Origin of the sequence: Micromonospora sp. C28ISP2-4 (genome assembly GCF_030519385.1) — a bacterium.
In the GTDB taxonomy this organism is placed as follows: Bacteria; Actinomycetota; Actinomycetes; order Mycobacteriales; family Micromonosporaceae; genus Micromonospora; species Micromonospora tulbaghiae.
This window is the reverse complement of sequence record NZ_JAUMKG010000002.1, coordinates 110,006-167,005: the sequence shown is the minus strand read 5'-3', so window position 1 is coordinate 167,005 and position 57,000 is coordinate 110,006. Positions and strand designations below refer to the sequence as shown.

Here is a 57,000-nt window from a genome sequence, read left to right as displayed (position 1 = left end):
ACCTCGCCCACCAGGTGCTGGCGTACGAGACCGGCCCGCTGACCGCCGAGGAGCTGCTCGACCGCTGGGAGACCCGCTCCCGCGCGGTCGAGGTCCCGTCCGGCACCGGCTACGAGCCCCGCTCGGGCTGGCTGGTGACGAGCGTCGAGGCGCGCGGAAACCGGTGGGGGCGGCTGGTGCTGCTGTGCGACCAGGAGCCGCCGGCCCGCACGCGTGTGCTGCTGGAACGCGCCGCGTCCACCATCGCCCTGAACCAGCTCGTCGCCCGGGACTCGTCGTCGGTCGAGCGGCAGGCACGCAGCAGCCTGCTGCTGAGCATCGTCAACCACTCGGCGCCCACCCGGGACGTGGCGCTGCGGGCGCGCGGGCTCGGTGTCGTGCTGGAGCAGCGACTGCTGCTCGGCGTCGTGGTCCGGCGGCGCCGGCCGGTCCAGGCCGGTGGCGGCGAGGCGAACGCGCGCCGGCGGGAACTGCTCGACGCGGTCGAGACGGCGGTACGCGAGTGCGGGCTCGCCGCGCTCGTCGGCGACGTGGACGAGGCGGCCGGCGGTACCGGCGTCACCCTCCTCGTCGCGCTCGACGGCACCGGCTCCGACGAGGCCGCGCTGGGGAGCCTGTCCGCCGCGCTCACCCGGGCGGGCCACCGGGCCGGATCGGACGTCGTGGTCGCCGCCGGATCGGTGGTCCGGACGCTCGACCTGGCCCGGCGCTCACTGGTCGAGGCGGCGCAGGTCGCCGACGCGACCGTGCACACCGCCGAGCCGCGCCCGTTCTACCGGCTGCACGACGTCCGCCTCCGGGGACTGCTGTACCTGCTGCGCGACGACGTGCGCCTGCAGACGTTCGTCGAGCGCGAGCTGGGCCCGCTGCTCTCCTACGACCAGCGCCACGGCACCAACCACGTCGCGCTGCTGGAGACGTACCTCGTGGAGGGGCGCAACAAGCGGCGCGCGGCGGACGCGATGTCGCTGTCGCGATCAGCGCTCTACCAGCGGTTGGAGTTGATCGAGCGGGTGCTCGGCGTCGACCTGGATTCGAGCGAGCGGCGCCTGTCGCTGCACGTGGCACTCACCGCGCGGGACGTCATGCGCGCCGGCGGCCCGGAACCCACCGGCTGACGATCACCTGTGGGTGGCGCGGCCCGACCGGAGGCGCCGGACGCCGTCGCGGGCCGGCGCGCTGTGCACGCTGACGCTGACGACCGGTACGGCGTTCGCGACGCTCTTGCGGACCGTCTCCATCGGCGCCGTGGCGGGGGAGCACTCCACGATCATCACCGCGGACCGGTCGGGGCACTGCACGTACTGGACGTGTGACACGGCGACCCGGCGGGAGTGCAGCACGGACAGCACCTTGAGCAGCCCGGTCGTGGAGTGACCCACGCCGAGGTGGACCACCATCGTGCACGGCGTGCCGTGCTCACCGGCGGGCTCGTCGTGCGGGCGGCGGCCGGGGGCGGAGGGAAGATCGACTGTTGCGGGGGTGGATGCGGACACGCTCACGGGGGCCTCACAGGGACGAGCCGACAGGTTGGCTTGGCCGGCGACGCACGCGAGGCGTACGCCGCCTAGGTAATCAGCCGGGTCGCGATTCGATTGCCCACGGCGGGAGTGTGGCACGGGAGCCGCCTCGGCGGGAGGCTGTGCCGGGCAGCCGTCCGCCACGTGAGACAGGGCCCTGACCTGCGGATCGACGGTGATGGGTCGCTCCGGTGGGGGAGGCCGCCCGGTTACCGGCCGGTACGCGAGCCCTTAAGGATCGTTCAGGATCTCGCTCTACACTCGGACTCGGGACGACGACTTGAGAAGGAGCTCCGCGCATGGACGCTGACGAGATCGCCGCCGGTCGGGCCCGCTGGCAGGCCCGCTACGACGCCGCCCGCAAGCGCGACGCGGACTTCACCACGCTGTCCGGACTGCCGGTCGAGCCGGTGTACGGCCCGCCGGAGGACACCGCGTACCCCGGGTTCGAGCGGATCGGCTGGCCGGGCGAGTTCCCGTACACCCGGGGCCTGTACCCGACCGGCTACCGCGGGCGGACCTGGACCATCCGGCAGTTCGCCGGCTTCGGCAACGCCCGGCAGACGAACGAGCGCTACAAGATGATCCTCGGCGCGGGCGGCGGTGGTCTCTCCGTCGCCTTCGACATGCCGACGCTGATGGGCCGCGACTCGGACGACCCGCAGTCGCTCGGCGAGGTCGGCCACTGTGGCGTCGCGATCGACTCGGCGGCCGACATGGAGGTGCTGTTCGACGGCATCGACCTGGCCGGCGTGACCACCTCGATGACCATCTCCGGCCCGGCCGTGCCGGTCTTCTGCATGTACCTGGTCGCCGCCGAACGGCAGGGCGCCGACCTGTCCACCCTGGACGGAACACTCCAGACGGACATCTTCAAGGAGTACATCGCGCAGAAGGAGTGGCTGTTCGACCCCGAGCCGCACCTGCGCCTCATCGGCGACCTGATGGAGTACTGCGCCCGGGAGATCCCCCGGTACAAGCCGCTGTCCGTCTCCGGCTACCACATCCGCGAGGCCGGCTCGACCGCCGCGCAGGAGCTGGCGTACACGCTGGCCGACGGGTTCGGGTACGTCGAGCTGGGCCTGTCGCGCGGGCTGGACGTGAACACGTTCGCCCCCGGCCTGAGCTTCTTCTTCGACTCGCATGTGGACTTCTTCGAGGAGATCGCCAAGTTCCGCGCCGCCCGCCGGATCTGGGCCCGCTGGCTGCGTGACGTGTACGGCGCGACCAGCGAGAAGGCGCAGTGGCTGCGGTTCCACACGCAGACCGCAGGGGTGTCGCTGACCGCCCAGCAGCCGGTCAACAACGTGGTGCGTACCGCAGTGGAGGCCCTGGCCGCGGTGCTCGGCGGCACCAACTCGCTGCACACGAACGCCCTCGACGAGACGCTCGCCCTGCCCACCGACGAGTCGGCCGAGATCGCCCTGCGTACCCAGCAGGTGCTGATGGAGGAGACCGGCGTGACGAACGTGGCCGACCCGCTCGGTGGCTCCTGGTACGTCGAGGCGCTCACCGACCGGATCGAGGCCGAGGCGGAGGAGATCTTCGCCCGGATCAAGCAGCTCGGCGGCGAGGGCCCGCACACCATCGGCCCGATGACCTCCGGCATCCTGCGCGGCATCGAGGACGGCTGGTTCACCGGGCACATCGCCGAGTCGGCCTTCGTCTACCAGCAGGCGCTGGAGAAGGGCGACAAGAAGATCGTCGGCGTCAACTGCCACACCGGCACTGTGGCCAAGGACCTGGAGATCCTGCGCATCTCGCACGAGGTGGAGCTGGAGCAGCGCCGGGTGCTGACCGAGCGCAAGTCGGCCCGCGACGACGCCGCCGTCACCGCCGCGGTGGCGCGGATGGTCGAGGTCTCCCGTACCGGCGAGAACATGATCCCCGCCATGCTCGACGCGGTCCGCGCCGAGGCCACCCTCGGCGAGATCTGCGACGCCCTCCGCGCCGAGTGGGGCGTCTACCGCGAGCCAGCCCGCTTCTGACCCCCTTTTGCAAGGAAGGGCCCCTTGTTAACAGCTGCTGTTAACAAGGGGCCCTTCCTCTACCGCAGGCGTTAAGAAGGGGCCCTTCCTTGCGGGCGGGCTGAGCTGGGGGAGAGTGGTGACTGTCGCCGTCGCGGCTGGTCGGAGATCCGTCGCGTACGTGCGAGACTAGACAACCATGAGCGACCCACGGATCACCTCGTCGATCTTCACCCGCGGCGCGGTCGACCTCAGCGCGCTGCGCACCCCCGCACCGGCCGACACCTCCTCCGCCACACCGTCCCAGGGCGCTGGGCCGACCGGGCTGCCGGGCAGCCCCGCAGGCTCCGCCGCCGTGATCGACGTGACCGAGGCGAACATCCAGTCCGAGGTGCTCGAACGCTCGCTCACCACACCGGTAGTGGTCTTCTTCGGTGCCGCCGGCTACCCGGAGAGCGACCAGTTCGCCCCGGTGCTGGAGCGGCTGGCCGCCGAGGGCGGCGGAGCGTGGCTGCTGGCCCGGGTCGACGTGCAGCAGCAGCCGCGGCTCGCGCAGATGTTCCAGCTCCAGACGCTGCCCACCACGTACGCCATCGTCGGCGGCCGCCCGATCGACGCCTTCCCCGGCCCGGTGCCGGAGTCGCAGTTGCGACAGTGGCTCCAGGCGGTCCTCAAGGCCGGTGGCGTCACGGTCGCCGAGCCGGAGGACCCGCGCCTCGACGCCGCCGACGACGCGCTGATGAGCGGTGACCTCGACGCGGCCGAGGCCGCGTACCGGAAGATCCTGGCCGAGTCGCCCGCGGACGCGGCGGCGGAGGCGGGCCTGGCGCAGGTCGGGCTGGCCCGCCGGGTGGCCGGCGCGGACCCGCAGGGCGCCCTCGACGCCGCGGCCGCCGCCCCCGACGACGTGGCCGCCCAGCTGCTGGCCGCCGACATCGAGGTGCTCAGCGGCCTCGCCGACCAGGCGTACAAGCGGCTCGTCGGCCTGGTCCGGCGCACCGCCGGGGACGACCGGGACCGGGTACGCCAGCACCTGCTCGGCCTGTTCACCATCGCCGGTCCGGACGACCCCGCCGTGGCCTCCGCCCGACGCGCCCTGGCCAGCGCGCTGTTCTGAGTCAACCCGCGCGGGCCGGCGCACCGCCGGCCCGCCCGACCACCGAGGACGGGAGCCCATGATGCGCCGGATCGCCGTCCTCGACGCGCCGACGAACCTCGGACTGCGCCCGCCCACCGCGAGCTCCGTCCCCGGGTGCGGCAAGGCGCCCGGCGCGCTGCGCGACCACGGCCTGCTCGCCCGGCTGCGGGCCCGCGACGCCGGCTGCCTCACCCCGCCCCGGTACGACCCGGGGGACTGGCGGCCCGGCGACGGCGTCTGCCACGCGCCGGAGATCTCCGCGTACTCGGTGGCGCTCGCCGACCGGATCGGCGCGATCATCGACCGGGGCGAGTTCCCGCTGGTGCTCGGCGGGGACTGCTCGGTGCTGCTCGGCTCGGCGCTGGCCATGCACCGCCTCGGCGAGGCGGTCGGCGGGCGGATCGGGCTGGTCTTCGTCGACGGCCACTCCGACTTCCGGCACCCCGGCAACGCCTCCTACGTGGGCGCCGCCGCCGGGGAGGACCTGGCGCTGGTCACCGGCCGGGGACAGCCCGACCTGGCCGCGATCGAGGGCCGCCGGCCGTACTTCCGGGACATCGACGTGGTGGTGCTCGGCATCCGCGCGCAGGACGAGTACCGGCTCGACCTCCAGGCCGCCGGCATCACCACCCGGCCGGTGCCGGCGCTGCGCGCCGAGGGCGCCGCCCGGACCGCCCAGTGGGCGCACGAGCAGCTCGTCGACTGCGCCGGCTACTGGGTGCACATCGACGTGGACGTGCTCGACCCGGCGGTGATGCCCGCCGTGGACGCGCCCGACCCGGGCGGTATCGCCTTCGCCGAGCTGGAGATCCTGCTCGCCGGGCTGGTCGACACCCCGCACTGCCTCGGCGTCGAGCTGACCGTCTTCGACCCCGACTACGACCCGGACGGGGCGTACGCGGCCGAGATCGTGAACACGGTGGTGGCCGGGCTCGCCCCGGTCGTCGCGCCGGGCGCCGTGCCACCCCGGCTGCTGCCGGCCGGGCCGGTCGCGCCGGCGCCCCGCACCGCCGACAGCCGGCCCGAGCCCGAGCCGCTGCCCGCCCCGGCAGCGGTACCGGCGCCGGCGGTCGCGGTGGAGCCGATCGGCCCCGCCCCGACCGTCGGCGACGACCTCGGCGAGGACCCGTTGGGGCCCGGCCTGCTGCGCCGCGCACCCGCCGGAGACGAGCCGGACCCGGCCCGCTCCGGCATCGACATCGCCTGACCGGTACGCCTCAGCGCGCCGCCCGGCCGGGCCGGGCTCGGCTCACAGCCGGGCGGTGCGGGACCCGCTCAGCTCGCGGCGAGGCCGCGCAGGAACTTCTCGGCGATCGGCGCCGCCACCTTCGAGCCCGCCCCGCCCTGCTCGACGAAGACGGCGAAGGCCACGTCGCCCTGCCAGCCGACGAACCAGGCGTGCGTGTGCGCCGGGTTGTTGTCGTACTCCGCGGTGCCGGTCTTGCCGTGCACCGGCTCGCCCGGCACGTCCGCCAGCGCGCTGCCGCTGCCCGAGGTGACCACCCCGCGCATCATCGACTTCAGCGCCGCCACCGACTCCGGCTTGAGCGCCTCGCCGGCCGGCGCGGGCTTGGCCGGCGCCGGGTCGAGCAGCAACTTGGGCTGCTCGAACTTGCCCCGGGCCACCGCCGCCGTGGCGCTCGCCATCGCCACCGGGCTCACCAGCGTGGTGCCCTGGCCGATCGCGGCGGCGGCCTGCTCGGTGGCCGAGCCGTTGGCGGAGATCTTGCCGGTGAACGCGTCGGCGCCGAGATCCCACGCGGCCTCCAGGCCGAGCGTACGGCCGGCCTGCGCCAGCCCGTCCGGGCCGAGCTTCGGCGCCAGCGCGGTGAACGCGGTGTTGCACGACTTGGCGAAGTCGGTGGCGAACGGCACCGCGCCCAGCTCGAAGTTGTCCGAGTTCTTGAAGACCCGGCCCTCGACCGTCGACGTCTTCGGGCAGTCCACTGTCGTCTGCGGGGTCACCGCGCCCCGGTCGAGCAGGCCGAGCGCGCTGACCATCTTGAACGTCGAGCCGGGCGGCACCTGGGCGGTGAAGGCGAGGTTGTCGCCCGCCGCGCCCGGGCCGTTCGCGGCGGCCAGCACCGCACCGTCGCTGATCCGCACGGCGACCAGGGCAGAGCGGCGGGTCTGCCCGCGCAACGCGGCGTCGGCCGCGTTCTGGGTGGCCGCGTCGATGGTGGTCTTCACCGGCTGCCCGGGCTTCGGGTCGCTGCGGAACAGCTCGGTGCCGGTCGGCTCCACCTTGCCGTCCGGCGTGGTCCGCTCGGTGATCACGGTGACGCCGGGGACGCCGCGCAGCCGTTCGTCGTACCGGCCCTGGAGGCCGCCGTGGCCGACCAGGTCGCCGCGCGCGTACCGGTCGGGGTGGGCCTGGAGGTCGTCGGCGGTGGCCTGGTCGACCGAGCCGAGCAGCGCCCGGGCGAACTCGCGGGTCGGCGCCAGCATGAGCTGCTCGGAGGCGAACCGGGTGCCGGGCAGGTCGTAGATGCGCGGCTTGATCTGCCGGTACGCCTCGTCGCGCAGCGTCACCACCTCGACCAGCCCGTCGGGCTTCGCCTCCTTGAGCCGCTTCGGCAGGTCGCCCAGGTCGACCGGCGGGGTGAGCGCGGGCCGGATCGCCTTGAACGCGGCGTCCAGCTTCCGGACCATGCCGGGGACGTCGTCGACCTCGCCGGGGACGAGCTGCACCCGGACCACCGGGCGCGGCGCGACGATCGGCTGACCGGCCGCGTCCAGCACACCGGCGCGCTCCGCCGGCTCCCGCCGCAGCGCGATCTTGTCACCGCTCTCCAGCTTCTCGTGCACCACCGACGGCTCCCAGATCACCTGCCACTTGTCGTCGCCGCCGCGCTTGAGGCGTACCGGATTCTCGTAGGCCCAGGTGCCGCCGCCGGGCAGCGCCCAGCTCACCTTGACCCGGGCGGTGGCGACGTCCCCCTTGGTGGTGATGTCGCCGGTGCGTGCCAGCTCCGGCGGGTCGGCCGCGAGCGCGCCCGTGAGCGCCTGGATCTGCTTGGTCACCTCGGCGGCGGGCAGCCGCGCGCCGGTCGGCTCGACGAAGCCGACCGCCTGCAGGTCGCCGGAGCGCCAGCCGCCGAGGAACGCCTCGACGGCCGTCTCCGGGCCGTCGTCCCCGGAGCATCCGGTCAGCGCGCCGGCTGTGACCAGCACGGCGGCCAGCGTCGCGAGGACGCGGTGACGGGTGTGGCGGTGGGGGCGGACGGGGTACGACACGGGCATGAAGCGGTCCCTCCGGTGCTCAACTGCCCTGCACGCTAGTACGGCCCGGCGCTCGCCACCGCCCCGCCACGGCCTCCGGCAGCGCGAGAAGCAGCGTGTGGCAGTGTGATGAACATCGCCAGTCGGGGTACTCCGCGAGCGGCCGACCACAGACCCGCAACGGGTGAAAGGACAGAGTCCCGATCCGGACGTCCGGCCAGTGGTCCGCCGCGGGAGGTACCACGCGGTAGGGCCTAGGCTGGGCGGCAGAGTGACCCACAACGCGGTGGGTCGAGGGGAGTGGCACCGATGGACCGGCGTCCGGCGATCAAACCGGGACCCGACCTCCGGCAGGCTGACACCGGCCGGGACGACGACAGCTTCGATTCGGCGACCGACGGAGACGGTTTCAGCCGTCTCGACACAGGGGTGACCGGGATGACCGGTTCCAGCATCGACACCCTCTACGACCTGGGCCTGCCTGCGCAGGCGCTGGCCGACGAGTCGGAGGACGCCGAGCTGGACGAGCCCGTTCCCAACGCGGAGCGGCTGGTCGCCCAGGCGGTCGCGCTGGCCGGCGACGACCACGACGCGGCCACACTGGTGGACCGCTTCTGGCGGTTCGCGCCGGACGAGGAGCTGATCGGCTTCACCGCCGAGGAGATGCTGGAGGCGGCCCGGGCCCACCGGGACCTGGCCCAGCAGCGGGTGCCGGGCGAGCTGAAGCTCCGCATCCACGAGCCGGACGCCGAGCAGCACCACACAGTGGTCGAGATCGTCACCGACGACATGCCGTTCCTGGTCGACTCGGTGACCGCGCTGCTGAACTCCCGCCACCTGGACGTGCACCTGCTGGTGCACCCGCTGGTCGTGGTGCGGCGCGAGCCGCTGGGCCGGCTCACCGAGGTCTCGGCGGACGTGGAACCGGACGACGCCATCGCCGGTGACCTGGTCGAGAGCTGGATGCGGATCGAGATCGACCCGGTCCGCGACCCGGCCGAGCGGGAGACGCTGCGCCGCGAGTTGCAGCGGGTGCTCACCGACGTGCGCGAGGCGGTCGAGGACTGGCCGAAGATGCGGCAGCGGGCCCTCGCGCTCGCCGACGAGCTGGCCGCCGCCCGGACGTCGGACAACCGCCCGCCGGTGCCGGAGAAGGACATCACCGACTCGGTGGAGCTGCTGCGCTGGCTGGCGCACGACCACTTCACGTTCCTCGGCTACCGCGAGTATCGCCTCGTCCACACCGACGGCGCGCGCGGCGGGCAGGCCCTGGAGGCGGTGCTCGGCACCGGGCTGGGCATCCTGCGCTCCGACTCGCCGGAGGCCCGGTCGCTGAACTCGATGACGCCCGAGGCGCACGAGAAGGTGCTGGAGAAGCGCCTGCTCATCATCACCAAGGCCAACTCGCGTGCCACCGTGCACCGCTCGGCGTACCTCGACTACATCGGCTTCAAGATCTTCAACGAGGCCGGCGAGGTGGTCGGGGAGCGGCGCTTCCTGGGCCTGTTCTCCACCGCCGCTTACCGGACCAGCGTGCAGGAGCTGCCCGTGGTCCGGCGCAAGGTCGCCGAGGTGCTGGACCGCTCGGGCCTGAGCCTGCGCAGCCACTCCGGCAAGGACCTGTTGCAGATCCTGGAGACCTACCCGCGCGACGAGCTGTTCCAGATCAAGACCGACGACCTCTACCACGCGGTGATCGGCGTGCTGCGGATGGCCGGCCGCCGGCAGCTGCGGGTGTTCCTGCGCCGCGACGCGTACGGGCGGTTCATCTCCTGCCTGATCTACCTGCCGCGCGACCGGTTCACCACGCAGAACCGCCTGCGCATGCAGGACATCCTGCTGCGCGAGCTGAACGGCGTCGGCGTCGACTACACCACGCGGGTGACCGAGTCGATGCTGGCCCGGGTGCACTTCATCGTGCGTACCGACCCGAACAACCCGCCCGGCGACATCGACGCCGACCTGCTCGCCGAGGAACTGGCCGACGCGACCCGGCTCTGGGACGACGACTACCGGCTGGTGCTGGAACGCAAGCTCGGCGACGAGCAGGCCAAGCACCTGTTCGCCCGGTACGCCGACGCGTTCCCGGAGGGCTACAAGGACGGGCACACGCCGTACGAGGCGATGAAGGACCTGGCGAAGCTGGAGCTGCTGGAGGAGCCCGGCCAGCTGGAGATGCACCTGTTCCGCAAGCAGGCGCCGCCGCGTCCGTACGCCGCCCGCGCCGCCGACGCCGACGACGCGATGGACGTGCGGTTCAAGGTCTACCGGTACGGCGAGCCGATGATGCTCTCCGCCGTGCTGCCGGTGCTGCACTCGCTCGGCGTGAAGGTGGTCGACGAGCACCCGTACGAGGTGGAGCGCGTCGACGGCCGGATCTGGCTCTACGACTTCGGTCTGGAGCTGCCCGAGCGGCACCAGGACCTGGCCGAGGTGCGCCCGCACGTGGAGAACGCCTTCGCCGCCGCCTGGCGGGGCGAGGCCGAGGTGGACGGCTTCAACGAGCTGGTGCTCCGGGCCGGGCTCACCTGGCGGCAGGTCGTCGTGCTGCGCGCGTACGCGAAGTACCTGCGGCAGGCCGGCACCGTGTTCTCCCAGGAGTACATGGAGCAGACGTTCATCGCGTACCCGCAGATCGCCGAACTGCTGGTGAAGCTGTTCGAGACCCGGTTCGCCCCGGGCGCGACCACGCTCGACGAGCGGCGGCAGCGCAGCGGCGAGCTGGTCGACGCGATCGGCGAGGCGCTGGACGAGGTGGCCAGCCTCGACCAGGACCGCATCCTGCGGGCCTACCTCACGTTGATCCAGGCCACGTTGCGCACCAGCTTCTACCAGAAGCCGGTGGGTGGGCGGCCCAAGGCGTACGTGGCGTTCAAGCTGGACCCGCAGGCCATTCCGGACCTGCCGGCGCCGCGACCCAAGTTCGAGATCTTCGTCTACTCGCCCCGGTTCGAGGGCGTGCACCTGCGGTACGGGCCGGTGGCTCGCGGCGGCCTGCGCTGGTCCGACCGGCGCGAGGACTTCCGCACCGAGGTGCTCGGCCTGGTCAAGGCGCAGATGGTGAAGAACGCGGTGATCGTGCCGGTCGGCGCCAAGGGCGGCTTCGTGCTCAAGCAGAAGCCGGGCGACCGGGACGAGGCGGTGATCTGCTACAAGGAGTTCATCTCCGCGCTGCTCGACGTCACCGACAACATCGTCAGCGGCGAGATCGTGCCGCCCGACGACGTGGTCCGGCACGACGGCGACGACCCGTACATGGTGGTGGCCGCCGACAAGGGCACCGCGACGTTCTCCGACATCGCCAACGAGATCTCCGAGGCGCACAGCTTCTGGCTCGGCGACGCGTTCGCCTCCGGTGGCTCGGCCGGCTACGACCACAAGAAGATGGGCATCACCGCCCGGGGCGCCTGGGAGTCGGTGAAGCGGCACTTCCGGGAGCTGGGGCACGACACCCAGACGCAGGACTTCACAGTGGTCGGCGTCGGCGACATGTCCGGCGACGTGTTCGGCAACGGGATGCTGCTGTCGCGGCACATCCGGCTGGTGGCCGCGTTCGACCACAGGCACATCTTCCTGGACCCGGACCCGGACTCGGCCCGGTCGTGGGAGGAACGCAAGCGGCTGTTCGACATGCCGCGTTCGTCGTGGGAGGACTACGACCGGGAGCTGATCTCCGAAGGCGGCGGCGTCTACCCGCGTACGGCGAAGTCGGTGCCGGTCTCGCCGCAGGTCCGCGCGGTGCTCGGCCTCGACGAGGACGTCACGCAGCTCAGCCCGCAGGAGCTGATGAAGGCGATCCTCACCGCGCCGGTCGACCTGTTCTGGAACGGCGGCATCGGCACCTACGTCAAGGCGTCCAGCCAGACCAACGCCGAGGTGGGGGACAAGTCCAACGACGCCATCCGGGTGGACGGCAAGGGCCTGCGCTGCCGGGTGGTCGGCGAGGGCGGCAACCTGGGCTTCACCCAGCAGGGCCGGATCGAGTACGCCTCGACCGGCGGCCGCATCTACACCGACTTCATCGACAACGCGGCCGGTGTGGACTGCTCCGACCACGAGGTCAACATCAAGATCCTGCTCAACACGGCCGTGGCCGACGGTGAGCTGGACCGGCCGGAGCGCGACGAGCTGCTGGCGCAGATGACCGACGAGGTCGCCGATCTGGTGCTGCGGGACAACTACGACCAGGCGCGGGCGCTCAACAACGCCCAGGCCCAGGCCGCCTCGTTGCTTCCGGTGCACCGGCGGATGATCAACGAGCTGGAGCGGTCCGGCGCGTTGAACCGGTCGCTGGAGGCGTTGCCGTCGGACGAGGAGCTGGCGGTCCGCACCGAGAGCGGCCTGACCGCGCCGGAGTTCGCGGTGCTGCTCGCGTACGTCAAGATCGTGCTGGAGCGCGAGATCGTCGGCGAGGGCCTGGCGGACGAGGAGTGGACGACCGACGTCCTGGTCAACTACTTCCCGACGCCGCTGCGGCAGCGCTTCGCCGACCGGATGGGCCGGCACCGGCTGCGCCGGGACATCGTCACCACGGTCCTGGTCAACGAGTTGATCAACCGGGGCGGCATCTCGTTCGTCTTCCGGGTGGTCGAGGAGACCGCGGCGTCCGCGGCGGACGTGCTCCGGGCGTACGTGGTGGTCCGCGACGTGTTCGGCCTGCGCGACCTGTGGGACGCGGTCGAGGCGTTGGACAACAAGGTCTCGCCCGAGTTGCAGACCGCCGTCTACCTGGACACCCGGCGGCTGCTCGACCGCGCGGTGCGCTGGCTGGTCACCAACCGCCGGTCGCCGATCGACGTGCCGGCGGAGATCGGCCGGCTGCGCGACGGTGTGGCCCGGCTCCTGCCGGACCTGGAGCACCGGTTCTGGGGCACCGAGCGCGAGGCCATCGCGGCGCACATCGAGTCGCTGGTCGGCCGCGGGCTGCCGCGTGACCTGGCCGAGCAGGCCACCCGCCTGATGTACAGCTTCGGCCTGCTCGACATCGTCGAGACGGCGCAGGCGACCGGGCGGGACGTGAGCGAGGTGGCCTCGGTCTACTTCGTGCTCTCCGACCGGTTCCGGGTGGACGCGCTGCTGTCGAAGATCTCCCTGTTGCCACGCGAGGACCGGTGGCAGACGCTGGCCCGGATGGCGCTGCGCTACGACCTGTACGCCGCGCTCGCCGCGCTCACCGCGGAGGTGCTCGGGTCCACGCCGGAGGACGTGCCGCCTGTGGAACGGGTGCAGGAGTGGGAACAGGCGAACGCCACCTCGATCCACCGGGCGCACCGGGCGATGGGGGAGTTCGACGAGTCCCGCGCCGACCTGTCCGCGCTGTCGGTGCTGCTGCGCCAGATCCGTACCCTGGTCCGGACCTCGGCGGCGGCCTGACCGCTCTGACGCGCGTGGCCCGGTGGTCGGTTCCCCGACCACCGGGCCACCGCCGTTCCCACCCTCAGCCGGTCATCTGGGCGTAGACCACGATGTTGTTCAGGTAGCTCCCGGCCGTCCGGTCGAACACCCCGCCGCAGGTCACCACGCGCAGGGCGGGGACGTCCGACGGACCGTAGACCTGCGCGGCGGGAAAGGCGGTCTTCGGGTACGACCCCACCTCCCGCACCGTGAACGTGGCGGCCGAGCCGTCCTGCCGGGCGACCACGATCGTGTCGCCGGGCACCAGCGCGCCGAGGTTGAAGAACACCGCCGGGCCGAGCTGGGCGGAGTCGACGTGACCCACGACCACCGCGTTGCCGGCCTCGCCCGGGCTCGCGCCGGGGGAGTACCAGCCAGCCTTCATGGCCTGGTCCAGCGGGGGCACCTGGACCGTGCCGTCGGGGTTCGTGCCGAGCGACATGATCTGCGCCTGCACCCCGATGCGGGGGATCGAGATGGTCACCGGCGCCGATCGGGGCAGCGGAGCCGGGGCAGGGCCCGTCGCTGTCGGGGCGGCTGGGGTGGAGCCGGGGCCGCCCGTCGGTGGGCCCGGTGTCGCCGGGCCGTTGGTGCCCGCCGTCGGTAGGCCGGTGCTGCCGGGTACGGGCCGGCCGGCGGCGTCCTCTGCCGGCTGCCCTTCGGCGTCCGGGTCGGCGTAGGCGCCGGCGGGATCGCTCTGCGGGTCGGTGGCGACCGGGGCCGCCTGCCCGAGCGGCTGCGGCGGGGACGGCGGCGGGACGGTCCGCACGGACGCGCCGATCAGACCGGCCCCGGCCATGGCGAGCAGGACGACGACGGCCGCGCCGGCGGCACGCCACGGACTTCCGTGACGGCCGCCGACTCGGGTCGTCGTCCGGTCAGACCAGGCCACCGGCCCGCCGCCGGCGCAGCAGCACCAGGCCGCCCAGCGCCGCGGCGCCGATCATGCCCGCGCCACCGGTGGCCAGATCGCGGTCCACGCCGGTGGTCGTCATGCCACCGTCGCCGCCGTCGACCCCACCGCGCGGCAGGACCACCAGCTCGCCCTCACCGCAGCTGCCCCGCAGCTCGTAGCGGCCCGGCCGGGCGTCGTGCGAGACGGTGGCCTCGCCGTAGTAGACGAAGTCCTTCCCGTGCTCCCAGCCGTCCTTGCCGTGGTCGCGCTCGGCGTCCTTGCCGTAGCCGTCCTTGTCGTCCTGCCAGGCGCCTCCGCTCGCCTGCCAGTCGTCCTTGCCGTCCTGCCAGGACCCGTGCTCGTCCTTGGCGTCCTTGCCGTGCTCGTCCTTGGCGTCCTTGCCGTGGTCGCCCTTGGCGTCCCTGCCGTGCTCGTCCTTGCCGTACCGGTCCTTGCCGTCGGGACCGTGCGCGTCCTTGGTCCAGTCGGGCTCGCCCCGCTTCTCCTTCTCCCAGCCCGGCTCGGCGTCCTGGCCGTACTCGTCGTGTCCCTGCCAGCCCCCGGGCTCGACGGCCGCGCCTGCGCCCGCGCCGCCCGGCTGCGGCTGTCCTTCCGGCTGGCCGCCCGGCTGGGGCTGGTTCGCCGGAGGCTGCGGCGTCCCGTTCCCGCCCGGCCCGTTCCCACCCGGCCCGTTCCCGCCCGGCCCGTTCCCGCCCGGGCCCTTGTCGCCGGGGCCCTTGTCGCCGGGGCCCTTGTCGCCGGGGCCGTTGCCGCCGGGGCCCTTGTCGTCCCAGCCCGACTCGCCGCGGCCGTCCGGGCCCTTGCCGTGGTCGTCCTTGCCGTGGTCGTCCTTACCGTCCGGGCCCTTGTCGTCCCAGCCCCAGTCCTTGTCGCCGCCCCAGTCGCCGCCGCGGTCGGCCCGGTCGCCGTGCTCGCCGTCCCGGGCCGGGTGCAGGTCGACCTTGCCGGTCACCTTCGACCAGACGGTGGCGTGCTTCTGCGGCTCGGAGCAGATCGCGAGCAGTTCGACGGTGTCCCCCGCCTTCACCACGTGCGGCTTGGCGATGACCTTGCCCTCGTCGTGCCCGCCCGCGTAGGCCATTCCCGGGGTGAACGCGAGAAGGCCCGCTCCGCCGAGAGCGGCGCCCGCGACCACCTTCCCGAGCATCTTCTTAGCCATGACCAGCGTCTCCATCCCTGTTCGTCCTGAGCCCGACGTCAGTCGAGCTAAGGCCGACGTTAGACCTTTTCGTGTCTTATTCGGGGAAAGATTCGCTTTTAGGGATTTGCCAATGTTGAGGCGGTCCCGCGTAGTACCCGACGTCTCGCGCCGAACCGGCGCGCTTCGGCGGCACCGTGACACCGGTCCCGCTCGTGCGGCACTGGCGGATCTGGTCCCTTCCATCCCCTTCCGCGCCGGCCGCGGGCGGTTCCGCCCGTCGGTGGAACGTGGTGGGTGTCGCCGGGCCGGTTTGCCACCCGTGGCGTTCCACTCGGGCGGGCGTCGGCGTGGAGCGGCGGTAGGGTGGGCGGCGAGCGCATCGAGGCATTGCCATGGAAGCGCTCCCATGCAAGAATCGCTGCACGCGGTTCGGGGAGCCACACCGCGAGCTCAGACGTCGAGGGCAGCCGGCACGCCGGCCGACGTCCGGCTCCATCGGCCGGTCCTGCGGACCGGTCGGCACCACCACCCCCAAGCGCCCGTCCGGGTCGGGCGTCCCCCGAAGAACCCCCTGGCGCGCACGGCCGTTCACGCAGGGACGACCGCCGCCGCCATTTGCGCCGGGCCGTACGCGGATCCGGTCTCGCCCAAGGAGATCAGTGGCATGAATCTGTGGAGAAGGCTGTCCGGCCGGAACCGGACGCTTGCGCTCACCGGCGCCGGCGTCCTGGTAGCCGGTGGACTGGTGACCCTCCCGGTCACCGCGGCGCAGGCCGCCACCCAGTGCAGCGTGACCTACACGACCAGCGACTGGCCCGGTGGATTCACCGGCAGCGTGACCATCAAGAACATCGGTGACGCGCTCAGCTCGTGGAACCTCGGCTTCACCTTCCCGAACAGCTCCCAGCGGGTGGTGAACGGCTGGTCCGCGCGGTGGTCCCAGAGCGGCCAGAACGTCACCGCGCAGAACGAGTCGTACAACGGGTCGCTGGCCAGCGGCGCCAGCACCACCATCGGCTTCAACGGCTCCTGGAGCGGCAGCAACCCGAAGCCGACCCAGTTCACGCTCAACGGCACGGTCTGCAACGGCGGCACGCCGTCCACCAGCACCCCGCCGACCAGCACCCCGCCCACGAGCACGCCGCCCACGTCGGCCCCGCCGACCACGCCGCCGCCGACGACCCCGCCCCCCACCACGCCGCCGCCGGGGCAGCGGGTCGACAACCCGTACGCCGGGGTGAAGGGGTACGTGAACCCCGAGTGGAAGGCCAAGGCCGAGTCGGTCTCCGGTGGCAACCGGGTGTCGAACAACCCGACCGCGGTCTGGCTCGACCGGATCGCCGCCATCAACGGCACGCCGGACAGCAGCTCCAACGGCGCGATGGGCGTCCGTGACCACCTGGACGCCGCGCTCGCCCAGGGCGCCGGCTACATCCAGTTCGTCATCTACAACCTGCCCGGCCGGGACTGCTCCGCGCTCGCCTCCAACGGTGAGCTGGGCCCGGACGAGCTGCCCCGCTACAAGGCCGAGTACATCGACCCGATCGCCGCGATCCAGGGCGACTCGAAGTACCGGAACCTGCGCATCGTCAACATCATCGAGATCGACTCGCTGCCCAACCTGGTGACGAACACCTCGGGCAACGCGGGCGGCACTGTCATGTGTGACACGGTGAAGGCCAACGGCGCGTACGTGAACGGTGTCGGCTACGCCCTGGCGAAGCTGGGCGCGATCGGCAACGTCTACAACTACATCGACGCCGCCCACCACGGCTGGATCGGCTGGGACAGCAACTTCGGCCCGGTCGCCGACCAGCTCAAGGCCGCCGCCGTGGCGTCCGGCAGCACCGTCGCCAACGTGCAGGGCTTCATCGTCAACACGGCGAACTACTCCGCCCTGAAGGAGCCGTACGTCAAGGTCACCGACTCGGTGAACGGCCAGACCGTCCGGCAGTCCAAGTGGATCGACTGGAACCAGTACGTCGACGAGCTGTCGTTCGCCCAGGCGTTCCGGCAGAAGCTGGTCTCGGTCGGCTTCGACAGCAACATCGGCATGCTGATCGACACCTCCCGCAACGGTTGGGGCGGCTCCGCCCGGCCGACCGGCCCCGGCCCGTCGACCAGCGTGGACGCGTACGTCGACGGTGGCCGGGTCGACCGGCGCTTCCACACCGGCAACTGGTGCAACCAGGCCGGCGCGGGTCTCGGCGAGCGGCCGCGGGCCAACCCGGAGACCGGGATCGACGCCTACGTCTGGGTGAAGCCCCCGGGTGAGTCGGACGGCTCCAGCAAGGAGATCCCGAACAACGAGGGCAAGGGATTCGACCGGATGTGCGACCCGACGTACACCGGTAACGCCCGCAACGGCAACAACATGTCCGGTGCCCTGCCGGACGCGCCGATCTCCGGTGCGTGGTTCCCGGCCCAGTTCCAGCAGCTCATGCAGAACGCGTACCCGCCGCTCTCCTGAGCCGCCGTGAGGACCACCCGCGGCGGCGGGAGTGAGGCACCGCCGCGCGGGTTCCCCGGGCCCCTGGTCGACGCCCACGTCGGCCAGGGGCCCTCGGCCGTTCCGCTGTCAGGGCACGGTGCGCTCGATCGCCGCCCGGCCCAGCTCGGCCAGGTCGCGGCGGGCCCGTTCCAGGTTCTCCGGCGTCACGTCCTGACCCCGGGCCTGCACCAGGTCCTCCGGATCCCAGGGCTGTTCGGCGCCGGTCCGGATGTCGTCCGGGGCGGCGCCGGTGCCGGTGCCGGTCGCGCCGGTCCCGGCCGCGTACGGGTCACCGATGAGGTTCGGCGACCCGGTGTCGGGCACCGCGCCGTCGGGCTCGGTGAACGTCGGGTTGTCCGGGTCGGTGCCGCCGTTGCGCAACTGGGGCACCGTGCTGTCGTCGTCCACCGCCGCGGCCACCTCGGGGGTCTCCTCCAGCGGCCGCTCGCCACCGCGGTCACGATCGGTCATGCTGCTGCCCTCCTGTCCCTTCGCGTGATCCCCGTGGCGTACCCGGTGCGGGGCGCGCCATGCGGAGCGGAGGGAATCAGGACTCGTCGCGCTGCGGCTTTGGCGCCTCGGTCGGGCTCAACCGCTGCCACAGCAGCATCAGCAGGCCGAACACCAGCATCGCCGCGCCGGCCCACAGGTTGATCCGGACGCCCTGCGCCTTGTCGATCTCGGCGGACGTGTCGAACAGTCCCATCAATCCGACGATCAGCCCGTACACCACGAACAGGCCGCCGATGACCCGGCGGATGTCGAACAGCCGGGCCGCGGCGGAGCGTTCCTCCCGAGCGTCCTCGGTCTCGTCGACCAGCGGGTCGTGCGCCTCGCCGCCCTGGTAGTGGCGGTCCGCGTTGTCTGCCATGGCGTGCGTCCCCTCCTTCTAGAAGACCGGGATGTAGAACAGGGCGGCGAGGATCACGGCGACGACGCCGAGCAGCACCGGGGAGCGGTACCAGGCGGTGTCGCCGGCCAGCGAGTCGTCGGCGAGAGTGGTGTCGCTGAGGCCGTACACCAGCCCGGTCAGCTCCTGGTCGGTCTTCGGCCGGGTCAGCGGCGTGATGATCGCGGCCACCACGGCGACGGTGGCGAAGGCCAGGCCCGCGCCCCAGAAGCTCTCCTCCAGGTCCGAGTTGAAGCTGATCACGCCGCCCTTGTAGAGCAGGTACGTGGCGGTCGCGACGACGGTGCCGGACAGCAACGACCAGAACCCGGCCAGCGGCGTCATCCGCCGCCAGAACATGCCGATGATGAACGTGCCGAACAGCGGCGCGTTGAAGACCGAGAACAGCGCCTGGATGTAGTTCATGATGTTGCTGAACCCGGCGGCGATGAACGCGGTGCCGATGCCGATCACCACAGCGGCGACGGTGGCGAGCCGGCCCACCTTGACGTAGTACTCGTCCGGCTTGTCCCGCCGGAAGTACGCCTGCCAGATGTCGTACGTGAAGACGGTGTTGAACCCGCTGACGTTCGCCGCCATGCCGGCCATGAACGAGGCCACCAGGCCGGTGACCGCGATACCGAGGACGCCGTTCGGCAGCAGGTCGCGCATGAGCAGCGGGATCGCGTTGTTGTAGACCAGGTCGCCCTCGTCGGCGCCCAGCCCCTTCACGGTGACCAGGGCGATCAGGCCGGGGATCACGGTGACCGCCGGGATGAGCAGCTTCGGGTACGCGGCGATGATCGGCGTACGCCGGGCGGCGCTCATGTTCCGCGCGGACAGGGCGCGCTGCACCTCGGCGAAGTTGGTGGTCCAGTAGCCGAAGGACAGCACGAAGCCGAGGCCGAACACGATGCCGAGCCAGTGCGCGCCGAGCGGGTTGGCGGTGCTGCCGGTGCCCTCCCAGGCGTGCAGTCCGGCCTCGCCGAGCTTGGAGTCGCGGACCGCGTCCATCAGGCCGCTCACGCCGCCGACCTTGACCAGCCCGATCACCGTGATCGGCACCAGGCCGGCGATGATCACGAAGAACTGGAGCACCTCGTTGTAGATCGCGCCGGAGAGCCCGCCGATGGTGATGTACGCCAGCACGATCACCGCGCCGACGATGATCGCGAACCAGAGCGGCCAGCCGAGCAGCGCCTGCATGATCAGGGCCAGCGCGTACAGGTTCACGCCCGCGATGAGCACCTGCGCGACAGCGAAGCTGATCGCGTTGAGCAGGTGGGTGGGGCGGTTGAAGCGCAGCCGCAGGTATTCGGGGACGCTGCGGACCTTGGAGCCGTAGTAGAACGGCATCATCACGATGCCGAGGAAGACCATCGCCGGCACGGCGCCGATCCAGTAGTAGTGCACGGTCATGATGCCGTACTGGGCGCCGTTGGCGGCCATGCCGATGATCTCCAGCGCGCCCAGGTTCGCCGAGACGAACGCCAGGCCGGTGACCCAGGCGGGCAGCGAGCGGCCGGAGAGGAAGAAGTCCACGCTGGTACGGATCGCGCGCCGGGCGGCGAAGCCGACGCCGAGCACAGTGACGAAATAGAGCGCCAGGATCAGATAGTCCAGGGCGTTCATGTCCAACCGCAGGCCGCCGCCGCCCATGCCCGTGCTCCCCTCGTGTGCACCGCTGCCCGCACGTACCCCGATTGCGAGGTTTCATACCTGCTGTTCGGTCCGGGCGCGGAGAAGCCCCGGCCGGGTCACCGGCCGGGGCTTCGTGGCGAGGTCTCAGCGGCCGAGGACGCGGTCCAGGAAGTCGCGGTAGCCGCGCACGGCCACCCGGAGCTGCTCGGTGTCGCTGGAGCCGGACTCCTGCCAGGCGCCGAGCCGGGTGCGCTGCTCGCGCAGGGCGGTGGAGAGCGCCTCGATGGCCTCCTCGACCAGCGACTCCGCCTCGCCGACGGCCGCACGCGGGTCGTCCACGAAGCGCAGCTGCACGTCGCGCCAGCGGTCCCGGAAGCCCTGGGCGGCCTCCGGCGCGAACAGCGTCGCCGCGTCGGCCGGCACCGCGCCGGGCGTGGCCCGCTCCGCGCCGGCCAGGCCCGTGCCGGCGGCTGCCGCGCCCGCCGCCGCGGCGGCGGTGCCCGGGTCCACCCCGTGCCGCCGGTCGCCGTCGTCGGTGGGGACGGGCTCGGCGTCCGGGTCGACCAGGCCCGGCTCGGCGCTGCCGTACCCGGCCGCGCCGTCGGCCGCCGCGTCGTCCCCGACGACGCCGTCGATGCGGTCGTCCCGGGCCGCGTCGTCCGTGCGGTCGTCCCGGGCCGCGTCGTCCGTGTGGTCGTCCCGGCCGTCGCCGTCGGCGTCCCGGCCGCCGGTGCCGGAGTGCTCGGCGTCCCAGCGGTCCCGGTCGTGCAGGCGGTCCCCGGCGGTGGGGTCGGCCCGCTCGTCGTCCAGCGGCTCGGTGCGTCCCGGCGCGCCGTCGCCCGGCGCCGCGGTGTCCTCGCCGCGGGCGTCGCGCTCGTCCTGCGGACGGCCGCTCGCCAGGGCCGAGGCGGCGACCGCGTCGCCCACCGTGGCCGCCCCGAACGCCGTCGGCAGCGGCGCCGGCTCGTGGAACGGGGGCCGCCCGTCGTCGTCGGTCCGGTCGGCCGCGTCGCGCAGCTCGCCGGCGTCGTAGGCGCGGGTCTCGTCGACCTCGGCGTCACGCCGCCCGTCGGCGACCGCCGGGTCGTCGAAGGTGCCGCGGTCGTCCAGCGCGTCCTCGGGCACGTCGGCCCGCTCGGCGTCGCGCCGGTCGGCGTGGGCGTGCTCGCCCGGCTGCGGCACCGGCACCGGTGCGGACCGGACGGCCTCGGGGTGGTCCTGCGTGACCTGCTGTTCCTCCTGGCGCATGGCGGCGGCCTCCTCAGCGGCTCGGGACGTCGTGGTCGTGGTCGGGGTGGCGCTGCTCCGGCTGCTGCGTGGACGTGGGCACCGGGTCCTCGCCGAGCAGGTCGGCGAAGAGGGCCCGGTAGTGCACGAGCGCCTGCCGGAGGTCCTCGGTGCCGGCCTCACCGCGCTCGTTGCGCTGCCGGATCTCGTGGGCGTCGCGGTAGTGGGTGAGCGTGCGGGCGTGCTCGACGGAGAGGTGGGCGATCTGGTCCGAGAAGTCCCCGGTGGGGTATCCGCGCTCGGCGATCAGGCGGCTGACCAGCTCGTCGGCCTCGCCGACGGTCTCCGCGGGGGAGTCGACGAAGCGCACCTGGAGTTCCTCCCAGGCGGCGGCGTAGCGGGCCCGGGACTCCGGGCTCAGCGGGGTCAGTTCCAGCTCGGCGTGCCGGCGCTCGCGTTCCCGCAGCTCACGCTCGGCGGCGCTACGGCTGTCCTGCTCGGCGACGGCCCGGTCGTACTCGGGGCCGAAACGTTCCCGCAGCGCCCGGCGGCGGCTGGCGACCACGGCGACCGCGACCAGCGCGGCGATGACGGCGACGACGATGACTATGACGACTACCTGGGTGGACGACATGGCTCCTCCTTCGCACGCTGGTATTCCCTCGTGCGGGTGATCGCCAATCCCGTTGTGCGGCACTTTCCGCCTCGGCCGGGAAAAAGGCGCCGCCGTCCGGTGCCGCAGCGGTGTCCGACTGAGCCCGTCGTGCCCGTCTCGGACCGTAGTGAGAGCCGAGACGGCCGGTAGTGCATCCGCCCCGGATTACGTATCCTGCCCAAGGCGTCCGGGCCGGGGCCCGGCGTCGTGGCCGGCGAACGTGACGGCCGCTGCCGGCGCCACCGAGCGACACCTTCCCGGGCGAGGTCTGATTGAACACCCGTGACTGGCCGATCCGCGCCAAGCTGACCGCGCTGGTCATCGGCCCGGTGACCGGGCTGCTGGCGTTGTGGATCTTCGCCACCACGCTCACCTTCGGGCCCGCGCTCGACCTGCTCTCCGCGCGTACCCTCCTCTACGACCTGGGCCGTCCCGGCGAGGCCGTGGTGGCGGAGCTGCAACGGGAGCGGCGGCTGTCGGTGGTCCAGCTCGCCGGCGACCGCGCCCTCCCGGAGCTGACCGAGCAGCGGGTACGCACCGACGACGCGATCGTCGAGCTGCGCCGCAAGGTCGACGGCGAGGACCTGCGTGACGTCGCCGACGCCCAGCTCGACAACCGGCTCGACCAACTGGTCTCGGCGCTCGACGCGCTGCCCGCCGGGCGCGCCTTCATCGACGACCGGAAGGTCGACCGGGCCGGTGCCGTCGGCCTCTACAGCGGGATGATCGGCTCGGCGTTCCAGACGTTCGGCGCCATGGCCGCGCTGCCCGACGCGCAGCTCAACCGGGAGGCCACAGCGCTCACCGCGCTGGGCCGCTCCCGGGAGCTGCTCGGCCAGGCCGACGCGCTGCTGGCCGGCGTCGTCACCGCCGGCCGGTACGCCGAGGGCGAGCACGAGCAACTGGTACGCACTGTCGAGAACCAGCGCTTCCTCGCCGAGATCGCGGTCGCCGACCTGCCGCCCGGCGAGCGGACCGCGTACCAGCGGATGACCGAGGGCGCCGGGTTCCTCCAGTTGCGCGCGCTCCAGGACAGCCTGATCCGCTCGCCCACGCTGCCCGCCCGGTTCGACATGCGGGCGTGGGACACCGGTCACGCCGAGGTCTGGCAGAGCCTGCGCGACTTCGAGCTGCGCGGCGCGGACGCCCTCGCGGAGCGGTCGGTGCCGATGGCCACCCGCATCCTCGTCCAGCTCGCCGCCGCCGGCGTGCTGGGCCTGATCGCGATCGTGGTGTGCGTGCTGGTGGCGCTGCGGGTCGGCCGGTCGCTCGCGCAGCGGCTGACCGGCGTACGCGCCGCCGCGACCGAGGTGGCCGAACGCCGGCTGCCCGACGTGGTCGCCCGGCTGCGCCGGGGCGAGGAGGTCGACGTGGCCCGGGAGGCGCCCGAGCTGGACCACGGCGGCGACGAGATCGGCCAGGTGGCACGCGCCTTCAACGAGGTGCGCCGCACCGCCGTCCGCGCCGCCGTCGACGAGGTCACGCTGCGCCGGGGCTTCAACGAGGTGATCCTCAACCTCGCCCGCCGCAGCCAGGGGCTGGTGCACCGGCAGCTGGCGCTGCTGGACCGGCTGGAACGGCGTACCGAGGATCCGGACGAGCTGGCCGGGCTGTTCCAGGTCGACCACCTGGCGACGCGGCTGCGCCGGCACGCCGAGGACCTGGTCATCCTCGCCGGGGCCGCGCCCGGACGGGGGTGGCGCCGCCCGGTCGCCGCTGTCGACGTGATGCGCGGCGCGATCTCCGAGGTCGAGGCGTACGACCGGGTCGACGTGGGCGAGGTGGCCCCGGCCGGGGTGCTGGGCCGGGCCGTCGGCGACGTGATCCACCTGCTCGCCGAGCTGATCGAGAACGCGACCGCGTTCTCCCCGCCCGGCACCCGGGTGGACGTCACGGGCCGGAGTGTCCCGGGCGGCTACACCATCGAGATCACCGACCGAGGGCTGGGCATGTCCGCGCCGGCCCTGGCCGAGGCCAACCGCAAGTTGGCCGAGCCGCCGGAGTTCGACCCGGCCGGCAGCGCCCGGCTGGGGCTGTTCGTGGTGGCACGCCTGGCCGCCCGGCACGGCGTACGGGTGGAGCTGCGGCCGTCCCGCCCGGCCGGGATCGTCGCCTCGGTGTTCGTACCGTCGGAACTGATCACCGACGAGCCGCCGGTGGGCGCGGACGCCCCGGCCGGGCCGGAACGCCGGCGCCTGGCCAAGGTGACCCGGCTGACCACAGTGCCCCGGCCGGGGCGGCCGGCCCGGCCGGGCCGGGACCGGTCGGAGAACACGGTCGTCCCGCTGCAGTCGGCGCGTGCCTCGACTGTGGAACCGCCCGCCGACGGCGACGGCCTGCCGCGCCGCATCCGGCGCCGCGGCGCGACCGCGCGCCCCCGCGCGGCGGTCGCCGACACCCCGGCCCACCGCACGCCGGAGGAGGCCCGCCGGGCCATGTCCGCGTTGCAGGCCGGCACCGCGCGCGGACGCCGGGACGGCTCGCGCGCCGCCGCAACCGACCCGGCCACCCCCGCCACCGAACCGCGCGACACCGGTACGCCGTCCACCCCCGCGGGGCCGGCCGTGGACCCCGCCCCGCCGGCGCCGGACCAACGAACCGCGACTGAGAGGGACGCCTAGTGGTGCACACGACGCGGCAGAACGCCGATCTCGACTGGCTGCTCGACGACCTGGTGGAGCGTGTTCCCGCCGCCCGTCAGGCGGTGGTGCTCTCGGCGGACGGGCTCCTGCTCGGCGCCTCCACCGACCAGGACCGCACCGACGCGGAACACCTCTGCGCGCTGGCGTCCGGATTCTCCGGGCTGGCCAAGGGCGCCACCCGGCACCTGGGCGGCGGCGCGGTCCGCCAGACGGTGGTGGAGATGGAGTCGGCCTACCTGTTCGTGACCGCCGCCGGGCAGGGCGCCTGCCTGGCCGTGGCCAGCGACGCGGACGCCGACATCGGCCTGGTGGCGTACGAGATGGCGATGCTCGTCATCCGGGTCGGGGAGAACCTGGCCGCGCCGAGCCGGGTGGCGGGGGAGCGGACCGATGCGCGCTGAGTCGCCGGGGCCGCAGCACGAGTGGCTGGACGCCGACGCCGGTCCGGTGGTGCGCCCGTACACGCTCACCGGCGGCCGGGTGCGCCCACCCGTCGACGGCTTCGACCTGCTGGCGTTCGTGCTCGCCACCCCCGGCGCGGACCCGGCCGGCACGCCCGGGCTCCAGCCGGAGCACCGCCGCCTGGTCGAGCTGGCCCGGCGGCCCAAGGCCGTGGCCGACCTCGCCGCCGACCTGGACCTCGCCGTGGGCGTGGTCCGGGTGCTGCTCGGCGACCTCCTCGCCCATGAGCTCGTCGCGGTGCACCGGCCACCGGCCACCGCGTACCTGCCCGACGACAACATCCTCAAGGCGGTGGTCAGTGGACTCCGTGCGCTATGACCGGGAGCCGGAGGCGCCCCGGGTGCCGCTGGCTCTGAAGATCCTCATCGCCGGTGGCTTCGGCGCCGGCAAGACGACGCTGGTCAGCGCGTTGAGTGAGGTCCGGCCGTTGCAGACCGAGGAGGTCCTGACCGGGGCCGGGCTCGGCACCGACGACGTCTCCGGGGTCGAGCAGAAGTCGACCACGACGGTGGCGATGGACTTCGGCCGGATCACCATCAACGACGACCTCCAGGTCTACCTGTTCGGCACCCCGGGTCAGGACCGGTTCTGGTTCCTCTGGGACGAGCTGGCGTTCGGCGCGCTCGGTGCGGTGGTGCTCGCCGACACCCGGCGGCTGGCCGACTGCTTTCCCTCGATCGACTACTTCGAACAGCGGGGCATCCCGTTCGTGGTGGGCGTCAACTGCTTCGAGGGTTCGCGCCGGTTCGGCCTGGAGGCGGTCCGCGACGCCCTGGACCTGGACCCGGACGTCCCGCTTGTGCTCTGCGACGCCCGGGACCGGCAGTCCGGCAAGCTGGTGCTGATCTCGCTCGTCGAGCACGTGGCGCGGCAGCGCGGCGAGCCGGTGCCGGTGGGCTGAGCACCCCGCGCCCGATCCGTCGGGCCCGGCGGGACTGACCGGGCGCGTCACCGGGAAGCCTCTGGTTGGATCGCAGGCAGGACCGACGAGAGGTGGGAGCGGTGACCGGGCAGGACGAGATCGTCCACATCGGCGGCTACACGGCCGAGACGGGCGGGCGGGCCGAGGGCGTCGTGGCGGCCCGGCGGGACCGGGCGACCGGGGAGCTGACCCCGCTGGGTGTCGTGGCGGTGACCCCGTCGCCGTCGTTCCTGGTGCGGCATCCGGCGCTGCCGGTGCTGTACGGGTGCAACGAGCTGCCCGACGGGCTGGTGAGCGCGTTCCGGGTGGCGCCGGACGGCGGCCTCACGCCGCTGGGCGTCCGGGAGACCGGTGGCGCGGAGCCGTGCCACCTGTCGGTCGCCCCGGACGGGCGGCACCTGTTCGTGGCGAACTACGGCGGCGGCAGCGTGGCGGTGTTCGGCCTGGACGCCGACGGCGTGCCGGGGGAGCGCACCGACCTGGTCCGGCACTCCGGCCACGGCGCCGACCCGCAGCGGCAGGAGCACGCGCACTGCCACATGGTTTCGCCCGACCCGGCCGGCGGCGGGCTGCTCGCTGTCGACCTGGGCACCGACTCCGTCTACCGGTACGACGTCGACGCCGCCTCCGGCCGGCTGGCCGAGCGGGAGCCGCGGCTGCGGACGGCGCCCGGAACCGGACCCCGGCACCTGGCCCGCCATCCGGACGGTCGGCGCTGCTGGCTGGTCGGTGAGCTGGACGCCACAGTCACCGGGTACGAGCTGACGCCGGACGGGCCGCGGCAGACGACGCGTGTCGACGCCAGTGGCCGGACCGGGCACGTCCAGCCCTCCGAGGTGGCCGTCGGGCCGGGCGGGCGTTTCCTCTACGTGGGCAACCGCGGCGTGGGCACGATCGCTGTCTTCGCGCTCGACGGCGCCGTGCCGGAGCTGGTGGCCGAGGTCGACACCGGCGGCGAGTGGCCCCGGCACTTCGCGTTCGCCGGTGAGCATCTGTACGTGGCCGACGAGCGGGCCGACATGATCAGGATCTTTCGGGTCGATCCGGACGGCGGGGTGCCCGAACCGGTGGGGGAGCCGGTGCCGGTGCCGAGCCCGACGTGCGTACTGCCGTGACCGAACAGTGACCGGATGGTAGTCCGAAGTGGATTGACATCACCATAAATGACTGACTGGTAACTTAGTGTATGGGTTAGGTGATCAACTGTTTCTGCTGCGTAACTTTCGTCCGAACGGTTGTGGTGGTAACCCCACGAGGTACGCAAGATGGTCACCGTGTCTGGCCGCCATCGCATGCGTTCTCACCTCCGCGGAGCAGGTGCCGCCGCCGTGGCGGCCGCCCTGGTCGCCGTCGTAGCCGGCTCCTGGTTCGGCTACCAGCAGCTGGCCGGCCCGAACTGTTCGGGCCGGATCGAGCTGTCGGTGGCGACCGCCCCGGAGATCGCCCCCGCGGTGCGCGCCGCGGCCGATCAGTGGGTCTCCGACGGCGCGGCGGTGGGCGGAACCTGCATCGCGGTCAACGTCTCCTCGTCCGAGCCGGTCGAGGTGGCCGCCGCGGTGGCGAGCAAGCACGGCGCCACGCTCGCCGGCGTCGGGCAGGCCAGCGGCACCGCCGTCACCCCCGACGTCTGGGTGCCGGACTCATCGACCTGGCTGGTCCGGCTCAAGAGCGGCGGGGCCAGCGCGTTCGCGCCGACCAACGGCGCCTCGATCGCGCGCAGCCCGGTCGTGGTGGCGCTGCCCGAGCCGGTGGCCTCGCGCATAGGGTGGCCGGACAAGAAGCTCCGCTGGTCGGACCTGCTGACCCAGGTCACCGCCAGCAAGCCGCTGCGCGCCGGGATCGTCGAGCCGACCCAGGACGCGGCCGGCCTGTCCGGCCTGCTGTCGCTGACCGCCGCGGCCAGCTCCACCGGCGAGTCCGGCTCGCCGAAGGCGCAGGAGGCGATGGTCGGCGCGCTGCGGGCGCTCGCCACCAACCGTTCCTCGCTGCGGCAGGACCTCCTCGCGCGGTTCCCCCGCTCGTCGGACCCGACGGCGATCGCCAACGGGCTGGGCGCGGCGGCGCTGTCCGAGGAGGACGTGATCGCCTACAACAGCACCAAGCCGCCGATCCGGCTCGCCGCGCTCTACCTGGAGCCGGCGCCGATCCCGCTGGACTACCCGTTCGCGGTGCTGCCCGGCATCGAGCCGACCAAGGCGTCCGCCGCCAAGGTGCTGTTCGAGGTGCTGCGTACGCCGGGCTTCAAGGACCGGCTCGCCGCGCAGGCGCTGCGCGCGCCGGACGGCAACTGGGGCCGGGGTTTCCAGGCGCCGACCGGTGCGCCGAGCCCGGCCAACGGCGGCGCGAGCCAGGTGCCGCCGTCGGGCCAGGGTGGCGCGGCCGACCTCGACCCCGGCGCCATCTCGACCGCCACCACGACCTGGTCGGTGGCCACCCAGTCGGGCCGGATGCTCTGCGTCATCGACGTCTCCGGCTCGATGAAGAAGCCGGTCGCGACCGCCAACGGCGCCAGCCGGGAGCAGGTCACTGTCGCCGCCGCGAGCCAGGGCCTCGGGCTGTTCGACGACTCCTGGTCGATCGGCCTCTGGACCTTCTCCACCAACCTTCAGGGCTCGCAGGACTGGAGCGAGCTGGTCGGAATAAAGCCTCTGTCCAGCAACCGGGGCGCGCTCCAGCGCGGCCTGGCCTCGATCAAGCCCTCCAGCGGCAACACCGGCCTGTACGACACGATGCTCGCGGCGTACAAGAAGGTGCAGCAGGACTGGGAGCCTGGCAAGGTCAACTCGATCGTGCTGTTCACCGACGGCAAGAACGAGGACGACGACGGCATCTCGCAGAAGGCGCTGCTGGAGCAGCTGAACAAGCTGAAGGACGACGAGCAGCCGGTCCAGGTCATCATCATCGGCATCGGCACCGAGGTGAACCGGGCCGAGCTGGAGTCGATCACCAAGGTCACCGGCGGCGGCGCCTTCGTCACCACGGACCCCAGCAAGATCGGCGAGATCTTCCTCCGGGCGATCGCGCTGCGGCCGCCCGCCCCCCGCTGACCTGAAGCTCAGCGCTAGTCTTCCGCCGTACCGGAAATCCGGTACGGCGGAAGGCTTCCCGGACCAAGGTGCGGGATGGGAACTGACGGTAATGCGTCCGAATCAATCGGTAAGCATAATTGTCCAGGCATGATGACCGGGTGCCTCGACCGCGGGCTCCACACCGGAGCCGGGCGGGGACGGGGCGGTCCTGAGCGAAGTGGGGAGGGCCGGTGACCTCGGCGACGCTGTTGACCCCTGCCACGTCGTCGCGACCCGGTGGTGAACGCCCGGGCAAGACGACGCGAGCCGCGGAGCGGGCCTACATCCGGGTCCTGGTGGTGCTGGACACCGCCGTGCTCGCCGTGGCCATCCTGGTCGGTTATCTGGCCCGGTTCGGCGACGAGGAACCGACCGGGTCCGAGATCCCGTACGTGGTGGTCGCCCCGGCGCTCCTGCTGGTCTGGCTCGTCTCGCTCAAGGCGATGCGGTGCTACGACGACCAGGTGCTCGGCTACGGCGCCGACGAGTACCGCCGGGTCAGCGCGGCCAGCATGCGACTCGCCGGCGGCATCGCCATCGCCGGGTACATCGCCGACGTCGGCGTCTCCCGGGGCTTCCTGGCCATCTCCTTCGCGGTCGGCACGGTCGGCCTGGAGATGGCGCGGTTCGCCGCCCGCAAGCGGCTGCACCGGGCCCGCGACCGGGGCGCCGGCTGGTCGCGCAAGGTGCTCGTGGTGGGCGACACCGCGCACGTGCTGGAGCTGGTGCACACGCTGCGCCGGGAACCGTACGCCGGCTACCAGGTGGTCGGCGCGTGCATCCCGGACGCGCTGCTCGCCCCGGTGCCGCAGCGGCTGGGCGACGTGCCGGTGGTGGGCAGCTTCCGGGGCATCCCGGAGGCGGCCACCGCGATCGGCGCCGACACGGTGGCGGTCACCGCCTCCGGCGAGCTGACCGCGACGCGGCTGCGCCGCCTCGGCTGGCAGCTGGAGGGTACCGGCGTCGACCTGGTGGTCGCACCGGCGCTGACCGACGTGGCCGGTCCCCGCATCCACACCCGTCCGGTCGCCGGCCTGCCGCTGATCCACGTCGAGGCACCCGAGTTCCGCGGTGCCCGCAAGCTGGTCAAGGGCTTCGTCGACCGGTCCATCTCGCTGATCGCCCTGCTCGTGCTGGCGCCGCTGCTGATCGTGATCGCCCTCGCCATCAAGATCGACAGTCGTGGCCCGGTGCTGTTCCGGCAGACCCGGGTCGGCCAGGGCGGCGAGGAGTTCGGCGTCTTCAAGTTCCGCACCATGGTGGTCAACGCCGACGCCCTGCTCGCCGAGCTGGCCGCGCGCAACGAGACCGACGGCCTGATGTTCAAGATGCGCGACGACCCGCGCGTCACCCGGGTCGGCCGGCTGCTGCGCAAGTGGTCGCTGGACGAGCTGCCCCAGCTCGCCAACGTGCTGCTCGGCCAGATGAGCCTGGTCGGCCCGCGCCCGCCGCTGCCGTCCGAGGTGGCCCGCTACGACGGCGACGTGGCACGCCGGCTGCTGGTCAAGCCCGGCATGACCGGCCTCTGGCAGGTCAGCGGCCGGTCGGACCTGAGCTGGGAGGACGGCATCCGGCTGGACCTCTACTACGTGGAGAACTGGTCGCTGGCCGCCGACCTGACCATCCTCTGGAAGACGTTCGGCGCGGTGGTGAACAGCCGCGGCGCGTACTGAGCGGGGCAGGTCAGGGCTGCGGCCCCAGCCAGTCCAGGCAGACCACCACCGCGTCGTCCACCAGGTCACCGGCCACGAAGGCCCGCAGGTCGCCGATCAGCGAACGGACCGCGTCCAGCGGCTCCATCGGACCGGTCCGTCGCAGGAACCGGTCCAGCGCCACCTCGCCGTAGCGCACCTGCTCGGTGGTCGCGTCGATCACGCCGTCGCTGACCACGAAGAGCCGGTCCTCGCGCTCCAGCTGGAACCGCTGCGGGCGGTAGTCGGTGCCCTCGAACATCCCCAGCGGGAACTGCTTGTCCAGCTCCTGCTCGGTCACCACGCCGGCCCGCAGCCGCAGCAGGCGGGGCGAACCGGCGTCGACCACCGTCAGCTCGCCGATGGCCAGGTCCAGCTCGATCAGGAGCACGGAGACGTGCTGCTCGCCCCGGTGCTGGGCGTAGATCGCCTGGTCGGCGAGCGCGGCCTGGTCGGCCAGGTCGAGTCCGGCCCGGCGCGCGTTGCGCAGCGCGTGCGTGGCGAGCGAGGCGAGCAGCGCCGCGGCCACCCCCTCGCCGAAGCCGTTCAGCACCGCCAGCCAGAGCCGGTGACCGTCGTCGGACCAGTCGAAGGTGTCCCCGCGCACCGCGTACGCCGGCTCCAGCTGCCCGGCCAGGCTGAACGACGGCCGGATCCGGCTGCGCCCGGGCAGCAGCTCCCACTGCATCTCGGCGGCCAGCGTGAGACGCCGGCTGCGCCGGGCGGTCCGGTAGATGTCGGTGGTCGACATGACCGCGCTCAGCTCGTGCCCGAGCACCGTGGCGATGGTGCCCAGTTCCCGGCGGGCGTCCGGGTCGGCGGGCACCGGCGACACCTGGAGCACACCCCGGCGCTCGCCGCGCATCCCGACCGGGAACCAGCCGACGCCGTCGGCCACCACCGGCTCCTGGTGGTCGAAGGCACGCCAGGCCGGGTGGCCGGGGCCGGTGACCGGCGGGCCGTCACCCAGCGGCAGCAGCTCGGCGAGGCGGTAGTCGACCTGGTAGAGCTCGGTGCGGGTGACGCCGTACGTGCGCGCCAGCTCGGCGGCGAGCCGGTCCACGATGAGATCCGTCGGGGCCTCGGTCAGGACCCGGCGGGCGCGGCCCTCCGCTCCGCTCATCTTTGCTCCTTTGCACAGGTCGCCGGGCAGGTCCGGGGAGTAGTCTCGGGCCACCATGACCGAAGAGCGCAGTCCCCGGGAACCTGAAACGAGTATGTCGGCCGCCCTGGACGCGGCGGCAGGCACCTTGCTCGCCGTCTGGGAGGCGGCCCGGGAGCGCACCACCAGCCGACTGTCCAGCGCCCAACTACGCGCGATCATGGTCGTCGAGCAGTATGAGGGCATCAACCTCCGCCGGCTCGCCACGCTCACCGACATGTTGCTCTCCTCCGCCAGCCGGCTGTGCGACCGGCTCGTCGCGGCCGGGATGCTGGAACGCGAGCCGGGCCGCTTCGACCGGCGGGAGATCTCGCTGCATCTCACGCCCGCCGCCGTCCGGCTCCTCGCCGAGCTGCGCGCCGACCGGCGGCGCCGGCTGGAGCGCATCCTGGCCGGCATGAGCGCGGAGGGCCGGGCCGCGCTGGTACGCGGCATGCGCGAGTTCGACGAGGTGGGTCGACGCGGCGAGGCCACCGTGGCGGACGGCTGGCCGATGCTGCAACCCTCCGGGGAACGGATCGGTGACCCCGCCCGGTCGTCCGGCGAGCCCCCGGTGGCCCGTACCGCCTGACTCAGCCGGCGCGGCCGGGGTCCTGCGGCGCGCCGTCGCGGGCGGCCCGCAACCGGGCCGCCACCCGGGGATGCTCGGTGAGCGCCCGTTCCAGCGTGCCGAGCACCTCGTCCAGCAGTGCCCGGCCGCCCCGGGAGGTCAGCGCCTCCTCCTGCCACCCCACGAAGTCGCGCAGCAGCCGGTCGTCGTCCACCCGCACGGCCGCGATCAGCGCGTCCACCAGGTGCGCGATGCCGGCGGCGACGTCCTCGGCGTGCTCCTGCGGCGGGTCCACCGCGGCGAGCGCGAGCCGGACCAGATCACGCCGCCGGTGCAGCACCGCCACGTACGAGTCGTCGGGCGGGGGCGGCGGCGCTCCGGTGTGCGCGGCCGACAGCGGCCGTTCCAGCAGCGCGACCGCGTCCCGGGCGCTGGCGCCCCAGCCCGCCGCGCCGATCGCCGTGGCCCACCGGCCGTCCGGGCCGAAGCCGGGACCACCGGCCAGGACCGGCACCCCGGCCGCGCGGCTGGCCTCCACCATCCGCGCCGCCCGGACCAGCCGGTTCGGCTGCACGCAGCTCAGCAGCACCGCGTCCGGGCCGGTCTGGTGCAGGTAGGAGACCAGATGCCGGGCCGGCACGCTGGCGCCGAGGAACGTCACCCGCCAGCCCGCCGCCCGGACCACCTCGGTGACGATGCGGGCGGCCAGCGCGTGCCACTCGCCCTCCACGCAGGCCATCACCACGTGCCCGCGTCGCGGCGGGCCGACCGTCGCGCCCAGCGCGTCCACCACCTGCTCGCTGACATGGGTGGCCGCGTGCTCCTGGGCGACGCTCCACGAGCCGGTCAGCCAGCGCCGGCCGACCTCCCGCTGCGCCGCCGCGACCAGGTCGACCAGGACGTCTGCGACCGAGAAGCCGTCGGCCAGCAGGCCGCGCGCCAGCGCGACCGCACCGGCCCCGTCGGCGGCGTCCAGATGGCCGAGGTACGCGGCGAGCGTCTCCGGCCCGATCCGGCGCGCGGCCGCGTGTGTGGGACGGTCGGGCGGCGGTGTCACCCGGCCGCCACGGCGAGCATGGCGATGTCGTCGTGGGGTTGCCCGTCCAGCCACTCGTCGACGAGCTGGAGCACCCGGTCGACGAGCGCGGGGGGCGGAAGCCCGGCACCGGTGGCGAGCGCCTGACGCAACCGTGCGTCGCCGAACATGGCCGGCTCGGTCGGGCCGCCCCGGGCCTCGGTCACCCCGTCGGTGTACGCCAGGAGCAGGTCACCCGGCGCCAGCCGCACCTCGGTGTCGGCGAACCGGGCGTCGGTGAGCGCGCCCACCGGCATGCCGCCCACCCGGACCGTCTCGACCCCGCCGCCGGCGCGTACGACGAGCGGCGACGGATGCCCGCCACCTGCCACCCGGATCAGCAGTCCGCCGTCCGGCTCGCGGCGCAGCGCACCGAGCAGGAGCGTGGTGAACTGGGCCCGCCGGGCCGCGCCGGGAGCGTCCAGCAGCGCCCGGTTGAGCAGCTCCAGCAGCTCCCGGGGGCGCTGCTCGACCAGGCGCAGGGTCTGCAGCGACTGGCGGACCCGGCCGGTCAGCACTGCCGCGCCGACGCCCTTGCCGCAGACGTCGCCGAGCGCGAACAGGCCGCCGTCGCCGGTGGGGAACAGGTCGTAGAAGTCGCCGCCGATGCGCAGGCTGTCCCCGGCGGCGCGATAACCGCCGGCGAGCGTCACCCCGGGCAGGCGGGGCAGCGCCGGTGGGAGCAGGCTGTTCTGGAGTACCCGGGCCAGGTGTGCCTGCTCGCCGTACAGCTCGGCCGCGGCCAGCGCGGCCCCGGCCCGGCCGGCGAACTCCCGGGCCAGGCCGATCTCGCGATTGTCGAAACCGGGCCGCTCCCGGCGGCGGGCCAGCACCAGCGCACCGGCCGGACCGCCCGCGCTGGGCATCGGGCTGATCAACACGGTGCCCGGACGGCCGAACCCGGCGGGCAGCACCTCGGCCAGCTCGGCCAGCTCGGCGTCCAGCCAGGGACTCGGTTCGGTGAGGTCGCCGTCGAGCGCCTCGACCAGGCCGGGGACGGACTCCACAGTCGGCCAGCCCGCCAGGCCGGTGACCGGGCCGGGGTCACCGGTGGCGTACCGGATCCAGTGCGGCTGGTCCTCGGCGGGCGACGGCGGGCGGTGCACCACGACTGCCGCGTCGGCGAGGTAGGGCACCGGCAGCGTCACGGCGGTACGCAGCGTCTGCTCGCGATGCAGGGACAGCCCGAGCCGGCTGCCCGCCTCGGCGAGGAACGCGGTGCGCGACCGTTCGGCGAGCAGCGCGTCGGTGCGCGCGTGCTCCTCGGTGACGTCCCGGACGTACCAGGCGCCGCGGTCGTCGGCCAGGGGGCGCCGCACGCCGCGCAGCCGCCGGCCGTGGTGGTCGGTCTCGAACGCGTCCGACCCGGCGGCGGCCGCGTCGGCCAGTGCCGGAACCCGGCATGCGCTCAGGTCGACGCCGGGCGCCACCTCGGGGAGCAGGTCGGCGGCCATCGCGTTGACGAGCGTCACCACCCCCGCGTGGTCGACTGTGACGACCGCCTCGGCGAGCCCGTCCAGCAGCTCCCGGGCCAGGTGGTCGTCAGCCGGCAGCGCGGCCCCGGCAACTCGCCGGGGCCGTCTCCGCGAGGCGTGTCCACCGCCGCTGACCGGCCCCGCGACACCGCCCCGGCGCGCGGCGGTCACCTCCGGTGGCCGGGCGCTTCGGTCGGTCGACCCGTGCGCATGCTGTCGGTGCACCCCTCGCTCGGCGGACACGTTGCCTGACGGCAAGCGTACCGAGCGCAGGCACGGAATGCCCGTCCAGGATCATCCGAGGTCAGGTGGTCCGGGCCAGCCAGCCCACCGGCCGGTCGACGATCCGGCGGACCACCGAGCCGGCGCCGCCGACCGCCGCGGACTGCGCTCCCAGCACGGCCGGACGCACCGTGACCGGCGCCCACCCGGCGGTGAGCACCCGCCGGGAGACCTCCGCCTCCACCGTCGGCCGCAGCCAGGGCGCGAGCCGGGCGTATCCGCCCCCGAGCACCACGGTGTCCAGATCCAGCAGGTTCACCACGCCCGCCACGGCGATCCCGAGGGCGGTGCCGGCGTCGGTCAGGGCGGTCAGCGTCGCCGGGTCACCGGCCTCGGCCAGGTCGGCGAGCCGGGTGGCGGCGGTGTCCGCGGGCAGTTCCGCGCCGGGCAGCCCGGCGGCGGCGAGGATCGCCTCCTGGCCCGCGTACCGCTCCAGGCAGCCCTGGCCGCCGCAGCGGCACGGCCGCCCCTGCGGCTGCACCGGGAAATGACCGATCTCTCCGCTCCAGCCGCGCGCGCCCCGGTAGAGCGCGCCGTCGAGCACGATCCCGGCGCCGATGCCGATCTCGCCGGTGACGTGCAGGAAGCTGCTCGCGCCGGCCGGGCCGGCGTACAGCTCGCCGAGCGCGGCCAGGTTCGCCTCGTTGTCGACCACCAGCGGCGGGATCCCGTCGACCGGCTCGGCCAGCGGGTGCCCGGCGAGCAGCGCCGGCACGTCCACGTCCCGCCAGCCGAGGTTCGGCGCGAGCCGGACCAGGCCGCCGTCGCCGACCAGGCCGGGCACTGCGAGCGCCGCGCCGGCCAGGGTCAGCCCGTCGCGTACGGCGGCGGCGCTCGCCTCGGCGGCCAGCGCGGCGAGCCGGGCGAGCGCGTCGGCGGGGGAGACCGGGCGCAGGTCGGCGCGGCGGACCAGGTGGTGCCGGACCGTCCCGGTGAGGTCGACGACGCAGGCCGCCAGGTAGTCGACGTTCACCTCCAGGCCGAGCCCGGCCGGGCCGTCGGAGGCGAGCACGAGGCCCCGGGCCGGGCGGCCCGCACCGGTACGCGGTTCCGGCTCCGCCTCGGCGACCAGGCGGCCGGCGATCAGGTCGTCCACGACGGCGGAGACGGTGGCCCGGGTGAGGCCGGTGTCGGCGGCGATCCCGGCGCGCGAGGGCGGCCGGTCGGCGGCGGCGATCCGCCGGAGCACCACCGCGAGGTTCAACTCGCGCAGGCTGCCCTGCCGGACCGCCCCTGCGGTGCTGGTGCTTGCCACCTCTTGACACTGCCACATCGCCGCCATTTAATTCAACCGCTGAACAAATCGCGGACGACACCACCACCTGGAGGTCTGCCATGGCACCCCGCCCCACCCCCGCGGACAAGTTCTCCTTCGGCCTCTGGACGGTGGGCTGGCCGGCCCGTGACCCGTTCGGGGACGCCACCCGCCCCGAGCTGGACGCCGTCGAGGCGGTGCACCGGCTCGCCGAGCTGGGCGCGTACGGCATCACCTTCCACGACGACGACCTGGTCCCGTTCGGTGCGGACGCGGCCACCCGCGACGCCCGGCTGAGCCGCTTCCGCAAGGCCCTCGACGAGACCGGCCTGGTCGTGCCGATGGTCACCACCAACCTGTTCAACCACCCGGTGTTCAAGGACGGCGGCTTCACCAGCAACGACCGCGACGTGCGCCGGTACGCGCTGCGCAAGGTGCTGCGCAACGTCGACCTGGCCGCCGAGATGGGCGCGAAGACGTTCGTCATGTGGGGCGGCCGGGAGGGCGCCGAGTACGACGTCGCAAAGGACGTCCAGGCCGCGCTGGACCGTTACCGCGAAGCGGTCGACCTGCTCTGCGAGTACGTCGTCGACAACGGCTACGACCTGCGCTTCGCGCTGGAGCCCAAGCCGAACGAGCCCCGCGGCGACATCCTGCTGCCCACGATCGGGCACGCGCTCGGCTTCATCTCCACGCTGGCCCGCCCGGAGATGGTCGGGCTCAACCCGGAGGTCGGGCACGAGCAGATGGCCGGGCTCAACTTCGCCCACGGCATCGCCCAGGCGCTCTGGCAGGGCAAGCTGTTCCACATCGACCTCAACGGCCAGCGCGGCATCAAGTACGACCAGGACCTGGTCTTCGGCCACGGCGACCTGCTCAACGCGTTCGCCCTGGTCGACCTGCTGGAGCACGGCGGCCCGAACGGCGGCCCGGCCTACGACGGCCCGCGCCACTTCGACTACAAGCCGTCCCGCACCGAGGACATGACCGGCGTGTGGGCCTCCGCCGAGGCGAACATGCGGACGTACCTGCTGCTCAAGGAGCGGGCCGCGGCGTTCCGCGCCGACCCGGAGGTGGTCGAGGCGCTCGCCGCCGCCCGGGTGGCCGAGCTGGCCACCCCGACGCTCAACCCCGGTGAGGGCTACCGCGAGCTGCTGGCCGACCGGACCGCGTTCGAGGAGTTCGACCCGGAGGCCGCCGGGGCGAAGGGCTTCGGCTTCGTGCGGCTCAACCAGCTCGCCGTCGAGCACGTGCTCGGCGCGCGCTGAGGCCGGCCGCCATGCCGCTCGTCGCGGGGGTCGACTCGTCGACCCAGTCCTGCAAGGTGGTCGTCCGGGACGCGGAGACCGGCGCGCTGGTCCGGCAGGGCCGCGCGCCGCACCCGCCCGGCACCGAGGTCGACCCGCACGCCTGGTGGGAGGCCCTGCGGGCGGCGGTCGCCGAGGCCGGTGGCCTGGGCGACGTGGCAGCCGTCTCGGTCGGCGGCCAGCAGCACGGCATGGTCTGCCTGGACACCTCCGGTGAGGTGGTCCGCCCGGCGCTGCTGTGGAACGACACCCGTTCCGCCGACGCGGCCCGGGAACTGGTCGAGGAGGCCGGCGGCGGGGAGACCGGCCGCCGGTTCTGGGCCGAGGCGACCGGCGCGGTGCCGGTGGCCAGCTTCACCGCCACGAAGCTGCGGTGGCTGGCCCGGCACGAGCCGGACAACGCCGACCGGGTGGCAGCCGTCTGCCTGCCGCACGACTGGCTCACCTGGCGGCTGGCGGGCGCTCCCGGCCTGGACGCGCTGCGCACCGACCGGGGCGACGCCAGCGGCACCGGCTACTGGTCGCCGCGCACCGGCGAGTACCGGCTGGACCTGCTGGAGCGGGCCTTCGGCCGGTGCCCGAAGGTGCCGGTCGTGCTCGGGCCGGCCGAGGTGGCCGGGCACCTCGACCCGGCGGTCCTCGGCGGCGCGGCGCCCGGCGCTGTCGGCCCGGTGCTCCTCGGCCCGGGCACCGGGGACAACGCCGCCGCGGCGCTCGGGGCCGGGGCCGGTCCGGGCGACGTGGTCGTCTCGATCGGCACCTCCGGCACCGTGTTCGCGGTGGCGGACACGCCGGCCGCCGACGCCGGCGGCGCGGTGGCCGGATTCGCCGACGCCACCGGCCGGTTCCTGCCGCTCGTGTGCACGCTCAACGCGGCCCGGGTGCTGGACGCCGCCGCGACGCTGCTCGGCGTCGACCTCGACACGCTCGGCGAGCTGGCCCTGTCCGCCCCACCCGGCGCGGACGGGCTGGTGCTGGTGCCGTACCTGGAGGGGGAGCGGACGCCGGACCGGCCGCACGCCACCGGCGAGCTGAAGGGCCTGACGCTGCGCACGTCGACCCCGGCGCACCTGGCCCGAGCCGCGGTGGAGGGCATGCTCTGCGGGCTGGCCGACGGCCTCGACGCGCTCATCGCGCAGGGCGCCCGGGCCGACCGGATCATCCTGGTCGGCGGCGGCGCCCGGTCCGCTGCGGTACGCCGGATCGCGCCGCAGGTCTTCGGTCGCCCGGTGGTGGTGCCGCCGCCGGGCGAGTACGTGGCCGACGGCGCGGCCCGGCAGGCCGCCTGGGTGGCGCTCGGCGGCGACACCCCGCCCGCCTGGTCGATCGGCGACACCGAGGAGTACACGGGCGAGGCGGTGCCCGCCATCCGCGAGCGCTACGCCCACGCCCGGGGGTAAGGAAGGGCCCCCTCTTAACGCCTCCGGTAGAGGAGGGGGCCCTTCTTAACACGCCCGTCAGGCGGGGTCGGTGTCCCGGATCCGGCCCGCACCTGATTGGCTGCCCTGCATGAAGGGCACCAGGATCTCCCGGCGCGGGAACGCGGCGCACCGGTTCTACAGCGTCGTGGTCTTCGTGGTGCTCGCCTCGCTGGACAACGTGGCGATCGGCCTGGTGCCCCCGCTGTACGGGCCGATCTCCACCGCGCTCGACGTACCCCAGCGGATGCTCGGCCTGGTCACCGCCGTCAGCTTCCTGGTCAGCGCGGTGGCGGCGGTCGGCTGGGCATACGTCGGGGACCGCACCAACCGCAAGCCGCTGCTCATGGTCGGCACGCTGCTCTGGGCCGCCGGCACCGCCGGCAGCGCGCTCGCCGGAGGGTACGCGACGTTCCTGGCCGCCCAGTTCGTCGGCGCGGTCGGGCTCGGCGCGGTGGGCTCGGTCGGCTTCTCAGTGGTCACCGACCTGATCTCACCGCGTCGGCGCGGCCTGGTGATGAGCTTCTGGGGGCTGTCCCAGGGCGTCGGCACACTGGCCGGGACGCTGCTCGGCGGCGTGCTCGGCGCGACCGACTGGCGGCGGCCGTTCCTGCTGCTGACCGGCGTGGGCCTGGCCGCCACAGTGGCGTACCTGTTCACCTACGACATCCGGCGCGGGCAGAGCGAACCGGAGCTGGCCGGGGCGATCGACGCCGGAAACGAGTACGACTACCGGATCAGCCGCGCCGATCTGCCCCGGATCCTGGCCCGCCGGACCAACCGCTGGCTGATCCTGCAGGGGCTGACCGCCCAGGCCGCGTTCGGCTCGCTGGTCTGGCTGCCGGTGCTGTTCAGCCAGCGGGCCGAGGCGCAGGGCTACTCACCGGCCACCGCCGTGGTGGTGGGCAGCGTCTTCGCCACCCTGTTCCAGCTCGGCGGCGTGCTGTCCATCGTGGGCGGTCTGGTGGGCGACGCGCTGCAACGGCGTACGCCGAGCGGCCGGGCCATGGTCGCGGCCGTCGGCATCCTCGCGGCGCTGCCGTTCTACCTGGTCCTGTTCTTCGTGCCGATCCGCATCGACGTGCCCGACGGCGCCGGTTCCGGCGCGGTGGTGACTGCCGTGCTGTCCAGCGTGTTCACCGAGCCGACGGTGGGGCTGAGCCTGCTCACCGCCGTGGTGGCGCTGGCGCTGACGTCGGCGAACTCGCCGAACTGGTTCGCCCTGATCGCCGACGTCAACCCGCCCGAGCACCGGGGCACCGTCTACAGCCTGGGCAACCTGGTCAACGGCGTGGGCCGGGCGGCGGGCAACGGGCTGGTCGGGGTGGCGTTCGCCGGACTGCGGGCGGCCTTCCCGCCGCCGCTGAACTACGCGGTCGGGCTGGCCGCGTTCCAGCTCTTCTTCATCCCGACCGGGATCATGTACTGGCTGGCCGCGCGTACCTCGCCCCGCGACATCGCCCAGGTGCACGACCTGCTGCACGCCCGCGCCGACCGCCTGGAAGAAGGAAGGGCCCCTTCTTAACGGTGAGTGTTAAGAAGGGGCCCCTGCTCTACCGGAGGCGTTAAGAAGGGGCCCTTCCTTACGCCCGGAACCAGACCGTCACGTCGGTCGGCACCGCGTCGCCGTCCAGTGGCGCGCTCGACACCAGCACCTCGGCGCCGGCCGGCAGCGGCGCCGGGGCGGCGCCGAAGTTGGTCAGCACGGTGAGGTCGCCGTTGGTGAACGTGAGCACCTCGTCGCCGGAGGTCAGGAACCGCAGCGGGCCCCGGGCCAGCGCGTGCTCGCGGCGCAGCCGCAACGCGGTCCGGTACAGCTCGTACGTCGAGCCGGGCACGCCGCGCTGCCGGTCCAGCGCGTACTCGGCCCACGTCGACGGCTGGGGCAGCCAGCTCGCGTCGGTCGGCCCGAAGCCGTACGACGGGGCGTCGGCCTCCCACGGGATCGGCACCCGGCAGCCGTCCCGGCCGCGCTCGGTGTGCCCGCTGCGTGCCCAGGTGGGGTCCTGCCGGGCCTCGTCGGGCAGCGTGGTGTGCTCCGGCAGCCCGAGTTCCTCACCCTGGTAGAGGTAGGCGGAGCCGGGCAGCGCGAGCATCAGCAGGCTGGCCGCCCGGGCCCGCCGCAGGCCCAGCGCGGCGTCCGGCTGAGGGTCGTCCACGCCGACGCCGTTGGCGCGGCCGCCGGCGGTGCCGAGGCCGAGCCGGGAGGCGTGCCGGACCACGTCGTGGTTGGACAGCACCCAGGTGGTCGGCGCGCCCACCGCGTCCGTGGCCTCCAGCGAGCGGGTGATCACCGCGTACTGGGCCGGTGCGGTCCACGCGGCCATCAGGTACTCGAAGTTGAACGCCTGGTGCATCTCGTCCGGGCGCACGTACCGGGCCAGCCGCTCGGCCGGCTCCACCCACGCCTCGGCGACCAGGATCCGCTCACCGGGGTACGAGTCGAGCACCCGCCGCCACTCCCGGTAGATCTCGTGCACGCCGTCCTGGTCCCACATGGGCGGGCGCGGCTTGTCCACCTCGCTGCCGGAGAGGATCTCCTGCGGCTCCTGCCAGTCGGCGAGGTCGGCCTGCTTGATCAGGCCGTGCGCCACGTCCACCCGGAAGCCGTCCACGCCCCGGTCCAGCCAGAAGCGCAGCACGTCGAGGAACTCCTCGCGTACCTCCGGGTTGTCCCAGTTGAGGTCGGGCTGGCCGGAGTCGAACAGGTGCAGATACCACTGCCCGTCGGGCAGCCGGGTCCAGGCGGGTCCGCCGAACACGCTCACCCAGTCGTTCGGCGGCTCGGCGCCGTCCGGGCCCTTGCCGTCGCGGATGACGTACCGCTGCCGCTCGGGGCTGCCCGGCGCGGCCGCCACGGCCGCGGTGAACCAGCGGTGCGCGGACGACGTGTGGTTGGGCACCAGGTCGACGATCACCCGCAGCCCGCGGGCCTTCGCCTGGGCGATCAGCTTGTCGGCGTCGGCGAGCGTGCCGAACAGCGGGTCGACGTCGCGGTAGTCGGACACGTCGTACCCGGCGTCGGCCTGCGGGGACGGGTAGAACGGGGACAGCCAGACCGCGTCGACTCCCAGCTCGGCGAGGTGGTCGAGCCGGGACGTGATGCCCGGCAGGTCGCCGATCCCGTCGCCGTCGGAGTCGGCGAACGAGCGCGGGTAGACCTGGTAGATGACCGCCTCGGTCCACCAGCCGGTGCCCGGGGCCTGCTGCGTCGCGTCGGTGTTCAGCGCCTTACTCCTGTCTGGGTGGTGCGGTGACGAGCGAGTTCGTTCAGTTTGCCCGGGGCGGCGCGGTCGATTCGCGCACCACCAGGCGAGTGGGCAGGATCACCGGGGGTGGCGTCCCGTCGCCGGTGTCGGCGCCGCGCGGCGCGGGCACCAGGCCGGGGTACGGCGCGGCGGCCCGTACGCCGAGCGGGTCGAGCAGGATGCGGGCGGCGAGCGACCCCTGGTCGGCGGCGGGCTGGGCGATCGTCGAGAGCCCGAGCACGCCGGCGAGGTCGTGGTCGTCGATGCCCATCACGCTCACGTCCTCCGGCACCCGCAGCCCGGCGTCGCGCAGCGCGGTGATCGCGCCCATCGCCATCTCGTCGCAGGCGGCGAAGATGGCGGTCGGCGGCTCGCCCCGGGCCAGCAGCTCGGCCGTGGCCCGGGTGCCCCCGTCGATGGTGAACCGGGACTCGACGTCGAGGCTCGGGTCGGGCCGTAGCCCGGCGGCCCGCAACGCCTCCTGGTAGCCGCGCCGCCGGTCGAGGTGGGTGGTGAAGGCCAGTTCGTCGTCCGGGTCGCCGGAGATGTGCGCGATCCGGGTGTGGCCGAGGTCGAGCAGGTGGCGGGTGGCGATCCGGGCGGCGGCCACGTCGTCGATCCGGACGCAGGGCCACCCGGGCACCTGGCTGCCGGAGCTGATCGTCACGCCCGGCAGGTCCAGCTTCGTCAGCGCGTGCACGTCGGCCGCGCGTAGCGGGGTCGCGACCAGGATGATCGCGTCCACGCGCTTGTGCAGGCTCGCCGTGCGCAGCACCCGCTGCCGGGTCCGCTCCCGGCCGCCGAGGTTGTAGAGCAGCAGGTCGTAGCCGCTGTCCTGGAGGAACTCCTCGACCGCCTCCACCACGGTGCCGAAGAACCATCTGGTGATCCGGGGCACCACCACCGCCACCGTGCCGGTCCGGCCGCCGGCCAGCCGGCTCGCGCTGGGCGACACCGCGTACTGGAGCTGTTCGGCGGCGGCGAGCACCCGGCGGCGGGTCGCGGCCGAGACCGTCGGCAGGCCCCGCAACGCCCGGGAGACCGTGGCCGTGGAGACCCCGGCCAGCCGGGCGACGTCGTCAATCCTGGTCATCGTGAGCTCCCCGCTGTGACCCGGGCCCCGCCGCCGGCACGGCCGGCGGCGGGGCGCCGGATCAGCCCTTGACGCTGCCGGCGAGCAGACCTCGCACGAAGAAGCGCTGGAGGGACAGGAACACGATCAGCGGTACGACGATCGACACGAACGCGCCTGCCGTCAGCCGCTGCCACTCGTTGCCCCGGGTGCCGGCCAGCTCCGCGAGCCGGACGGTCATCGGGGCGGTCTCGTCGCCGCCACCCGCGAAGATCAGCGCGACCAGCAGGTCGTTCCAGACCCAGAGGAACTGGAAGATGCCGAACGCCGCCAGCGCGGGCATGATCAGCGGCAGCACGATGGTGCGGAAGATCTTCGGGTGGGTGGCCCCGTCGACCCGGGCCGCCTCCATCAGGTCGCCGGGGAGCTGCGAGATGAAGTTGTGCAGCAGGAACACGGCGAACGGAAGCGCGAAGCAGGTGTGCGCGAACCACACCTGGGCGAACTTCTGCTCGTCGACCAGGTCCCACGCCGGGAGGATCTGCACCCCGGCGACCGTGACGCCGGTGGAGAAGAACCGCAGCAGCGGCACCAGGGCCATCTGCAACGGCACGATCTGCAGCGCGAAGATCCCGATGTAGACCCAGTCCCGCCCCTTGAAGTTCATCCACGCCAGCGCGTACGCGGCGAGCGACGCGAACGCGAGCGGGAAGAGCACCGAGGGGATGGTGATCGCCAGCGAGTTGATGAAGTAGCTGGCCAGCTGCCCGGACGAGCCGGTGCTGAACAGCACCTCCTGGTAGTTCTCCAGCGTGATCTGGGGGTTGCTGAAGAACGTCCACCAGCCGGTGGTCTTGATCTCGTTCTCCGGTCGGAGCGAGGAGATGAACAGCCCGAAGGTCGGGATCGTCCAGAGCACCGCGATGACGATCGACACGAGCGTGGCGGTACGGCTGTTCAGGCGCTTGCGCACCCGGGCGGCCCGGGTGACCGGCTCGGTCGCCTGGGCGCCGACTCCGACGGTGGGCGTGGCGGTGGTCATCTCAGCCCTCCCGCTGCTTGCGCAGGTTGCGGATCTGGTAGATCACGATCGGGATCACCAGGACGAACAGGAAGACCGCCAGGGCCGAGCCCTGCCCGTTCTCCTGGTAGCGGAACGCCTGGTTGTACATCTCGGTCGCGATCACGTTCGTGTCGTAGTTGCCGTTGGTGGCGGTCCGGACGATGTCGAAGACCTTGAGCGTGGCGATGGAGATCGTCACCACCACGACGATCAGCGCCGGACGGATGCTCGGCACGGTGATCCGCCAGAACATCTGCCAGGGTGTGGTGCCGTCCAGCCGGGCGGCCTCGACGATGTCGGCCGGGATGCCCTTGATCGCGGCGGAGAGCACCACCATCGCGAAACCGGCCTGGATCCACACCATGATGACGATGAGCAGGAACGTGTTCAGCGGCGAGTCCAGCAGCCACTGCTTCGGCTCGCCGCCCAGGCTCACCACGATCTGGTTGAGCAGGCCGATCTGGTCGCCCTCGCCCCGGTAGGCGTAGACGAACTTCCAGATGATGGAGGCGCCGACGAACGAGATCGCCATCGGCAGGAAGATCAGGGACTTGGCCACGGCCTCGAACCGGGCCTTGTCCACCAGCACCGCGTAGATCAGGCCGAACCCGGTGGCCACCAGCGGCACCAGGAGCACCCAGATCAGCGTGTTGATCAGGACCCGGACGATCGAGTCCTCGGCGAACATCCAGCGGTAGTTGTCCAGGCCCACCCAGTTGTTGCTGCCGGAGTCCATGAAGGAGAGCAGCGTGGTGCGGACGGCGGGGACCACCAGTCCGACGGCGAGCAGCAGCAGCGTCGGCAACAGGAAGAAGAACGCGAGCGCGCCCTCGCGCTGCTTGCGCCGGCGGGGCAGCGGCGCGCCGCTGGCCGAGGCCGCGACCAGCTGCGCCTCCCGGCGCCGGGCGAAGAACGACGGCACCACGTCGAGGAGCAGGAGCAGCCCGCCCACCACCGCGACGAAGGCGATCAGCCCGTACATCAGCATGAGGAACTTCGGCTGCTCCGCCGCGAAGTCGAACTCCATCGACCCTCCCTCAAGGGTTCGGCTAGCAGAGGTGGCCCGGTCCGGTTCCCCGGACCGGGCCACCTGCTAGATCACTTCCAGCTGCCCTCGATGTCGTTCAGGACGGCCGGGGTGTCCTTGCCGTTGATCCAGGCCACCATGCCCTTCCAGAAGGTGCCGGCGCCGACCGCGGCCGGCATCAGGTCCGAGCCGTCGAAGCGGAAGACCGTCTTCTCGTCCTGGAGGATGCCCACGGAGAGCTTGTCCACCGGGTTCGGGACGTTGTTCAGGTCCAGCTTCTTGTTCGCGGAGACCCAGTCACCGATCTTGGCGCGGCTGTTGGCGTACTCGCCGGAGGCCAGGTAGGTCTGCACCGCCTGGACCTCGGGACGGTCGGCGAAGGCCGCGACGAACTCGCCGCCGCCCAGAACCGGCTTGCCCTTCGACGGGTCGATGGCCGGGAAGTAGAACGCGAAGACGTCGCCGTCCTCGGCCACCTTGGTGCCCTCGGGCCACTGGTTGGCGTAGAAGGACGCCTGCCGGTGCAGCGCGCACTTGCCGCTGGTGATCGGCGTGCCCGCCTCCTGGAACGAGGTGGTGGCGATGCTCTTCACGCCGCCGAAGCCGCCGTTGACGTACTTCTCGTTCTTCAGGATGGTGCCGGCCCGGTTGAGCGCGTCGGCCACCTGCGGGTCGTTGAACGGGATCTCGTGGGTGGTCCACTTGTCGTAGACGTCCGGGCCGCCGGTGCGCAGCAGCACGTCCTCGATCCAGTCGGTGGCCGGCCAGCCGGTGGCGTCACCGGACTCGATGCCGGCGCACCACGGCTTGGTGCCGCTGGCCGCGATCTGGTCGGAGAGCTTGATCAGGTCGTCCCACGTGGTGGGGACCGTCCAGCCCTTCTCCTTGAAGGTCTTCGGCGAGTACCACACGAAGGACTTCACGTTGGAGCCGAGCGGGGCGCCGTAGAACTGGCCGTTGACGGTGCTGTACTTCAGCCAGTCGGCGGAGTAGTTCTGCTCGGCCATGGCCTTGGTGTCGGCGCCGGCCGGCTTGAGCTTGCCCGAGTCGACGAACCGCTTCAGCAGACCCGGCTGCGGGATGAAGGCGAGGTCGGGGGCGTTGCCGCCGTCGACCCGGACCGGCAGCTGGGCCTCGAACTCGCCGGAGCCCTCGTGGTCGATCTCGATGCCGGTGCAGTCCTCGAACTCCTTCCAAGACTGCTGGAGGCGCTCGTCCTCGATGTCACGAATCGAGGAGTAGATGGTCACCTTCTTGCCGTCGTGACCCTCGTACTTCTCATATGCGCCGCACTCGGCCGAGCCCGCGTTGCTGCTCTTCTTGTCGTTGCCGGTGCCGCAGGCGGCGACGCCGAGCGTCAGCCCCAGGACGCCGGCGACCGCGAGCGCCTGGCGCGATCTGGCAAACGCCATGCCGATCTCCTTCCTTGCCGGCGCGTGGGGGGATCGAACCCGCGCCGGTCCGATGGTCGTCCTCACATGTAAGCGCTTGCATCGTGTCGGGTCCACCCCTGGCCGGACACGGCCCGGTAACAATCCCGAAACCTTGGCCACCGCTGGTGGGTGCGCTCCCACGAATCTTCCGGGGAACGGAACTTTCTGTCAGGATGTCCGCATCACATTGAAGACTTTCAACATTGGAGGCAGTGGATGCGTAAGCGATGGCTCGCCCTCGGGGCGAGCGCGGCGGTCCTGGCGGCGACCCTCGTGCCGGCCGCGCCGGCGATGGCCGCCCCCACGTTCAAGGTCCCGTTCCCGTGCAACCAGTCCTGGTCCGGCCAGACCCGGACCAACCACAGCCCGGCGAACGCGATCGACTTCAACCGCACCGACGACCTGGGCGACCCCGTGGTCGCCAGCGCGCCCGGCACCGTCGACGTGGTCACCAACCTCGGCGACACCAGCTACGGCAAGTACGTCCGGATCAACCACGGTGGCGGTCACACCACCTACTACGCCCACCTGAACGCCTTCAACGTCTCCGTCGGGCAGACCGTCGGGTACGGCCGGGTGATCGGCTACGTCGGCACGACCGGCGGCTCCACCGGCCCGCACCTGCACTACGAGCAGCGCATCGACGGCAGCTCCGTGAAGATCAAGTTCAACGGGGTCCAGGCGCTCTACTGGGGCACCAAGACCTACACCAGCGACAACGGCTGCGGCGGGACGAACACCGGCGAGGGCACCGTCAACACGGCCGGCTCCCCGCTGACGGTCCGCTCCGGCCCCGGCACCGGCTACAGCTCGGTCGGCACGGTGGCCGACGGGGCGAAGGTGACCATCCAGTGCCAGACCAGCGGCACCAGCGTCAGCGGCACGTACGGCACCAGCTCGATCTGGGACCGGATCGGCTCCGGCCGGTTCATCTCCGACGCCTACGTCTACACCGGGTACGACGGCTACATCCCGGGCGTACCCCGCTGCTGAGCCCGGCGGGCGCGGGAGCGAGCGCCCCCGCGCCCGTACCGGTCAGGAGTTCAGCCGCCACACGGCGAAGTTCAGCGCGGACGCGAACGTGACCCAGGCCCAGTACGGCAGCATCAGCAGCGTGGCGGGCCGGGAGACGCGCCGGAACAGAGCCACTGTCACGCCGATCGCCAGCCACATCAGCAGGATCTCGGCGAACGCCAGCCCGTACGCCCCGGCGCCGAAGAACAGCGGGGTCCAGATCGCGTTGAGCACGAGCTGCACGACCCAGGCCCAGAGCGCGGGGCCGAACCCGGCGCGGCGCCAGACCAGCCAGCCGGCGATCGCGATGAGCGCGTAGAGCACGGTCCAGACCGGGCCGAACAGCCACGACGGCGGCGCCCAGGCGGGCTGCTCCAGGCTCTGGTACTCGGCGGAGGTGCCCTGGACACCCAGCCCGCCGATCGCGGCGGCGGCGAAGGTGGCGGCGGCGAAGCCGAGCAGCGCCCACCACTTCCGGGCACCGGCCGTCCGCCGGGCGACACTCTGCGACATCTCCATGGTCGAGATGTTTCCGCTCGACCGGCACGGCAAACGCCCGGGCGTCGCCGGACCCGGGACACGGAAAAGCCGGGGTCACCGACCCGGGCGTTCCGGTCCGGCAGGACGGAACGCCCGGGCCCGGCGACCCCGGCGGTTAAGAGAACAGCGGTTACGTGTTGAAGATGCTGACGCCGCCCGGGCCGACCAGCAGGCCGACGACGATGAGGACGATGCCCCAGAGGATCTGCCGACGGAACAGCGCGAGAATTCCGGCGACCACCAGTACGACTGCGAGAATCCAGAGAATCAGCTCCATGTCGGCTGAATACCCGGACGCCCGTTACCGAAAACCTCCCGGTCAGTCGAGCTGATCACCGCCCAGGTGGAAGACGCTGTACGCCTGTTTGATCACCGGGTGGGCCACGTTGCGGACCCGTACCCCGCCCGGTGTGGTGCCGCGCTCGGTGCCGTGGTGGGCGTGCCCGTGCAGCGCCAGCGCGGTGGGGGCGGAGTCGATCGCCTGGCCGAGCTGGTACGAACCGAGGAACGGGTAGATCTCCAGCGGCTCGCCGGCCAGCGTGTCCGGTACGGGGGAGTAGTGGGTGAGCGCGACGAGCGCGTCGCACTCCAGCGCGAGCAGCGCGTCGGTGAGCGCGTCGGCGCTCTCCCGGGTGGTACGCACGAACGCCTTCATCTCCGGCTCGCCGAAGTCGCTGGCGCACCGCCCGGCGAAACCGCCGCCGAACCCCTTCACGCCTGCCACCCCGAGCCGTCCGCCGGGGGTGTCGACCACGGTGCCGGTGCCCTCCAGCACCGTGATCCCGGCGTCCTCCAGCACCTTCACCACCTGCGGCACCTCGTCGCACTGGTGGTCGTGGTTGCCGAGCACGGTGATCACCGGTACGCCGAGGTCGCCGAACTCGCGGGCCACGCACCGCGCCTCGGCCTCGGTGCCGTGCCGGGTCAGGTCGCCGGCGAGCAGCAGCACGTCGGCGCAGCCGGGCAGCTCCTCCAGCGCCGGGCGGAACCGGCCCACCACGTCCTCGTCCAGATGCACGTCGCCCACGGCGGCGATCCGGATCACCATCGAACCTCCCTCACGGCAACTCCTCGACCTGGGTGGGCGCCTGCGTACGGATCACCCCGATGTCGCTGGTCACTGGCGTGTCCGGGAAGCGCTCGGCCACCCGCCGCAGGATCTCCTCCCGCCGGTGCGGGCTCTCCACCTCGCCGTAGAGCACCAGCCCGTTCTCCCGCCGGACCACAGTGATGCCCTGCTCGGCCACCGTCGGGTCCTCGGCCAGCATGCTCTGGATCTCCGCCTCGACGTACTCGTCGGGGGGAACGTCGCCGGACAGTCCGGTCACAGGGTCTCCCTTCCGCCGGGCGCGCCGCCGGGCAGCACGTCCAGCCGGTCGAGCAGCACCAGGAACGCCTCCGCGTACGGCGAGTGCTGCGTCTCCTTCCGTACCCGTTCCCAGTCGATCTGTTCCCGCAGCGAACGGGCCAGCGGCAGGGCGCGGGCGAAGTCGCAGTAGTGCTGGGAGAAGCTGAGCAGCTTGTGCACCATGAGCTGGCTGGCCGAGAGCACCGGCATGTGGATCGCGTCGACCGGGCGCACGATGGTGTCGGCGAACGTCTCCTCGGTGACCGGCGTCTCCACCGGCCGGTGGATCAGGTCCACCATCCGGTCCTCGTCGTAGACCTTGACCAGCCAGTCCTCCGGCGGGCGCTCGGCGGTGAAGCCGGCCTCGACCAGCGCCTCCAGTGCCCGGTCGACGTCCGCCTCCCGGAGCAGGAAGTCCACGTCGTGGTCGCTGGAGTGGCCGCCGTGCGCGTACACCGCGAAGCTGCCACCGAGCGCGAACGGGATCTCGGACTGTTTGAGCACGGCGGCGACCTTCTTCAGCGTGTGCACCAGGGTCTCGTCCCCGCGCTCGGCCATCTGCGGCTCCCTCGTCGTCATATCTGCGGTGGGACCACGATGCGTACCCGGCGGACGCTCCGGTCACACCTGTTGCGGCGCGATCGGCCCGTCAGGGCAGGAAAGCGACATACGGGCCGGTGTGAGCATCGGTCGGATAACCTCGGGAGGGTGGCCAGCTCACTGCGGACGCGGCGGGGCGGGGCCCGACTGCGCGCCGTCGCCCTGATCGGCATCGACGGCTCAGGTAAGACCACCCAGGCCCACCGGCTCGCCCAGGCGCTCACCGCCGCCGGCCGTCCCGCCACCTACCACCGCAACGCCGGTGGCCGCCGCTGGCTCGGCCGCATCGCCCAGCGGGTCGGCCGTCCGGACGCGCAACGGCTCGTCGGGCGCGACGGCCTGCTCGTGGTCGAGTCGGTGCTGCGGTGGCTGGCCATCGCGCTCGCGCTGCTCAGCTGCCTGGTGACCGGCCGGACGGCGGTGATGGACAGGTGGTCGGCCTGCCAGTACGCCAGCATCCGGGCGCACGGCGGGCAGCGGTGGGAGCGGCTGGCCCGGGCCGGGTACCGGATCTTCCCGGCGCCCCGGGTGACGTTCCTGCTCACCGTCGACCCCGCCGAGGCGTACCGCCGGATCGAGCGGCGCGGCACCGACCACGAGACGATGGAGTGGCTGACCGCCGCGGCCGCCGCCTACCGGGGTCTGCCGGAGTACGGCGGTTTCGTGGTGGTGGACGGCAACGGTCCGCCGGAGGAGGTGGCCCGGCGGATCCGGGCGCACCTGAGCGAGTGGCTGCCCGACGACCCGTCCGCCGGTCCCGGCCCGGCTCCGGCGGGTCCGCGACGCCCGGCCGGTGGCGCGGGGCGGGACGGCCCGGTGCCGGTTCAGGCCCGCCCGTAGACCGGGATGCTCGCGCCGCTGGTGGGCGCGGACTCGGGGGAGGCCAGGAAGCGGATCACCTCGGCGATCTCGGCCGGCGGCACCCAGCGCCGGTGATCGGCGTCGGGCTGGGCGGCGCGGTTGGCCGGGGTGTCGATGACGCTCGGCAGCACCGTGTTGCACCGCACGCCGCGCTGCCGGTACTCGACCGCCACCGTCTCGGCGAACGCCCGCACCGCGGCCTTGGCGGTGACGTAGCCGGAGGCGCCGGGGAACGGCGAGACCGCCGCCCGGGCCGAGACGCAGACCACCGCGCCGTCGCCGGACGCCATGAGGTGCGGCAGCGCCGCGTGGGTGACCAGGTACGTCGGGCGCAGGTTGAGCCGCAGCATCCGCTCGAAGTCGTCGACCGGGGTCTCGTGCACCAGGCCGCCGGCCCCGTACCCGCCGACGAGGTTGACCACCGCGCGCAGCGGCGCGGCAGGCTCGGCGGTCGCCGCCTCGACCGCCCGCGCGGCCCCCTCGGGCGTCAGCAGGTCGGCCACGACCCGGACCGCGCCGTCGTCCGTTCCGGGCTCCCGCCGGGGTACGACCACCCGCCAGCCGGCGTCGAGGAAGGCGGCGGTGACCGCGCCGCCGAGTCCACCCGTGCCTCCGGTCACCAGCACCGTGCGTTCCGTCATGGACACACGCTAGCCAACCGCCCCGCCGACGGACCGGTGGGCCGTCCGGCCCGTCCGGTCGAGGCCGACCAGGCAGGTCCCTGCCGCGCGACGGCGGACCGGCACGTCGGGCGGCAGGAGTGAGTCGACCGGAGCGGATGAGGCGGTCGGGCTGCGACAATGGGATCCTTGGCCCGGGGCGGTACGGAAGACAGTAAATTTCCCGATACGCGGTGTCATGGTTGACGCTCACGCCTGGTGAAAGTAAGTTTCATCCGTGGCGAAGAGTCCGAAGATTTCTGCGAGTCACGAGCCCGGTGGACTGATCGTCCACATCAGCGGCCTGCTGCCCTCGCTGTCCCCGGCCGAACAGCGGGTGGCCCGGCTGGTCGTCTCCGATCCGGCGGACGCGGCCCGGCGGACGATCACCGACCTCGCCACCGCCGCCGAGACGTCCGAGGCGACAGTGATCCGCTTCTGCCGCTCCGTCGGCATGGACGGCTACCCCCAGCTGCGGATCCGGCTCGCCGCCGAGGCCGCCCGCCGGGTCGAGCCGCCGGACGCGCGGGTGGTCGGCGGCGACATCCCGCCGGGCGCGGACCTCGCCCAGATCATCGCCACGATCGCGTTCAACGACGCCCGGGCCGTCGAGGAGACCGCCGAGCAGCTCGACCCGGCGGTCTGCGAACAGGTCGTCGAGGCGATCGGCGCGGCCGGCCGGATCGACGTCTACGGCGCGGGCGCCAGCGGCTTCGTCGCCTCCGACTTCCAGCAGAAGCTGCACCGCATCGGCCGTATCGCGTTCTACTTCCCGGACGTGCACACCGCGCTCACCTCCGCAGCCCTGCTGGGCCGCGGTGACGTCGCGGTCGGCATCTCGCACACCGGCACCACGTCCGACGTCATCGAGGTGCTGGAGCAGGCGCGGGCCCGCGGCGCCACCACCGTGGCACTGACCAACTTCCCGCGCTCGCCGATCACCGAGGTCGCGGACCACGTGCTCACCACTGCCGCCCGGGAGACGACGTACCGCTCCGGCGCGACCGCCAGCCGGCTGGCCCAGCTCACAGTGGTCGACTGCCTCTTCGTCGGGGTGGCCGCCCGCAGCCGGGCCCGGACCAAGAAGGCCCTGGAGGCCACCGCCGAGGCGGTCCAGTCGCACCGGGTCGGCCCCGGGCGGAGGCGGGGATGACGGCGGGTCGGGTGGAGCGGGACGGGGTGGCGGCGGTGCGACCGGTGGTGCGCGTCGGCGCGCCGACCGAGCGGCGCAACCCGCACAGCGTCGACCTCGACCTGATGTCCACCCGGGACGTGCTCACCGTCATCAACGAGGCGGACCGGCGGGTGCCGGCCGCGGTCGCCGCCGTGCTGGACGAGATCGCCGAGACGGTCGACCTGGCCGTGGCCGCGCTGCGCGACGGGCACCGCGTGCACTACTTCGGCGCCGGCACCTCCGGACGCCTCGGCGTGCTGGACGCGGCCGAGCTGGCGCCCACGTTCAACTCGCCCCGGCACTGGTTCTGCTCGCACCTCGCGGGCGGCCCGGACGCCATGTGGCGGGCCGTCGAGGACGCCGAGGACGACGAGCGCGGCGGCGCCGCCGAGGCGGCCGAGTGCGTACGCCCCGGCGACCTCGTGGTGGGCCTGGCGGCCAGCGGACGCACCCCGTACGTCCTCGGGGCGCTCGCCGCGTCCCGGGCGCAGGGGGCCGGTACGGTGCTGCTCTGCGCGAATCCGGAGGCCGAGGCCGCCGCGTCGGTGGACGTCTTCATCGGGGTGGACACCGGACCGGAGGTGGTCACCGGGTCGACCCGGATGAAGGCCGGCACGGCGCAGAAGCTGGTGCTCAACACGTTCTCCACGGCCGTGATGGTGCGTCTGGGCCGGGTCTACTCGAACCTGATGATCGACATGGTGGCCACCAACGCCAAACTGCGCGGCCGCATGATCTCGATTCTCATGGAGGCCACCGGCTGCGCCGAGGAGGTGTGCCGGGTCGCCCTGCGGGAGGCCGACGGCGACCTGAAGACCGCCCTCGTCGCGCTCGTGTCCGGCGCCGAGGTGCCCGCCGCCCGCGCCGCGCTGGCCCGCTCCGCCCATCAGGTACGCGGCGCGCTCGAACTGCTCGCCTCCTGAGGTTCCGGCCCCGGCCGGCCCGTTGCGCCCGATCCACCCGCCCGGCGCATCCGCCCGGCGGGTGCGACGCGTATCACGTGCGGGGAGGGGACGACTCCTCCCGCACGGATTGTTCAACGAGGCGGAGGGTAATCCTTGAGCACGGCTGAACCGACCGGTCCGCAGGCGCGTATCTCGCAGTGACCAGGATCGCAACGACTCGGTGACGCGGCTCGCTGTGTTCATGGAACAGGCAATGGTGCCATTCCATGGGCGAACGGCGATTTCGCAGCTCCGGTGTGCGCCGAAAACGGCGCCCGCGAGCCGCCCGAACCGGGCCGGTAACAGGAAACATGGACCGGGCTCTCAGCTACTACTCAGGCATTCGTGACAGTTTCGACTCACGACATGGAATCCCCGACGCGTCACATCTGTTGTGTAGGTGTCAGCACCTACGGGCACAGCGGAGGTTACGGGGAGGGCTGATGAACGTGGGGATGGCAAGGAACCGGGCAACCGGCGCGAGCGAGGGGACCGTGGCAATCGTGGACAAGAACATCGGCATGCGTACCGACGAGGTCGCCGAGGAGCGGGACCTGGTCGGCGTCTACCTGCACGAGATCTCCCGGACGCCGCTGCTCGACGCCGCCCGGGAAGTCGACCTCTCCAAGGCGATCGAGGCCGGCCTCTACGCCGAGCACCTGCTCGACGAGGACCGGATCCCCGAGGGCGTCGACCGGGAGGACCTGGAGCGGCTGGTCGTCGAGGGTGAGCGCGCGAAGGACCTGTTCATCCGCGCGAACCTGCGACTCGTCGTGTCGATCGCCCGGCGCTACGTGCGCTCCGGGATGCCCATGCTGGACCTGATCCAGGAGGGCAACACCGGCCTGGTCCGGGCGGTCGAGAAGTTCGACTACGAGCGGGGCTTCAAGTTCTCCACCTACGCGACCTGGTGGATCCGCCAGGCCATCAGCCGGGCGATCGCCCAGCAGGAGCGGACCGTACGGCTGCCCGTGCACCTGGTCGAGGACGTCAACCGGATGCGCAACGTGGCCCGGCAGCTCACCCGTGAGCTGGGCAGCGACCCGGAGCCGGAGCAGATCGCGACCGCGCTCGGCGTCACCGTCGAGCGGGTCAACGAGCTGGTCCGCTGGTCGCAGGACACCGTCTCGCTGGACACCCCGGTGGGCGACGACGGCGACACCAACCTCGGTGACCTGGTCGCCGACAGCGACGCGCCGTCGCCGGAGGAGATCGTGCTCACCGGCTTGGAGCGGCAGCGGATCGAGGGTCTGCTCAACCACCTCGACGACCGTTCCGCCGGCATCATGCGGGCCCGGTACGGCCTGGAGGACGGGCGCGAGCACTCGCTGACCGAGGTCGCGTCGCGGTTCTCGCTGTCCCGCGAGCGCATCCGCCAGCTGGAGATCCAGGCTCTGGGCCGGCTGCGTGAGCTGGCTCGCGCGGAAGGGCTCCAGGCCGCCTGACCTGGTAACAATGAACGGCGAACGGCCGGCGTCCGACAGGGGGACGCCGGCCGTTCGCCGTCTTCGCAGTGCTCAGACCCGGCCGTAGCCGGCGATCGACATGATGTTCATGCCGCGCTTGCTGACGTTGCGCCCGGCGCTGGGCGCGTCGATGATCTGGCCGTTGCCGACGTAGAGGGCCACGTGCCCGAGCCCGGAGTAGAACACCAGGTCGCCCGGTTGCAGCTGGCTGCGGCTGATCCGGGTGGTGGCGCCCCACTGTTGCGCCGCGCTGTGCGGCAGCGACTTCCCGGCCGCCCGCCAGGCGGCGAGCGTCAGGCCGGAGCAGTCGTAGCTGCCGGGGCCGTCGTTGCCGTAGCCGTAGGGCTTGCCGACCGCGCCGTAGGCGTACCGCACCGCCGTGCCGGCGTCGCCGGACACGGCCGGTGGCTTGCCCGCCGAGCTGGGGTTGCCGGGTGCCTCGGTGGCCCGCCCGTACGCCTTGCGCCGCATCTCGTAGAGGTCGGACAGGTCCGCCTCGATCCGCGTCTTCGCGGACTTGAGCTGCTTGGCCTGCGCCGCCTCCCGGGCGAGCGTGACGTCCAGCGCGGTCTTCTGGTCGATCAGCCGCTGCTGGTCGGTGGTGAAGCTGTTGATGGTGCGCTGCCGCTGGCGGGTCAGCTGGTCGAGCGTGCCCAGCCGCTCCGGCAGCGTGGCCTGGCCGCCCGGGTCCAGCAGGGCCGCCGCGGTGCGCATGCCACCGGTCTTGTACGCCGTCGCGGCCAGCACGCCCACGTCGGCGCGGCTGCGTTCGGCCTGTTCCTGCAACGGCCCGATCCGGGCCTCCAACTTGGCCGCGGTGGCCTTGTTGGCCTTGATGTCCTCGTTGAGCTTGTTGTAGGACTCGACGATTCGCTCCAGCTCAGTCGAGGACTTCTCGATCTGCTTCGTCAGCTCGGCGGGTGTGGGCTCGGCCCGGGCCACCTGCGCCGGGGCGAGCAGCGCGGCCGAGAGGCCGGCCACCGCCAGCGAGCGGAGCAGCATCCGTAAGGACGACAAGAGCGGAAAGCTCCTCTCCCACCG

Annotated in this window: 47 protein-coding genes (1 of these 47 running past the window's edge); 22 read left to right on the top strand and 25 right to left on the bottom strand. The window is 72.9% G+C overall.

The features are described 5' to 3' along the window. Nucleotides 1-1,118 carry the 3' portion of a PucR family transcriptional regulator ligand-binding domain-containing protein gene (locus Q3W68_RS09530; RefSeq protein WP_302905118.1) on the top strand. It extends 526 nt beyond the left edge of the window, so 1,118 of the gene's 1,644 nt are visible here — the last part of the coding sequence; the start codon falls outside the window, past its left edge; it ends in the stop codon at nt 1,116-1,118. Nucleotides 1,119-1,121: 3 nt separating this feature from the next. On the opposite strand, the gene Q3W68_RS09525 is transcribed toward Q3W68_RS09530, so the two are convergent. Then, entirely contained in the window at nt 1,122-1,502 is a 381-nt protein-coding gene (locus Q3W68_RS09525; protein WP_302905117.1) for a hypothetical protein, read from the bottom strand. A 317-nt stretch (nt 1,503-1,819) separates the two neighbouring features. Between Q3W68_RS09525 and Q3W68_RS09520 the strand changes: the two genes are divergently transcribed. The 3 genes from Q3W68_RS09520 to Q3W68_RS09510 all read left to right on the top strand — a co-directional run bounded on the left by Q3W68_RS09520 (nt 1,820) and on the right by Q3W68_RS09510 (nt 5,832). After that, nucleotides 1,820-3,508, top strand: coding sequence for a methylmalonyl-CoA mutase (locus Q3W68_RS09520; protein ID WP_302905116.1), 1,689 nt, complete (start codon nt 1,820-1,822; stop codon nt 3,506-3,508). A 178-nt stretch (nt 3,509-3,686) separates the two neighbouring features. Further along, nucleotides 3,687-4,604 carry a tetratricopeptide repeat protein gene (locus Q3W68_RS09515; RefSeq protein WP_302905115.1) on the top strand — a complete coding sequence of 306 codons (918 nt, stop codon included), beginning with the start codon at nt 3,687-3,689 and terminating at the stop codon, nt 4,602-4,604. A 58-nt stretch (nt 4,605-4,662) separates the two neighbouring features. Next, nucleotides 4,663-5,832, top strand: a complete 1,170-nt coding sequence (locus tag Q3W68_RS09510; RefSeq protein ID WP_302905114.1) for an arginase family protein — start codon at nt 4,663-4,665, stop codon at nt 5,830-5,832. A gap of 68 nt (nt 5,833-5,900) precedes the next feature. On the opposite strand, the gene Q3W68_RS09505 is transcribed toward Q3W68_RS09510, so the two are convergent. Next, a complete protein-coding gene (locus tag Q3W68_RS09505; RefSeq protein ID WP_302905113.1) occupies nt 5,901-7,868 on the bottom strand; it encodes a penicillin-binding transpeptidase domain-containing protein in 1,968 nt (655 codons plus the stop codon). Between the two features lie 288 nt (nt 7,869-8,156). Between Q3W68_RS09505 and Q3W68_RS09500 the strand changes: the two genes are divergently transcribed. Beyond that, on the top strand, nt 8,157-13,220 hold the full coding sequence (locus Q3W68_RS09500; RefSeq protein WP_302905112.1) for an NAD-glutamate dehydrogenase: 5,064 nt from the start codon (nt 8,157-8,159) through the stop codon (nt 13,218-13,220). 64 nt (nt 13,221-13,284) lie between these two features. Here Q3W68_RS09500 and Q3W68_RS09495 read toward each other — a convergent pair whose 3' ends face one another. Both Q3W68_RS09495 and Q3W68_RS09490 read right to left on the bottom strand, forming a co-directional pair. Further along, entirely contained in the window at nt 13,285-14,040 is a 756-nt protein-coding gene (locus tag Q3W68_RS09495) for a class F sortase (protein WP_302905111.1), read from the bottom strand. A gap of 79 nt (nt 14,041-14,119) precedes the next feature. Then, nucleotides 14,120-15,331 carry a hypothetical protein gene (locus Q3W68_RS09490; protein ID WP_302905110.1) on the bottom strand — a complete coding sequence of 404 codons (1,212 nt, stop codon included), beginning with the start codon at nt 15,329-15,331 and terminating at the stop codon, nt 14,120-14,122. A gap of 631 nt (nt 15,332-15,962) precedes the next feature. Between Q3W68_RS09490 and Q3W68_RS09485 the strand changes: the two genes are divergently transcribed. Beyond that, nucleotides 15,963-17,768, top strand: a complete 1,806-nt coding sequence (locus Q3W68_RS09485; protein WP_302905109.1) for a glycoside hydrolase family 6 protein — start codon at nt 15,963-15,965, stop codon at nt 17,766-17,768. A 108-nt stretch (nt 17,769-17,876) separates the two neighbouring features. Here Q3W68_RS09485 and Q3W68_RS09480 read toward each other — a convergent pair whose 3' ends face one another. The 5 genes from Q3W68_RS09480 to Q3W68_RS09460 all read right to left on the bottom strand — a co-directional run bounded on the left by Q3W68_RS09480 (nt 17,877) and on the right by Q3W68_RS09460 (nt 22,180). Then, a complete protein-coding gene (locus Q3W68_RS09480; protein ID WP_302905108.1) occupies nt 17,877-18,260 on the bottom strand; it encodes a hypothetical protein in 384 nt (127 codons plus the stop codon). A 76-nt stretch (nt 18,261-18,336) separates the two neighbouring features. Further along, entirely contained in the window at nt 18,337-18,660 is a 324-nt protein-coding gene (locus tag Q3W68_RS09475) for a hypothetical protein (protein WP_302905107.1), read from the bottom strand. Between the two features lie 18 nt (nt 18,661-18,678). Then, nucleotides 18,679-20,337 (bottom strand): sodium:solute symporter family protein, encoded by a 1,659-nt coding sequence (locus Q3W68_RS09470; RefSeq protein ID WP_302905106.1) that lies wholly within the window; start codon nt 20,335-20,337, stop codon nt 18,679-18,681. Between the two features lie 126 nt (nt 20,338-20,463). Further along, on the bottom strand, nt 20,464-21,567 hold the full coding sequence (locus Q3W68_RS09465; protein ID WP_302905105.1) for a hypothetical protein: 1,104 nt from the start codon (nt 21,565-21,567) through the stop codon (nt 20,464-20,466). Between the two features lie 13 nt (nt 21,568-21,580). Beyond that, on the bottom strand, nt 21,581-22,180 hold the full coding sequence (locus Q3W68_RS09460; RefSeq protein WP_302905104.1) for a hypothetical protein: 600 nt from the start codon (nt 22,178-22,180) through the stop codon (nt 21,581-21,583). Nucleotides 22,181-22,473: 293 nt separating this feature from the next. Here Q3W68_RS09460 and Q3W68_RS09455 point away from each other — a divergent pair, with 293 nt between their 5' ends. The 7 genes from Q3W68_RS09455 to Q3W68_RS09425 all read left to right on the top strand — a co-directional run bounded on the left by Q3W68_RS09455 (nt 22,474) and on the right by Q3W68_RS09425 (nt 30,968). Further along, nucleotides 22,474-24,822, top strand: a complete 2,349-nt coding sequence (locus Q3W68_RS09455; protein ID WP_302905103.1) for a nitrate- and nitrite sensing domain-containing protein — start codon at nt 22,474-22,476, stop codon at nt 24,820-24,822. Continuing rightward, a complete protein-coding gene (locus Q3W68_RS09450; protein WP_013288181.1) occupies nt 24,822-25,244 on the top strand; it encodes a roadblock/LC7 domain-containing protein in 423 nt (140 codons plus the stop codon). The genes Q3W68_RS09455 and Q3W68_RS09450 overlap by 1 nt, the downstream gene beginning before the upstream one ends. Further along, a complete protein-coding gene (locus Q3W68_RS09445) occupies nt 25,234-25,623 on the top strand; it encodes a DUF742 domain-containing protein (RefSeq protein WP_302905102.1) in 390 nt (129 codons plus the stop codon). Before Q3W68_RS09450 ends, Q3W68_RS09445 begins: the two co-directional genes overlap by 11 nt. Beyond that, nucleotides 25,604-26,206: an ATP/GTP-binding protein gene (locus tag Q3W68_RS09440; RefSeq protein ID WP_262014064.1), complete on the top strand. Its 603-nt coding sequence runs from the start codon at nt 25,604-25,606 to the stop codon at nt 26,204-26,206. The genes Q3W68_RS09445 and Q3W68_RS09440 overlap by 20 nt, the downstream gene beginning before the upstream one ends. A gap of 101 nt (nt 26,207-26,307) precedes the next feature. Then, a complete protein-coding gene (locus tag Q3W68_RS09435) occupies nt 26,308-27,342 on the top strand; it encodes a lactonase family protein (RefSeq protein WP_302905101.1) in 1,035 nt (344 codons plus the stop codon). Nucleotides 27,343-27,519: 177 nt separating this feature from the next. Further along, complete coding sequence (locus Q3W68_RS09430) at nt 27,520-29,274, top strand: substrate-binding domain-containing protein (protein WP_302905100.1); 1,755 nt, start codon at nt 27,520-27,522, stop codon at nt 29,272-29,274. A 212-nt stretch (nt 29,275-29,486) separates the two neighbouring features. Further along, nucleotides 29,487-30,968, top strand: coding sequence for a sugar transferase (locus Q3W68_RS09425; RefSeq protein ID WP_302905099.1), 1,482 nt, complete (start codon nt 29,487-29,489; stop codon nt 30,966-30,968). Between the two features lie 10 nt (nt 30,969-30,978). Here the strand turns inward: Q3W68_RS09425 and Q3W68_RS09420 are convergent, their stop codons facing one another. After that, nucleotides 30,979-32,109 (bottom strand): PP2C family protein-serine/threonine phosphatase, encoded by a 1,131-nt coding sequence (locus tag Q3W68_RS09420; RefSeq protein WP_302905098.1) that lies wholly within the window; start codon nt 32,107-32,109, stop codon nt 30,979-30,981. A gap of 94 nt (nt 32,110-32,203) precedes the next feature. Here Q3W68_RS09420 and Q3W68_RS09415 point away from each other — a divergent pair, with 94 nt between their 5' ends. Next, a complete protein-coding gene (locus Q3W68_RS09415) occupies nt 32,204-32,719 on the top strand; it encodes a MarR family winged helix-turn-helix transcriptional regulator (RefSeq protein WP_302905097.1) in 516 nt (171 codons plus the stop codon). Between the two features lies 1 nt (nt 32,720). Here the strand turns inward: Q3W68_RS09415 and Q3W68_RS09410 are convergent, their stop codons facing one another. The 3 genes from Q3W68_RS09410 to Q3W68_RS09400 all read right to left on the bottom strand — a co-directional run bounded on the left by Q3W68_RS09410 (nt 32,721) and on the right by Q3W68_RS09400 (nt 36,812). Further along, nucleotides 32,721-33,755 (bottom strand): B12-binding domain-containing protein, encoded by a 1,035-nt coding sequence (locus Q3W68_RS09410; RefSeq protein ID WP_302905096.1) that lies wholly within the window; start codon nt 33,753-33,755, stop codon nt 32,721-32,723. Next, nucleotides 33,752-35,419, bottom strand: a complete 1,668-nt coding sequence (locus tag Q3W68_RS09405) for a PP2C family protein-serine/threonine phosphatase (protein ID WP_302905095.1) — start codon at nt 35,417-35,419, stop codon at nt 33,752-33,754. The genes Q3W68_RS09410 and Q3W68_RS09405 overlap by 4 nt, the downstream gene beginning before the upstream one ends. Nucleotides 35,420-35,552: 133 nt before the next feature. Then, on the bottom strand, nt 35,553-36,812 hold the full coding sequence (locus tag Q3W68_RS09400) for an ROK family protein (RefSeq protein WP_302905094.1): 1,260 nt from the start codon (nt 36,810-36,812) through the stop codon (nt 35,553-35,555). Between the two features lie 53 nt (nt 36,813-36,865). Here Q3W68_RS09400 and xylA point away from each other — a divergent pair, with 53 nt between their 5' ends. The 3 genes from xylA to Q3W68_RS09385 all read left to right on the top strand — a co-directional run bounded on the left by xylA (nt 36,866) and on the right by Q3W68_RS09385 (nt 41,035). Next, the gene (gene xylA / locus Q3W68_RS09395) at nt 36,866-38,053 is read left to right on the top strand and encodes a xylose isomerase (RefSeq protein ID WP_302905093.1); all 1,188 of its coding nucleotides are present in this window, start codon (nt 36,866-36,868) and stop codon (nt 38,051-38,053) included. A gap of 11 nt (nt 38,054-38,064) precedes the next feature. Then, nucleotides 38,065-39,492 carry a xylulokinase gene (gene xylB, locus Q3W68_RS09390; RefSeq protein WP_302905092.1) on the top strand — a complete coding sequence of 476 codons (1,428 nt, stop codon included), beginning with the start codon at nt 38,065-38,067 and terminating at the stop codon, nt 39,490-39,492. Between the two features lie 109 nt (nt 39,493-39,601). Continuing rightward, the gene (locus Q3W68_RS09385) at nt 39,602-41,035 is read left to right on the top strand and encodes an MFS transporter (protein ID WP_302905091.1); all 1,434 of its coding nucleotides are present in this window, start codon (nt 39,602-39,604) and stop codon (nt 41,033-41,035) included. Nucleotides 41,036-41,093: 58 nt separating this feature from the next. Here Q3W68_RS09385 and Q3W68_RS09380 read toward each other — a convergent pair whose 3' ends face one another. The 5 genes from Q3W68_RS09380 to Q3W68_RS09360 form a co-directional block, all read right to left on the bottom strand. Further along, a complete protein-coding gene (locus Q3W68_RS09380) occupies nt 41,094-42,737 on the bottom strand; it encodes a glycoside hydrolase family 13 protein (RefSeq protein WP_302905667.1) in 1,644 nt (547 codons plus the stop codon). 43 nt (nt 42,738-42,780) lie between these two features. Continuing rightward, nucleotides 42,781-43,851: a LacI family DNA-binding transcriptional regulator gene (locus Q3W68_RS09375; protein WP_302905090.1), complete on the bottom strand. Its 1,071-nt coding sequence runs from the start codon at nt 43,849-43,851 to the stop codon at nt 42,781-42,783. A gap of 61 nt (nt 43,852-43,912) precedes the next feature. After that, the gene (locus Q3W68_RS09370; RefSeq protein WP_302905089.1) at nt 43,913-44,872 is read right to left on the bottom strand and encodes a carbohydrate ABC transporter permease; all 960 of its coding nucleotides are present in this window, start codon (nt 44,870-44,872) and stop codon (nt 43,913-43,915) included. Between the two features lies 1 nt (nt 44,873). Continuing rightward, nucleotides 44,874-45,920 (bottom strand): carbohydrate ABC transporter permease, encoded by a 1,047-nt coding sequence (locus tag Q3W68_RS09365; RefSeq protein ID WP_302905088.1) that lies wholly within the window; start codon nt 45,918-45,920, stop codon nt 44,874-44,876. A gap of 71 nt (nt 45,921-45,991) precedes the next feature. Further along, nucleotides 45,992-47,332: an ABC transporter substrate-binding protein gene (locus Q3W68_RS09360; protein ID WP_302905087.1), complete on the bottom strand. Its 1,341-nt coding sequence runs from the start codon at nt 47,330-47,332 to the stop codon at nt 45,992-45,994. A gap of 237 nt (nt 47,333-47,569) precedes the next feature. Between Q3W68_RS09360 and Q3W68_RS09355 the strand changes: the two genes are divergently transcribed. Continuing rightward, nucleotides 47,570-48,346: a peptidoglycan DD-metalloendopeptidase family protein gene (locus Q3W68_RS09355; RefSeq protein WP_302905086.1), complete on the top strand. Its 777-nt coding sequence runs from the start codon at nt 47,570-47,572 to the stop codon at nt 48,344-48,346. Nucleotides 48,347-48,388: 42 nt separating this feature from the next. On the opposite strand, the gene Q3W68_RS09350 is transcribed toward Q3W68_RS09355, so the two are convergent. The 5 genes from Q3W68_RS09350 to Q3W68_RS09330 all read right to left on the bottom strand — a co-directional run bounded on the left by Q3W68_RS09350 (nt 48,389) and on the right by Q3W68_RS09330 (nt 50,813). Next, nucleotides 48,389-48,886 (bottom strand): TspO/MBR family protein, encoded by a 498-nt coding sequence (locus tag Q3W68_RS09350; protein ID WP_302905085.1) that lies wholly within the window; start codon nt 48,884-48,886, stop codon nt 48,389-48,391. Nucleotides 48,887-49,037: 151 nt separating this feature from the next. Continuing rightward, nucleotides 49,038-49,184, bottom strand: coding sequence for a GPGG-motif small membrane protein (locus tag Q3W68_RS09345; RefSeq protein ID WP_013288160.1), 147 nt, complete (start codon nt 49,182-49,184; stop codon nt 49,038-49,040). A gap of 42 nt (nt 49,185-49,226) precedes the next feature. Beyond that, the gene (locus tag Q3W68_RS09340; protein WP_302905084.1) at nt 49,227-49,955 is read right to left on the bottom strand and encodes a metallophosphoesterase; all 729 of its coding nucleotides are present in this window, start codon (nt 49,953-49,955) and stop codon (nt 49,227-49,229) included. Nucleotides 49,956-49,965: 10 nt separating this feature from the next. Beyond that, nucleotides 49,966-50,175: a hypothetical protein gene (locus Q3W68_RS09335; RefSeq protein ID WP_225853111.1), complete on the bottom strand. Its 210-nt coding sequence runs from the start codon at nt 50,173-50,175 to the stop codon at nt 49,966-49,968. Between the two features lie 56 nt (nt 50,176-50,231). Continuing rightward, nucleotides 50,232-50,813 (bottom strand): nucleotidyltransferase, encoded by a 582-nt coding sequence (locus Q3W68_RS09330; RefSeq protein WP_043328811.1) that lies wholly within the window; start codon nt 50,811-50,813, stop codon nt 50,232-50,234. A 150-nt stretch (nt 50,814-50,963) separates the two neighbouring features. On the opposite strand from Q3W68_RS09330, the gene Q3W68_RS09325 reads away from it, so the two are divergent. Then, entirely contained in the window at nt 50,964-51,695 is a 732-nt protein-coding gene (locus Q3W68_RS09325) for a dTMP kinase (protein WP_302905083.1), read from the top strand. On the opposite strand, the gene Q3W68_RS09320 is transcribed toward Q3W68_RS09325, so the two are convergent. Further along, the gene (locus Q3W68_RS09320; protein WP_302905082.1) at nt 51,680-52,357 is read right to left on the bottom strand and encodes an SDR family NAD(P)-dependent oxidoreductase; all 678 of its coding nucleotides are present in this window, start codon (nt 52,355-52,357) and stop codon (nt 51,680-51,682) included. The genes Q3W68_RS09325 and Q3W68_RS09320 overlap by 16 nt on opposite strands. A gap of 256 nt (nt 52,358-52,613) precedes the next feature. Between Q3W68_RS09320 and Q3W68_RS09315 the strand changes: the two genes are divergently transcribed. The 3 genes from Q3W68_RS09315 (at nt 52,614) to Q3W68_RS09305 (ending at nt 55,938) form a co-directional block, all read left to right on the top strand. Next, the gene (locus Q3W68_RS09315; RefSeq protein WP_302905081.1) at nt 52,614-53,528 is read left to right on the top strand and encodes a MurR/RpiR family transcriptional regulator; all 915 of its coding nucleotides are present in this window, start codon (nt 52,614-52,616) and stop codon (nt 53,526-53,528) included. Then, nucleotides 53,525-54,472: an N-acetylmuramic acid 6-phosphate etherase gene (gene murQ / locus Q3W68_RS09310; RefSeq protein WP_128136672.1), complete on the top strand. Its 948-nt coding sequence runs from the start codon at nt 53,525-53,527 to the stop codon at nt 54,470-54,472. The genes Q3W68_RS09315 and murQ overlap by 4 nt, the downstream gene beginning before the upstream one ends. Before the next feature lie 476 nt (nt 54,473-54,948). Next, a complete protein-coding gene (locus Q3W68_RS09305; protein ID WP_043330973.1) occupies nt 54,949-55,938 on the top strand; it encodes an RNA polymerase sigma factor RpoD/SigA in 990 nt (329 codons plus the stop codon). Between the two features lie 72 nt (nt 55,939-56,010). Here Q3W68_RS09305 and Q3W68_RS09300 read toward each other — a convergent pair whose 3' ends face one another. Beyond that, on the bottom strand, nt 56,011-56,976 hold the full coding sequence (locus Q3W68_RS09300) for a C40 family peptidase (RefSeq protein WP_302905080.1): 966 nt from the start codon (nt 56,974-56,976) through the stop codon (nt 56,011-56,013). Between the last annotated feature and the right edge of the window lie 24 nt (nt 56,977-57,000).

Bases quoted from the DNA above. Each gene is read 5' to 3' on its own strand.
- Q3W68_RS09520 (WP_302905116.1), top strand. From the start codon at position 1,820: ATGGACGCTGACGAGATCGCCGCCGGTCGGGCCCGCTGGCAGGCCCGC.
- Q3W68_RS09515 (WP_302905115.1), top strand. From the start codon at position 3,687: ATGAGCGACCCACGGATCACCTCGTCGATCTTCACCCGCGGCGCGGTC.
- Q3W68_RS09510 (WP_302905114.1), top strand. From the start codon at position 4,663: ATGATGCGCCGGATCGCCGTCCTCGACGCGCCGACGAACCTCGGACTG.
- Q3W68_RS09505 (WP_302905113.1), bottom strand. From the start codon at position 7,868: ATGCCCGTGTCGTACCCCGTCCGCCCCCACCGCCACACCCGTCACCGC.
- Q3W68_RS09500 (WP_302905112.1), top strand. From the start codon at position 8,157: ATGGACCGGCGTCCGGCGATCAAACCGGGACCCGACCTCCGGCAGGCT.
- Q3W68_RS09495 (WP_302905111.1), bottom strand. From the start codon at position 14,040: ATGGCCGGGGCCGGTCTGATCGGCGCGTCCGTGCGGACCGTCCCGCCG.
- Q3W68_RS09490 (WP_302905110.1), bottom strand. From the start codon at position 15,331: ATGGAGACGCTGGTCATGGCTAAGAAGATGCTCGGGAAGGTGGTCGCG.
- Q3W68_RS09485 (WP_302905109.1), top strand. From the start codon at position 15,963: ATGAATCTGTGGAGAAGGCTGTCCGGCCGGAACCGGACGCTTGCGCTC.
- Q3W68_RS09480 (WP_302905108.1), bottom strand. From the start codon at position 18,260: ATGACCGATCGTGACCGCGGTGGCGAGCGGCCGCTGGAGGAGACCCCC.
- Q3W68_RS09475 (WP_302905107.1), bottom strand. From the start codon at position 18,660: ATGGCAGACAACGCGGACCGCCACTACCAGGGCGGCGAGGCGCACGAC.
- Q3W68_RS09470 (WP_302905106.1), bottom strand. From the start codon at position 20,337: ATGGGCGGCGGCGGCCTGCGGTTGGACATGAACGCCCTGGACTATCTG.
- Q3W68_RS09465 (WP_302905105.1), bottom strand. From the start codon at position 21,567: ATGCGCCAGGAGGAACAGCAGGTCACGCAGGACCACCCCGAGGCCGTC.
- Q3W68_RS09460 (WP_302905104.1), bottom strand. From the start codon at position 22,180: ATGTCGTCCACCCAGGTAGTCGTCATAGTCATCGTCGTCGCCGTCATC.
- Q3W68_RS09445 (WP_302905102.1), top strand. From the start codon at position 25,234: ATGCGCGCTGAGTCGCCGGGGCCGCAGCACGAGTGGCTGGACGCCGAC.
- Q3W68_RS09430 (WP_302905100.1), top strand. From the start codon at position 27,520: ATGCGTTCTCACCTCCGCGGAGCAGGTGCCGCCGCCGTGGCGGCCGCC.
- Q3W68_RS09420 (WP_302905098.1), bottom strand. From the start codon at position 32,109: ATGAGCGGAGCGGAGGGCCGCGCCCGCCGGGTCCTGACCGAGGCCCCG.
- Q3W68_RS09415 (WP_302905097.1), top strand. From the start codon at position 32,204: ATGTCGGCCGCCCTGGACGCGGCGGCAGGCACCTTGCTCGCCGTCTGG.
- Q3W68_RS09400 (WP_302905094.1), bottom strand. From the start codon at position 36,812: ATGGCGGCGATGTGGCAGTGTCAAGAGGTGGCAAGCACCAGCACCGCA.
- xylA (WP_302905093.1), top strand. From the start codon at position 36,866: ATGGCACCCCGCCCCACCCCCGCGGACAAGTTCTCCTTCGGCCTCTGG.
- xylB (WP_302905092.1), top strand. From the start codon at position 38,065: ATGCCGCTCGTCGCGGGGGTCGACTCGTCGACCCAGTCCTGCAAGGTG.
- Q3W68_RS09385 (WP_302905091.1), top strand. From the start codon at position 39,602: ATGAAGGGCACCAGGATCTCCCGGCGCGGGAACGCGGCGCACCGGTTC.
- Q3W68_RS09375 (WP_302905090.1), bottom strand. From the start codon at position 43,851: ATGACCAGGATTGACGACGTCGCCCGGCTGGCCGGGGTCTCCACGGCC.
- Q3W68_RS09370 (WP_302905089.1), bottom strand. From the start codon at position 44,872: ATGACCACCGCCACGCCCACCGTCGGAGTCGGCGCCCAGGCGACCGAG.
- Q3W68_RS09365 (WP_302905088.1), bottom strand. From the start codon at position 45,920: ATGGAGTTCGACTTCGCGGCGGAGCAGCCGAAGTTCCTCATGCTGATG.
- Q3W68_RS09360 (WP_302905087.1), bottom strand. From the start codon at position 47,332: ATGGCGTTTGCCAGATCGCGCCAGGCGCTCGCGGTCGCCGGCGTCCTG.
- Q3W68_RS09355 (WP_302905086.1), top strand. From the start codon at position 47,570: ATGCGTAAGCGATGGCTCGCCCTCGGGGCGAGCGCGGCGGTCCTGGCG.
- Q3W68_RS09350 (WP_302905085.1), bottom strand. From the start codon at position 48,886: ATGGAGATGTCGCAGAGTGTCGCCCGGCGGACGGCCGGTGCCCGGAAG.
- Q3W68_RS09345 (WP_013288160.1), bottom strand. From the start codon at position 49,184: ATGGAGCTGATTCTCTGGATTCTCGCAGTCGTACTGGTGGTCGCCGGA.
- Q3W68_RS09340 (WP_302905084.1), bottom strand. From the start codon at position 49,955: ATGGTGATCCGGATCGCCGCCGTGGGCGACGTGCATCTGGACGAGGAC.
- Q3W68_RS09335 (WP_225853111.1), bottom strand. From the start codon at position 50,175: ATGCTGGCCGAGGACCCGACGGTGGCCGAGCAGGGCATCACTGTGGTC.
- Q3W68_RS09330 (WP_043328811.1), bottom strand. From the start codon at position 50,813: ATGGCCGAGCGCGGGGACGAGACCCTGGTGCACACGCTGAAGAAGGTC.
- Q3W68_RS09320 (WP_302905082.1), bottom strand. From the start codon at position 52,357: ATGACGGAACGCACGGTGCTGGTGACCGGAGGCACGGGTGGACTCGGC.
- murQ (WP_128136672.1), top strand. From the start codon at position 53,525: ATGACGGCGGGTCGGGTGGAGCGGGACGGGGTGGCGGCGGTGCGACCG.
- Q3W68_RS09305 (WP_043330973.1), top strand. From the start codon at position 54,949: ATGGCAAGGAACCGGGCAACCGGCGCGAGCGAGGGGACCGTGGCAATC.